Genomic DNA, 57,671 nt, shown 5'->3' with positions numbered 1-57,671 from the left:
GCCTGCTCCGTCATATCCTCCAAAAAAATTCTGGTAAGGAACAGGTCGTAAAAAAACTTGCCCTTTTCAGAATCCATAACTGTTGAAAATTTGACGTTAATATTTGCTTGACATTAACTCACAACATTGAGCATTTTGGGCTTGGTCACAACATGGGCCACATAGGGATGGGGTCAGGTCATGACCAAGCCCAGGATTTTGAATGCGTAACATCATGGCCCAGCAGAAAGTCTAACTCATTTAAGCCGCAAAGGAATCAAACGTATTTTGGATACAAAAACAAAACTAAACCCGATATCAAAACAGCCATGGGAGCACTTGCAACAAGAAGCCATCAAACTTGGGGCAAGTGCCTGCACCGCCATATCCTCCAAAGAAATTCTGGTAAAAGAAAATCTGGCGAAGCTGTGTAACGGAGAGTATACCTGCCCGAATTATGGTCGCTCCTCAAGCTGCCCTCCCCATGTGGAAGGCCCTGCAGAATTCAGAGAATGGCAGAGCCAAAGTCAATATTCCATTGTCGTAAAAATAGAATTACCCACGTCGATCATGTTTTCCGATGAACGAAAAGGAGTAATGCGATTGCTTCACCAAATAGTCGCAGCTGTGGAGCAGAAAGCCAGAGCGACAGGTTTTAAAAAATCAAAAGCATTTGCAGGGGGATCATGTAAAGATTTATTTTGTGAGGACCAGGAAAGCTGCTGTGTAGTGACAGAAAACAAACCCTGCCGTCACATGGAATCGGCTCGACCATCCATGTCGGGCTTTGGCATCGATGTCACCCAATTAATGCTGTCTTCCGGATGGTCGGGCCAAAAAGCGGAAAAATCAAAATTGCCGTATAAAAATGACAACAGCTGGGTGGCGGGTCTGATCCTTCTGATCGGTTGAACCGGCTGACCTGAAATGAATCTTAAACCCGTAGGTTTTGTTAAAAGTCCCCTTAAAACGCAAAGCTTAGGGGCTACAAAAGACAATCTCACGCTTAAAGCTTCAATGGAAGAACTTAAAAAACAGCAAAAGTAAATTGAGACAACCCTGAATGATATCCTGATATTTGAGCCATGGCACCAACTGCTCAAAGGAATAGAGGCGTTTTCACATATTGATATTGAAGTAATTTATCATGGCCTCACTTTAACTCAAATACTAAAAGATGACGAGAAGTTGATCACAATATAATGGACATACAAATGGCTAAACATTCGGGTCGGCAATGTAAATATCTGGCCAATTCCCCATGCACGGCCCCACCCAGGATCGTTAATCAATACAGGAGCCTGTTATGAAATTTGACATTCCCTATATCCCGGACAAGGCATACGCCCTTTTTATACGGCGTCACAGGGATCGGATCGATTCGGTTTACTTTGGACTCCACCAGGGGCATGTGCTCGATTCAAGGATCAGGTTCAAGCAGGTTGCCACGGAAAGGCTTGCCGAACAGCTCAATGGGCTTTTGGTTCCCCATCTCTACTGCCTGTTAAACTCACGGTTCATGGCCCCCGATCTCTACTTTGCCCCCCTGTTTCTGACCGGACTCATGGAAAATCTTGAGATACTTATGGAGCACTCCAGCCTTGACGGAATCATCTTTTGTGATGCCTATCTTCTCAATGCCCTCTCAAGCCATGGCGGAGACCTCCTTGGGAAACTTGAGGCGGTCCCTGGCATCAACTGCATGATAGACTCCATGGACAAGGCCCGGGCCTACCTGGAACTCGTTGATCAATCTGCATTCAAACGTCCGTCAAAACTTGTTCTGGACAGGTCGTTGAACCGGAACCCCAAAGCCCTTGAAGTCCTTGTGACCCAACTGAAGAAGGCGTATCCAGGTCTAAGACTTGAACTTCTCGCCAACGAGGGATGTCTCTACCATTGCCCGTTTAAGCCGGCCCACGATGCCCAAATTTCGTTAACAAACACTGGGCTTGTCCGGGAACGGGGGTATGAGATTAACCGGGAGTGGGGGTGCATGAAAGTACTGTTCAACAATCCAGAGCGCCTGTTCAAATCACCGTTCATCAGGCCGGAGGATATCGACGACTATTCCCACCTGGTTGATACCATCAAAATTTCGGGCCGTACCCTTGGCACAGACTTTCTTCAAAACACTGTCACAGCTTATATTCAGAAATCCTATGAGGGGAACCTCCTGGATCTCCTGGACGCCATGAAGTGGATGGCGGATCATTTTTTTGTGGATAACAAGAAGATTTCAAAGCACGATGTCGACACATTGGCAAATTGCGAAAAAGAGTGTAGTAGTTGTAGGTTCTGCAAAAAAATACTTGACTCAACCACCCAAAAAAAATCGGTTCAATTCAGCAGATATTAAATAAAATAACGCTGGAAATGAATGCATGGGAGGAACGCTTAACAGCAAAATATGTTTCACCCCAAATTTTAGCATTAAGAGATTACACAGATTATCAAGGAGGGCCTGCCATTGTCTTCATGAGGTACCACCGGTTACGTCATTTACACCAACCGAGACAACGGCCATGTCAAATTTTTCCTGATCTGCTGACTCAAGATGCTTTATTACATCATAAATTTTGCATCCAGTTCGGGCTATCAGACCCCATGATAAAAGAAAGTGAGGTGCCAGTGCGGAAACAAGTTGCCCGGAAAGCGCAGATGATTGGCTGTCGGCACCAACCCCGGCGGCGGCCGAATCCCCTGTTATGAGCAGGCGCAGTGATTCCCCATTTCCTTTGACGCCACAACGATCTCCGGTGGGTTCAGGAAGCCTTGGGGTTACCCGGCGAACATAAAGGCCCTTTGCCCAAAGAATGGGGACAAGGCATGTTACTGCATATCGATATCCCATGGGTGATTTAATTTTGTTCATATCCCTCCGGTGGTATGGGTTATCCAAGATGAATCTCCAGGTGATTATCTTTATGTTGAATCGGAAAGGTTTTTAGCGAGCGTTTGGCAGCTCCGCCCACAGGATTGCCTGAGAAATCAAACACAGATCCTGACACACTGCAGCATTTGACTGATCCCGGTTTATCTCCCGGATTCAGACGACGACCCATGTGTGTACATTTGTTTTCAAATGCATGAAAAGTATTGTTTTCATCGCGGATCACGAAAATCCGATGTAAAAGCCCATTGCCCTCAAGGCGTACAGCCCCCCCAATGATGGCAAGTTCCGGTGTCCGGTCCAGGTCAATGGCAAGTATCGGTTCTGTAAAATTCCATGAATCCGGGTTAGCAGGTTGTTTTGTGTCACAAATGCCAAAAATTTTTTTAAATATACCCATAAGTTGACGTCCTTAAATAATGACTTTAGTAGTGTTTGACCCTGTAGGAAGCGAAAGGAAATTATGTAAGTGAGTCAGAAGATTTCAATTTACCACTTATATTTTTGAGACTTAGATATATCGATTTTTCAGTTGGGTTTGCAGGTAAATTGATTTGCTCTGACTCCCTAAAACCCGTCAAGAGAAGCCCTGAGTCTTGAATCCAAATGAACAACCCCCTCCTGAATCAGAGATTCAGAAGGGGGGACTCTTTGGGGAGGAGTTTAAAATCTGCTTTAAACTCGATGTTCACGTTTTTGCTGGCCAATTATGCGAGAACGGGGTCAGCCTGCCCCCTCCTTCACTATTTTACATTAATACACGATTTTTGATTTTCCTGGCAATTTCCAGACCTAATTCTCTGGCCGTATCCCACACATCAGACTGATTCTCAACTTTACAGAACTTATCCGGTGTAACGGTGATGTCGTCTCCAAAAACCCAGGGAAGGGCACTCATGGGACAGGTCTCACCATAGCCGCAGACCAGGCACTCTGGATTTCCGGTAATCTTGAGGGTACCCAGAATCTCCATTCCCTCCACCGTCAATGCATGTTCAATCTGTTTGCTTGTTTCTTCAAGACCCGGTGCTCCCCTGCCAATTCCGGAGGCGACAACAACAGCAAGTCTTCCCCGGTTAAGACCATTTTGATGCCTGAAAGAAAATAATCTTTCAAGAAATGCCTTGGTAAACCCGTCAACAGAACCATAGGGGGCATATCCACCCACAACAATGGCGTCTGCCTTTTTCACCTTTTCCGCCAGTTCCGGGAAATCATCGTTGACCTTGCAGATGTTGTCCTTTTTGCATCCAAGGCATGCGATGCAGGGTCTTATATTCATTTTACTCAGTTTCACAAATTCTGATCGCAGACCACTGCTGTCAAGAACCGCTTTAACCAGCCGGTCTGTGTTACTGTTTTTTATGGGGCTACCTGAAATTCCTAAAATTTGAGGTTGCATATCCTATTCTCCTTATGTTGATATTCATGAATTTATAAACGCTGTAATCTCTTTTTATATGAGAAAGCAGGTGATGGGTTTTGGCTACTTGGTACCTTGCAACCTGGTTGATCACACCCTGATTTTTCATTTTTTGCTGGGGCAGAAGTAAATATCCGGCTTGCTACTGTAACTCTGTTTGGCCAGTGCCCTATATTCGCCTGTATGGGGCTGCGTAACATACTAATGCTATATGAGCAGGCCCAAATAGGCACAAATGCGTTACTGGCCGAATATTTACTGGTAAAAAGTCCTGCCATGGTCGTTATATGTGTTTTGCGGTAAATTTACTGTAGCAATGGCTACAATGGCAATTTTTTTAAACAAGATTACAAACAATCGTAAGGATTAAGCGATTTTCAAGGAGGGCAGGATCAATCGTCTTCCTTCAAGAATAATTTTTCCAGCTTCTTTAAGCGCCTTCATGGCCCGGGTAATGGTAACCCTGTGAGCACCTGTTAAAAAACTGAGATCCTCGTGGGTCAACGGAAACTGAATCATTACCCCTTTTGGACTTTGCGCCCCATGCTCTTTTGCAACGTTGCTCAGCACCTGATAGAGGCGATCCTCAATGTTTGCAACCCCAAGGTTGCCCACACGAGTGGTAAGCCAGGCAATCCGTTCACTGAGGGTTTTAATGACCTGAAGACCGACGCCGGGGTGCTTGAGTACCAATTTTTCAAATTGGCTCCGGGTAAAACCACATGTCAGGGTATCCTCAAGGCAAACGGCACTGACAGGGTATTGCCCCTCTTCAGAAAACATGTTCTCTCCGACAAAATTGCCCGCCTTGCGTATATCAAGCATCATTTCAGTACCATCTTCAAGAACTTTGGTCAGCTTGATACGCCCTGCCTTGATCAGAAATACTTCGTCGGCCGGATCACCCTGCAGAAACAGGGTCTGCCCCTTTGTCATTTTTTTTCTAAACGCTTTCCGGGAAAGTGCTTCAATGTCTTCCGGAGCAAGATCCTTGAATATCCAGAGATTGCCAATACAGGTTTCTGACAGTTCCATATCATTGCCTGCAATCTGTTTACATAAACAAGCCATTTTATACCGCCATCCTTCTGCAAGGGTTGCAAATCCTAAATCCTATTGATACAGTTGCTGACAGGTCCCAAGCGGAACCAGGGATTCAGCTGACGGGTGTTAATCTGTCGCAGCAAATGAAAGAAAGAACTGATGAACGAAGCAATCATACAACAGGATCTCAGCAATGAGTTCCATATATCTGAAAACTGCTACATTACGGAGTTGTCCAACACCCCAAAAATTTCGGATGCCTATGAGGATATTGTAACATGCTTGACCCATGGTCCACGACGATTGTAAGCCCTGTACTGAAGTCCCTGGCAGGCCACCTGAATCGTCGCAAAATAACAGCTGATCAGGTAACAGTGGCAGGTTTCATTGTTGGCATAAGTGCCCTGCCCCTGATCTGGCACCGCCATTACGTCCCGGCCCTTGTGATGATTCTGCTTAACCGGGTTCTGGACGGCCTGGATGGTTCCCTGGCCCGCATGAGCAGTCCCACCGATGCCGGGGGGTTTCTGGACATCACCCTGGATTTTATCTTTTATGCAGGGGTGGTGACGGGATTTGCCCTGGCAGATTCAAACCAGAATGCCCTGGCGGCAGCCCTGCTTCTCTTTTCATTCATGGGAACAGCCAGCAGTTTTCTTGCCTTTTCCGTCATGGCAGCCAAAAACGACATCACCAGTGTTGTTTATCCGCACAAGTCCATGCATTACATGGAAGGGATCACCGAGGGAACCGAGACCCTGATTCTTTTTATTCTTTTCTGTTGTTTCCCGGACAATTTTCCCGGGCTGGCCATTTCTTTTTCACTGCTTTGCTGGGTCACCACAGCCCTTCGTATTATAGGCGGTTATGGCACTTTAAAACAGCCTTTTTTTTCACAACCTGATAAATGCCAACACCGGACTTCAAAGCGACTTCGACAAGATATTAAAACGGATAGATCCTGTGAATGAGGATAGTCAAGGCCCCAATTTAAAAAATATGAAATGCCCTCAAAGACGGTAAAAGAACTGATCGTCCAAGGAACGCAAACGCTGGGTATCGGAACAGCGAAGTCTTCTGCTGAAGGGAAAAATAGTCGCAGCTGTGGAGCGGAAAAATCAAACGTGCCGTATAAAAATGACAACAGCTGGGTGGCGGGTCTTGATCCTTCTGATCGGTTGAACCGGCTGTCCTGGTCAATCCAATAAACATGGGAGGCCCTGCCCGATGTAAATTTCGGCACCAATCATCCCCGTTTTCGTGTTAGCAAAGTGCCTTGAATTTGATCAGGCACTGCTGGCCCTGAGTTGGAGATCTTGACTCAACTATATAGGAAAAAAAGGAAAAAAATCATGCATCAAGAGCAATACAACTGGCCTGAAATGAATCTTAAACCCGTGGGTTTTGTTAAAAGTCCCCTTAAAACGCCAAGCTTAGGGGCTACAAAGGACAATCTCACACTTAAAGCTTCAATGGAAGAACTTAAAAAACAGCAAAAAGAAATTGAGACAACCCTGAGTGATATTCTGATATTTGAGCCATGGCACCAACTTCTCAAAGGAATAGAGGAATTTTCACATATTCTGGTGCTGTACTGGCCTCACCTCATTGATTCGGAACGACGAAACCTTCAACAAGTGCATCCCATGGGAAGAAAAGACATTCCCCTGCAGGGTATTTTTGCCACCTGCAGCCCTGCCCGCCCCAACCCGGTTCTGGTATCTGCCGTTGAACTGGTCCGACGGGAAAAAAACAAATTAATTGTCAAAGGTTTTGAGGCCGTTGATCAGACTCCGGTGATTGATATCAAGCCCTACAACATCAATTATATGAAAAAAGAAAATCTCCAAGTCCCGGACTGGATGAAAAAAATCAATGCTGAGCTTGCAAGCTAAAAAGTAAAATTTCATAAAAAGTATATATTCGGTCATCACCCCCATCTTCACCTGTTTTGGTCTGCTCACATAGCATTAGTATGCTACGCAGCCTCAAACAGGCGAATATGAGCCACGGACCAAACAGTTACATGAGCAAGCCGAATATTTACTGGGCAAAACCGGCGGTGAGGTCGCAGCACAAACCGCCGGTTCCGTTTTCCGCCAAAATCATTATCCATTAAGGCACTTGGCCTGCCAGGCCAACAGGGAAATCATGACGCAAATGCTCCCTAACGGAGTAAACATATCACGGCAAGAGGATCTATGGAGTACAAGTGCTGCCGTTGTCCGGATGAAGAATAAGAAGCTGGAATGGATTCAGGCAGGGGATGCCGTCATTATTCTGGTCTATATCAACCCTCCGCCAAGGCGTTTTCTTCTGAATCTCTGATCCAGGATGGTTGGGTTGATCAATCCGAAAACTAAGCACTTAAGAGTTCTTTATATACGCTTTCCATTCTTGAAAATACCTTTTCCCAGGTATAAGCTTTTATAATTTTTTGCGCCAATTTTGTGTCCGGTTGTCTGTTGGCCAGGATCTTTCCGATGCTGAGTTCAAGAGCCTCCGACAATCTCTGTTCCAATAACGGCATATCCCTTTCAAAGGGGGTATCCACGCTCTTAAGTGGTGGCAATTCCATTAAATTCACCATGTTTGATTGAACATCCCTTAAAATTTCCCTGGTGCCCGGAAGTGCTGTGGTCAGAATACGACATCCCGAGGCCAGGGCTTCCATGATCACCAGAGGGAGCCCTTCAAAAAACGATGGCAAAACAAAAAGATGCGATTTTCTCATCAGGTCGGCAAGCTTATCATGGGATAACCCCCCGTGTATAACAACCCGCTCCCCCATGGATTTTGCCAGGGCCACGCATTCATCTTTTTCCATGCCGCTTCCAGATCCAGCCAGATGAAGGCGGAAGTTGGACTCTGTAATCCTTTGGAGGGATTTGAGCAGCCAGGGAACCCCCTTGGCACGGCTCAATTTCCCAGCATAAACAATTTCAACAGGCCCTTTGTCGATTTTGGTATGGGATTCGGGGCTGAAAAAAAACCGGGATTCATCAAACCCCGCACCAACCACTTTGATTTTTCCAGGTCCAACACCGTGAATCTCCTGAACCTGGGCCTTCTGGTGGTTACTCAGGCAGAGTATCTTGTCTATTTTTCTCACCGCGCCGGTTATTTTTAACCCGATTTCCGGGCACAGGTCAAACTGCCGCAGACAAGTACCATGGCATGAGGTTACCATGGGGGTATCGGCAAAAACCTCCCGAGCAATCTTTGAAACGATCCAAAGATGGTGGGTATGAACGATATCCGGGACGAATCGTTCCTTTGCCAGTTGAATTTTATTCCTGAAGCCCCTTTCATATTGTGCAAGCGCCCCGGAATCCATGCAGGAAAAGACCGTGCTTTTATATGGCATGACATCGCTCATGCCAGGCAGGGGAAAATCAAGGTCAGCACTGCTGAATTTGACAAAAAAAGTTTGATCCAAAGGGAGTAGAGATGGATCCGGTTGAAACTCATTCTGAATTCCGGCAACCATAACATTTTCATGCCCTCTGGCCCCGGCCTGTTTAATAATGGCCTGAAGGGTTTTACCGGACCCTGTGAAATCCGGCATCTGACTTAAAATATGGAGAATTTTCATAGTAAGGAATCTTATCAAATATTTTATAATAGTAAAAAAAATTGGCAGCAGTATCTGTTGTAGAATTCGGATAATGCTAACTTCCACGCCAGGATTATGAATCCGGATGCCCATTGAAAAAAACCAAAACCTATTCTGACAAGCCGACTTGGTCCTTTCCGGTATTCTTAACTCTGAACATTGCCAGATCAGCCAATGCAATCAACCCTTTGATATCAGACGCATTATCTGGAAAAGTCGCCACACCAAGACTGGCCGTCACCCGGATATTACGGCCCCAGCTGGTCAAAAAGGTGGCAGCCTTTATGGAATCTCGAATCTTGCGTGCAATTTCAGCAGCCTGAACGTTATCGGTATTCGGCAGCACCACCACGAACTCATCCCCGCCATAGGCCACGGCAAAGGCATCCTCCACAAGACACCCCCGAATCTTTTCCCCCGCTTCCCGCAGGGTCCGGCTGCCATTTAAATGCCCTTCCCCGTCAACAACCCTCTTGAAATTATCAATGTCCATGAAAATAAGAGAAAAACAGCCCTTATGCCCATCACATTTCCGGACGAGTTTATCCAGGGAACGATAGAGATATCTCTGATTGTAAAGACCGGTCAAACTGTCCCGGATGGACATTTCATGCAGTTCTCTGTAGCGCCGGCTGTTCTCCATCCCGATGGCCAGATAGTCTGAAAGCAGGATCAGCAGTTCAAGGCTCACCTCATCCACAGCCTTGGGATTAACCATTTCCAAAACCCCCAACGTTCGTCCAGCAAATACGATGGGTACGCAAACAAGGGATTTTGTACAATAACCGGTTAACTCATCGACTTTATCATGAAAAAAATCACATTCCCTGACATCCTCCAAAACGAGCAATTCCTGTTTCAACGCACAATACCCAGCCGCACCCTGGCCAAGCCTCAGCCGGATATCTTTTATTTGTTCAAAATCAAGATCAATGGTCAATTCAAACCGCAATGTCTCGGTAGCTTCATCCAAAATCAGAAGCGACCAGATTTCGGAAGGAAAGAGCTTGGAAATTTTGTCCATAATTTGTTTCAAAAGAAGATTCGGTTCCAGCTCCGACGTCAAAGCTTTCCCAAAATCCAGGCAGCTCAGTAACTGTTCGCGGCTTAACCCTTTACCTGTTTTTATTGTCATATGTTATTATCCTTATGAGGGGGGACATAATACTATTTTCATTTTTTCCTGTACAAAAATTACTATAAAGTACAAAGTACTGGACAAAAAATTTCTGCCTGGTTCAATAATGGCTTGAAGTGTTTTTCCAGATTCTGTAAAATTCGGCATTTGCCTTAAAATATGAAAGATTTTCATGGTAAGGAACCTTACCATATGTTTTTGAACAGGAAAAGAAACACGCATTTGAATCTGCGATGTTTTTCAAAAAATTAACACATCACTATACAAACAGAACTTATTTTTCTTGCCTTCTGCACCCCCCGTTTTATGGCGGAAGCCTATGAGGATATGGGGAATCATAAACAGATAAAATGAAAATCAAGGAAGCTTTCCCCCAAAAAACATCTGCAACCTGGGCAGGTCTTGGCAAAATTGGACACAACTGCCAACTGGTCACACGCGAATTCGTCGGCCCATGGCCCGCAAGCATTGCAAGGCCGAATGAGGGTATAAGCTCCACCCCGGCTATAAAAATAATAAACTTTCCTGTTGAATAATCCGGTCGAGATTGATACCTAATGATTGCGAGCAAAAGCTCATAATCAACAATTCAACGAGAGGAGAAAATATGGAAAAGGTTATCGTAGTTGGATGTGGCGCGTACATGGATGCCGGATACGGATGTCCCGGCGAGTGGAGATGCCTCAAGGCCGCTGCCCTTGGCGATGGCAAATTTGAATCAAAGTCCCAGGTGGTCGGCTTTGTCAAATGCGAATGTCCCGGGCGCACCTTGGTGCCCAACACGGGCATGACCATGAAACTTTCCGAGCTCAAACCGGACAAAATTTATCTGTCGTCCTGCATGGCCAATGCCAAGCCCGACTGCCCTTATAGCACCCCGGAAGAAAAGGCAGAAATGCTCAAAGGCAAATTCGGCATTGATGTGATCCTGGGCACCCACGACTACCACTAATCGCCCTTCAGCCATGGGAGAGGAGATTTTGTTCTCCTCTCCCTTTTTTGCTTTAAACAATGCTCATTTTTATGGAGCATATGAATGATGCCTTTTTTTGAATTTATCTTTTATGGAGTGCGTCAATCTTATCCCCTGCAAGATTGAACATCATGACCGCTACCATGATGCAAAGTCCGGGAAAAATGGAAAGATGAGGGGCTGTGAAAAGGTAGTCTTTCCCCTCCATGAGCAGGGAGCCCCATTCCGGATCAGGGGGCTGAACCCCGAATCCCAGAAACCCCAGGGCAGACACGGACAAAATTCCCTTGGCCGTCCCCACCGTGGCAAGGACCATCATGGCAGGTCTGGCCGCCGGCAGAATATGACGGACAATGATCATAAAAGAGGAAACCCCGGACAGGCGAGCCGATTTCACATACAGCGCTTCCCGGGTGGTCAGAGAGACACCTCGGACCATCCGAGCATATTTGGTCCAGGATACACAGCTGATGGCAAAAATCAGGTTAATGTTTCCCGGCCCCATCACACCGGCCAAGGCAATGGCCGCCACCATCTCGGGAAAAGCCAAAAATATATCGGTGATGCGCATGAAAAGCTCGTCCACCCATCCTCCGCAATAACCGGATACAAGCCCCACAACCATGCCCAAAAATGCGGATACGGCAACGGCTGCAAGGCCGATTCCGATGGAACTTCTGGCCCCCCATAAAATACGGGATAACAGACATCTTCCCAGGGAATCACACCCCATGGGAAACCGGAGGCAGGGCGAACAAAGCCCCACAGACGGATTTGTGGTAAGGGGATCATTGGGGGCAAGCAACGATCCTACCATCACCAGGAAAAGCAGAAGCCACACAGCCAAGAGACTTTTGGGAACCCTGTTAAAAAATGTCACCACCCCCACGAGAACATTCAGACACTCTATTTTTCGATGAAAAAAACTCATATCAGACGAATCCTCGGGTCCAGTGCACTGCAAATCAAATCCACCCCGAAATTAACCAGCACAAAAAGTCCTCCGGTGAAAAGAACAATGCCCTGGATCAGAGGATAATCCCGGTTACTGATGGCATCCACCATCAGACTTCCCAGGCCTGGCCAAGAGAAGACCACCTCGGTCATCACTGCCCCTTCCAGGATCAGGCCGAACTCCAGCCCAACAATGGTAACCATTGGAATCAACGTGTTTTTCATCAGATGCTTGCCCAGCACCATGGAAGAATCCGTGCCCCTGGCCCTCAGTGCCAGGATATGGTCCGAAGACAAACCCTGGATCACGGCGGATCTCAGCAAGCGGGCTATATAGGCGGTGATGGCCGTTCCCAGTGTGATGGCCGGCATGATGAGATGCTGCCATCCGCCGGTTCCGAAACTTGGCAGCCATTGCAGTTTAACGGAAAAAAGGGTAATCAGTAAAAGTCCCAGCCAAAAATTGGGAATGGAAAGCCCTAAAACGGACAGGGACACCGACACTGAGTCCAGCCATGTACCATGCCCAAGGCCCGACACAATCCCCAAAGGCAAGGCCACTGCAAGGGCGATGAAAATGGCTGCCAAAGCCAGTTCAACGGTCTTGGAAAACCGCTGACAGATCAGATCAGCCACATCTGTTTCTTCCACCAGAGAGTATCCTAAATCCAGGCATATCACATGGGAAAACCAGCGGGCATACTGGGTGATAAACGGCTGATCCAGGCCTTCTTTTTCACGAATCCACTCCACTGTGGCCTGGTCCAGCTGGCTCTCCCCTCCGTACCGGGCAATGGCTATCTCCCGGGCCGCATCTCCCGGAGCCACCAGGATCATGGCATAGGTGAGAAACGAAGCCCCCACCAGTACCAGAATCAGCCCCAATATCTTTTGCAACGCATAACCTATCATGATTTCACCCTGGCTTGTATTCTGTTTTTAATTTGCCCTTCATCCCATGGCGGTTTCCATCAGCCCCAAAGATGACACCACACCGTATGATCTTCAGAAAGCCGAACAGGCCCGGGCATCTGTTTTTTACAAATCGCTGAAGCCTCAGGACATCGCGTATGAAAAACGCAACCCTGGGGAAGATCCCGCACAGAAGGCGCCTCCCCTTTAAGCAGAATCCGTTCTCCCTTCCATATACCCGGGGTAAATGATGTGGATAAAAGTGCCCGGGTATAGGGATGGGCAGGCGCACTGAAAAAGGAAGCCCCTGACATGGTCTCCAGTATCCGCCCCAAATAGATAACCCCCACCTTATCGGCCATGGCCCTCACCAGGTCCATGTCATGGGTGATTATAAAGCAGGCCATGGGATATTGTTCCTTTATCCGGCCAAGCAACCGAATGATCCGGGTCTTTATCAAACCGTCCAGGGCCGTGAGCGGTTCGTCCAGGATCAGCAGTTCAGGCCGAGTGGACAACGCCCGGGCAATGCAGACCCGCTGTTTCTGTCCCCCTGACACCTGGGAGGGAAAGCGTTGCAACAGACTGTCGTTCAAACCGATTTCCCGGATGAGAGGTTCGAGAAATTTCCGCCGTTGGTCGGATTTTACCCCCCTGGCGGCCAAAGGTTCTTCCAAAGATTGTCCCAATGATCTAAAGGGATTCAGAGCCTGGACAGGATCCTGAAAAACCATCTGCATTTTTTGTCTTACGGTCCTGTGTACCGCATCATTGGGACTGCGAATTTCTTCCCCTTTGAATACCAAGCCGCCCTGGTGAAAAGGCTGAAGTCCGGCCAAGGCCAGGGCCAACGTGCTCTTGCCCGATCCGCTTTCTCCGATGAGGCAAAAGGTATCCTCTTTTTCCAGATTCAAGCGTACATTTTTCACTCCCCAGAATCGCCTGCTGTGCCTTAAAACTCCCAACCGTCCCCTGAAGGAAATCCCCAAATCCTGGATGATCATCAGCGGATCAGGCATAAATCGTCCCCTCTGATGCCGGAATTGGAGACAATGTCCGCAGTGTAGGGATGTTCCGGGTGTTTAAAAAGATCTTCAACACCCCTGGTTTCCACAATGGTGCCCTGGTGCATCACCGATATCCGATCGCAGACATGGGCCGCCATGGCAAGGTCATGGGTAATGAGAATAAAGGAGGTATGGCAATCCTGCCGCACTTGTAAGACCAGCTCAACGATCAGCAGCGCCATAGTAGGATCCAGTGACGAGGTTACCTCGTCCAGGATCAAAATCCGGGGATCTGCCAACAGGGCCATGACCAGCTGGGCCCGCTGGAGCATGCCCAGGCTCCACTCGTGGGGGTACTGGCGACACCGGGATGCCGGCGATGAAATCCCCACTTTTTCCAGGAGGGTATAAACCCTCTCCATGGACCTTTCCGGCCCGGGCATAATGGAAAGGGCATCTTTGAACTGGCTTGCCAAGGTAAACACCGGATCCATGGCGGTGTAGGGGTGCTGGAGCACCAGGGAAATCTTTTTTCCCCGGAAGGAACCAGGGGAGGATAACGCACGGTCCGCCACCTCATAACCGTCCACTGAAATGGAGCCGGACAGAATATATGCAGGAGCTTCAAGCCGTACCAAGGTCCGGGCAAAAAGGCTTTTGCCGCATCCGGATTCCCCCACAAGCCCGTGGATCTCCCCCCTGACAAGGGAAAAATTCACATCCTGGAGCAGCACCACCTCTGAAATCTTCTCCCGAATCGCCACTCTGAGACGGTTGACCCGAAGGATTTCCCCGTCCGGCAAATCTCCATGATTCATCAATACGATTCCTGTCTCCCGCTGTTTAAATTTTTTAACATCTTTCATATGGCCCCAAAAGTTGTTTACACATGTTTTGAAAACTTTTCCTCAAAATGGGGACATTGCTCTTGAAAGTGTAAAGTACAAATGAAGTATGCCAATTGTTTCAACATCAAAACGGGGCATCAAACCTGATCATTGAACAGATATCTTTTGAGTCAGCAGATACTTTTCTGCCGGATGTATCTGATAGTTCCTGACACGGTCTGACAAGGCCGTGACCATGGATTTATGAAAAAGAACGATCACAGGGTTCTCTTTATAAATGATCTCCTGAATCCGGTTATACATCCGGACCCGTTCAGCCGCATCAAAGCAGGCTCTGGCCTTACGGATCAGCTTATCAAGCTCCGGATTGGAATACCCCATGAAGTTGGACCGAGCCCCTGTAACAAACAAATCCGACAAAAAGGCATCCGGATCTCCCTGGGGGGCGCTGTTCCACATCTGGAGATTCAAGTGAACCCGCCCTTGCCTCATGGCCTGATTAATGGGCGAGCCTTTTTTGGTCACCCGGATGCGGGCATCTATGCCCACCCTGAGCAGCTGGGACTTGATCAGCTCCAGGGTGGGTTTTAAAGCGGCCCGGGTTTCATAGGTCCACATTTCAAGACAAAGCGGTTTCCCATCTTTTTCCCGGATACCGTCCCGATCACGATCCAGAGCCCCGGCCTTTTCAAGCAGGGCAACTGCCTTTTCAAGGTCATGACCATGGGGGACAAGCCGGGTATTGCACCAGGGGAGAATGGCAGGAAAAACAGAGGTGGCCATGGTCCCGCCAACACCGCCCAGCACCGATGTCAGAATCTGCTCCCGATCAATGGCAAAATTGAGGGCATTGCGAATCAGGGGATCAGCCAGAGGGCCGTCCTTGACCCGTACAAAAAAGAAACAGAGCCGGGCCGTGGAAAGGGTTTGAATCCTGCTTCTGCCCTTTTTTGCCATCAATCTAACGGCATCCCGTTCCGGGAAGTTAGTACAAATGTCGATCTTGCCTGATTCAAAAGCCAGCATCCGGGATACTGGATTTTTAATGACAAAGAGCTCGGCCCGGGCCAGTTTCGGTTTACCACCCCAATATTCCGGGAAAGCTGCCACAACGGTCTTTTCATTGGGCACGATTTTTTCCAGCTGAAAAGGACCTGTGGCGGCAAAACGATCTCCGGCCATATCAACAATCCCGGTCTCCGGGGAGGTTAAATTGTACAAAAAGGCAGCATTGGGATGATAGGTCTTCACCACCAGAGTATGCGCCCCGGTCACCTCCATGGATTCGATGTCCAGCAACCCCTGAATCCGCTTGTTAAAACCGGCACTTCTTTCATCAATGAGCCGTTCCAATGATTGCTTAACCCCCAGGGCGATCAGGGGCTCATGATTATGCAAAAAAACATTATCCCGAATTTGGATCTCCCAAATCAAAGGGGAAATGTTCTGAAAACCACTGGCCAACCAAGGCTGAAGCTGCATATTGACATCTATAACAAACAAAGTCTCTGTAATGCCTGATTCACTGGCATACCATCCGTTTGAAGCCTTGGCCGGGTCCAGCACCGTGCCCGACGGGCCAAAGGGCTTGGCAATGATAAGCGGATCTGCGGCAAGCGCTATAGATGCCGCAAGACACAGAATCAGGCAGAAAAAAACGGCCCGGCCAGGCCAGACCTGATAAAAAAGGCCCGTCCGGGCAGGGAAAGGTTTTATATTTAAACGTTTCATGCTGTCCACATTACAGGGACACGGAGATCGTGCCCATTACGGTTCGACCGGGCATCTTGTAGTATTCATAATATTCTTCATCCAACAGGTTGTCCACGGACAGAGTAAGGGATACTTTCTTACTGGGCCGGGCCGTTATCTGAGCATCCACGACAACGGAGTCTGTGTAGTCATTGAATACGGAGCTGGCATAGGGATCCCGCTGATCATCATAGACACTATCAGAATATCTTAAGTTAGCAGAGACATCCAGAAAATCGGTAAAATATCCCACCCAGAAATTGAATATGTCCGTGGGTACCTCAGTCACCTCCCAGCCGTCTTGATTGACGGACGGATCCGTCTTGGTATACTCGGACCAGTGATGGGTATAGTGGATACCTCCTTTCATATGCCAGGGCAGGCTGGCTTCAATGGCGGTTTCAATGCCGTTGACTTCAGCTGATTGTGCATTGATCCGTTTCTTTATGCTGACCGATTGGCCATCAACAATGTAATCTTTTGAGGCATTTACAATAAGATCGTCATAATCATTCTGGAAATAGGTGGCCTTGAGCCGCAGCTTTCTGTTGAGAAGTTCCCACTCCGTGCCAACTTCCCATGAGGTATTGGTGGTGGGGTCCAAATCCGGATTACCTGCGGCATACGTCGTTTCTCCCCCAATGGTATAACTATAACTTGCGATCCTGTAATACAGGGAAGGAGCGGTAAATGATTTCCCGTAAGATGCACGCAGTATACCGTTTTCCATCAGCCGGTAAACCAAAGAGGCTTTGGGGCTGAACTGCCCGTCATCCACATCCTCGCCGTTCGCATGGTTTCCGTTAATGTCGGAATACTCCGTATCCTTAGCCCACCAATGGTCATAACGCCCCCCCAGATACAGGGTAGTGGATTCAATGGGTGTGTATTCTGCCTGAACAAAGGTGCCCCAGGTCAGGCTTTCTCCGGAATCCCGCGTTGCAACGGAAGCCCAGCTGTCCGAATCACTGGGGCTGGACAAGTTGTATTTGGTGACGGTGGCCGTCTCTTTTACCCCCTGGGTACCCATGGTCAAAAGGAACTGGTTATCCATCATGTGAAATGTGGCGGAAAGATCTGCCTGAAAAAGATCGTTGTCTTCCACCTTGGTGTAGGCACCGGAAACCGAATGAGACTGGGTTTCTTTGTCGTTGTATCCCACAAGGGTGTTGACATCTACCTGGTCCGGCACGGAATAGTCATAATGAAGGGTGTGTACATAGGACTCTTTTTGATAGGAGGTTGCTGTAAATGTGGTCCCACTCAAACTGGTCAGATAATAATCCGAACCATCCTGGATGTAAACATCGCCGGATATAATGGCGTTCTCGTCGGCATCGGTGAGACAGCTTCCTCCGCCCTTCCATCCATACTCAAACTGGCTGATGTTAAAGCTGTACCAAATTTTGGAATCATCGGAAATTTCATACCCGGTTTTTAAAAAGCCTCCGTAATCCTCATACCAGTTATCCCCTTGGGTTCCGACAATATACCGGGTTGCCCCGGTCTGGGGATTGGTATCAAAAGGTACGTTTGTGGCAATGGGAATAGAGGAATCCAATGTTCCGGAAACCGGAGTTGACAGCGTCTTATAGTAAGGGTTGGTCTCATAACCGTCCGTGGTCCGGTACTTAAAACTCATGGAATAAAAAAACTTGTCTCCAAGGGTTTTATCTGCCCAGGAAAGATGATTGGAATCATCCGGGGTGGCAAAGGGACGGTCTGCAATACGTGCGCTGTAATACTGGGTATTGTCTTCCCCATAGGTAAAAGAAGCCTCGGCCTCCGTGTCATAAGGAATTTTGGTAATATAGTTGATGACACCGGTCTGAGCAAGAGTTCCGTAAAGGGCGGAAAAAGGCCCCCGGACCACCTCAATTTTTTCCACATCATTCATGGGAATGGCCCCTGTGTGATAGTACTGGCCGTAATCGTACCAGTTGAGTCCGTCAACCATGACAAGAGCCCTGTTCCCCCGGATCATCGGGCGGGACCAGTAATCGGCCAGCCCCCTGTATTGACGGGGGTAAATCCCCTCTGTTCGGAACAGGGGTTTGAAGGGATGTTCCGAGTTAAAGGCTGAAATTTCGTTTTCGTAAATAACTGACACCGAGGCAGGTGAATCCAGTGGAGCTTTGGGGTTTTCGTGGCGATAACCGTCATTGTCTCAAGCTCAACACTTTTACCAGATTCTAAAAGTTTCGATTCAAATGCCCGATTCGTTTCATCCAAAGCCCAGCCCGGAGAATACAGACAAAGAGAAATGAAAACCACAACTACACACAATATATTTTTTATTATTTTCATCTTTTTTTCCTTATTCAAGCGTCATGAATAAACACAATCATTTATTTCCACACACAATAAAAAAAATGGGGGATAATTTTTTAGTAACCCCATAGGGATTAACCCTGAAATAGTGACGAGTATCACAGGGGGAAATTTGATTGAATCCGGCTTTTTGCATCAGACGACCCGCATCTTTAAGGGTTACCCCCTCATAAAGAGGAAGGGAGCGGATCAGGCCGGCATAATAAGAAAAAAAACGGTATGAAATCAGGCTGCGGGTCTTAAAGAATCCTTTTACCGTGTTTAAAACCAGGTGATGAATTCGGGACCAGGTGATATTACGCCAGTACCCGTCGGAAATAATGATACGTCCCCCCGGTTTCAACACCCGATACCATTCCTGTATGGCCGTTTCCGGATCAGGAAGGGTCCACATAAGGTTCCTGGTAACGACCACATCAAAGGCATCATCTCCAAATGGGAGATTCTCTGCGTCCCCTGTCTGAAAATCAATACAAAGCCTCATTTTGTCAGCTTGCCGCCTGGCACGCTCAATCATGCCAGGGGAAATATCAATCCCGGTGACTTCAAAGCCCGCCTGGGCAAGATAAAATGCCAACTGACCGGGACCTGTACCAACATCAAGCGCTTTAAGCCCTTCTCCTCGCACATGGCTCACCAGGTCGTTGATGGTGGACTTCCAGTCGCTAACTGTCTCGATTGACTTGGCCCGGTCCATTTTGTAGCTCGCACTTCTCCAATTCCAGTATCTTTGAATCTGATTTTTCAGTCTGTCCATACAGCAGGCTCCTATTAATTGTTTCCATCTCAATGGTATTAAGCAGCATGCCAAAAAAAAACCACAAAGATTCGGCATACAGTAAACGGCTGAACCTTCATGGTTAATTTTTTTTTATATATAACCGCCACGGGCGGGCCACATTCTCACCGGCCTTGCCCACAACGAGGCATAAAAGAATGTTAAAACGACCTACTTTTTCATATAAAAAGGCTACGGACAGACTGTCCAGCCTTATCCGTTACTTGGCTTAAAAACCCCAAGCTTCCTGTTAATCCGGAAATTTCATTAAATCGTAAAACCCAATATACGATATACGATTTTTTTGTCTTCAGACAAAATTTTTCTTTCTATAATAAATCAGAAACGGGCTGTCAAGCAGATCCGTAAATTAGCTACTTAAAACTCAAGGGCCAGTTGAAAGGTCAGACTATCAACATCTTCACCGCTTCCACCATCGGAAGTGTCATAATCCTCTGCGCTTGCGTACTCCACTGCAGCGGAAAAATAATCGTTGAAAGCCATGCCCACGGAACAAAGAATTTTGGATTCAGGCAAAATATCCACAGCATCTTCAGATGCCTGATATGCCAGGGCAAAGATGGTTTCTTTTCCGGCCAGATCAACGGCATATCCCAGCTCAAGGGCCCAGACTGCAGGGGCATCTATTGCGGTACCGTCGCCAAAATCAGCATCATCACCTGCAGCAACATACTCTGCCATAAAAGAGACAGGCCCCATGCATGCAAGTGCATGGAGGGAGTAACCATCCACATACTCAACGAGTCCTGCATGATCGTCTGCCACTTCACTGAGTCCACCGGATTCAAAGATATTGTTTATCCAGTCCGCACCGGCAGCCAGGGTAAAGGCTTCGGATTCATATTCATAGGCAAGGGAAGCACCAAAACAGCTGATATCGTCATCTTCATCAATTTCATCGATGTCACCGTTAAATGTATATGCAGCAGCACTGACACCGCCCATGTTGATACCCACTTGAATCGCTGTGTCTGCGGTTTCTCCCAGATCCTGGGTCATGGGATCTGAAATCATATTAGTTTCATATATACCAAAGGGAACGTACAATTTGCCAACCTGAATATAATAAGGTATGCTGTCAGAATCACCCAGCTTAACATGGGCCTCATCAAAGATCATCTCTTCGGCATCGTCATCCCAGGAAAAAAGCACAAATCCAGTCAACCAATCTGTGGGGGCTGCTTCCAATCCCACTTCCGCCGTGGCAAGAGAAATATCGCTGCTATCTTCATCATCCACCCCGTTATCCTCAAAACCAACTTCAACCTCAATGCAACCGGACAGATCAATTTTACCCGGATTGATTTCACCCAGATCCATGGCAAATCCCGTGCTGCCCATGCAGATCATTGCAAAAAGTACAGTTATAGTATAACCAATGCCTTTTTTGCTGCCTGCTCCTTTTGTCCTTTGTTTCATCTTTACGCTCCTTTAAACTCCTGTTTTTTTATAAACGCCTGTTTCTTTAACGGACAACAAACAACATGTACGGTGATTGATGGTGGCGATGCACAAGGCATTCGTTGACACCATTACCAGGTATCAACCATAGGGGCGATGGAAAAACAACAAAGACAGGCAACACCCCGAACCGTAACAATAATAACGATCCAGGATGTCCCATTTTTATCCGGAGGGATCATTGCGCAGTTTCTCTGTCCACGGGAAAAAACGCATCTTGCCTGGGCAGGTCTTCTGACTTTCCGTCCTCTTCAGCAGCCTTCCCACCAGGCCTTTCATCCGTTTTCATATCCCCAAAGTGCAGGACAATGCAAAAAAAACGTTTAAAAAGCACAAAGCAGTGGCATAAAATGCCGAAGTGATTTTCCCTTTAAATGTCAAGAGAAAAAGGATTACAGCGGCGGGCCCGTCCCCGATTTTCACGGGGTTCCCTGTTGGGAAATCAAAAAAAGTCTACCACGCCGTCATGGAAGGTCACTATTTGGATTTCCCTATGCTTTTTACAAAGCACCCAGACAATTTTGACAGAAACTTTAACCACTCTTTTTCTCAATAGTCAACAGATTTATTGCCGTATACCCATTATGATGTTGCGCAAAGATCAATTAAAAAGATACGATATTTGACTTTAATATTTGCTTGACATTAAAGCCAGCTGGAGTAATATATCTCGCTGTACAGGTGCTGAAGTAAAGCATAAGGGAGTTCATAGAAAACAATCTATCCAAATTTAATTAAAGACACCTGCAATTAAAGGATCTTTACTGTACAAATGGGTAGTTTTATTCTTGTGAAATCCATAACAGGGAACCACGTTAAAATCGTGGACGGGCCCACCGCTGTGACCGGGGACGAAAGCTGCAAAATGCCACTGACCATTTGGTTGGGAAGGTGCGGCCGGTAGATTGATCCGGAAGTCAGAAGACCTACCTGTACAGAGCGGGCATATACTTTATGGAAAAAGTCGCCCGGTGAAGTATCTAAGGATAAAAAAGGGAAATCCCTGGATTGAAAATTATTTCGGTCCGGGGATTTTTGTTTTTCCGGACAAGCCATTTAATGAGAAAGTTCCGGCAAAACCCACAGGACTTTCAAGCTTCGTTGTGGGTGTGTACCAAGGTGAAAATGGTCCACCCATGGCGGTTATTTTGAGGAGAAATCATCATTATGAAGCGTTGGATTGCCACCTTTTTTACAGCAGTTATTGCGACGATATCCTTGCCTGCCTGGGGACAAACTGTTCCCGAACCAAAAACATCCGTACTGGACACCATGGTGGTGACCGCAGGAAGGGTGAAAGAAAAAAAAGAAGATGTCACCACCAACATCACCGTGATCACCCAGAAAGAAATTGAGCAGACCTTTGTCCAGGATCTGGGAGATCTTTTGTCCAGACAGGGATTCATGATCCGTGAATATCCCAATTCCCTGGTATCTGTTTCCGTAAGGGGATTCAGCACAGAAACCCATGGGAACGATCTGGCAAGCCATGTATTAATTTTGATCAATGGACGACGCTCTGGAACCGGTAACCTGTCAAAGATCATGATGGACAATGTGGAGCGGGTGGAAATCATCCGTGGCCCAGGGTCGGTGCAATATGGTGCCTCGGCCATGGGCGGGGTGGTCAATGTGATTACCCGCCAAGGTGAGGGAAAAACATCTGCTTTTATGGAAGGTTCTCTGGGCAGCTGGAATAATGAAAAGATAGCCGCAGGCATCTCCGGTGATGCCAAGGGCTTTGACTTTTCGGCCACCATCTCAAGGGAATCCCAGGACGATTACAACACGGCCAAAGGGGATAAATATTACAACACCGGGTTTGATTCAAAGGAGCGGCTCAGCCTCAACGGCGGCTGGACATTTGCAGCCAATAATCGCATGGGTATCACCTACACCGGATACCAGGGCGAGGGCATTGGCAATCCCGATTACCTGAGTGCCAATGATCTGGATGACTATGTGGACCATGCCATTCACACCGTTGATCTGGTGTATGACGGCCAGTCCGCAGATGGATTTTTATTATGGAATCTGCGTTATTTCAACGGCAAGGACGAATACGAAACCTTTGATCCGGAAACCTACGGCAGCACCCACGATTATTTTCGGGATACGGATCAACAGGGCGCTCAGGCCCAGCTCACCGCCATGTGGGACACCACCCATGTTACTGCGGGTGTGGACTGGACCTATTACGCCATCTCCAACTCCTATACCCTTGCAGGTGAGGAAAACACCTATGACAACCCGTCGGCATTTATCATGGCAAAAACCGAACTGCTGGACAGCAAATTGATCCTGTCGGCAGGGGGACGTTATGACAAATATGATGTGGAAAGTGATGACAACCAGAGTACCAGTGAAACCAATTGGTCCTCCAGCCTGGGAGCTGTGTATAAACTGACCCAGGGCCTGAGCATCCGGGCCAATTACGCCGAAGCCTTTAGAATGCCCACCGCAGATCAGCTCTACATGTTTGATGATTACAGTGCCTTTGGGTTTGGTATCTGGTCGGGCAATCCAGATCTGAAACCTGAAAAGAGTAAAACATATGAAATCGGTGTGGACATCTCCAAAAATATTTTTACCTGCGGTATGACCTATTTTTACACGGATTTCGAAAACAAAATCGCCTATTCCTATGTCCCGGCAGAGGATCTCACCCGCTACGAAAATGTTGACGGTGCCACCCTGTCCGGTCTTGAGGGGTCCGTTCAACTGGACATCAGCAGTCTGCTTGGATGGACTGCCTATCAGCTGACACCCTACGCCTCCTTTACCTGGCTGAATGATTACACTGACGATGGAAACGATGAGGACCTTCAGTACACCCCGGAATGGACCGCGTCATACGGCATTCGTTTTTCCAATGATGCAGCAGGTTTTTCCTCCAACCTCAATTTCAGCCATATCAGTGAGCAGGATATCACCGATTACGAAGGCACAGGGGAGTCAACCCTTGATGCCTACACCGTGGCCGACCTGACCCTGAACAAAAAACTGCTCTCCTTTGACAGATACGGAGATCTCTCCGTCAAGGCCGAAGTTCGGAATCTTTTTGATGAATCCTATGCCGCAGTCCAGGGCTATACCATGCCGGGACGTTCCTTTTATGTGGGCTTGAAATATCAGTATTAAATTTGTCTCTCTGGTTCCCTTGTCCTTTGGGTAAGGGAATCAGAGCTCCTTTTTGGGGCCGGAACAAAATATACCTGCCGGAATGGCCATGGGTATATTTCTCGGCAGAAATCGCCTTGAACAAAGGAAAAAATCATGAAACCTCGCAGAGATCGATTCCTTGTGTACTGTCTTGTTTTCATATTCGGATTGATCCAAGGGGCATCCCTTTCCCTTGCGGCAGAAACAGTACCGGAAACATCCGATAACATACTTAACACACATTTGGTGGACCTTGATCTGGATTATGTTGATCATGCCCGGGTGGTTTGGCATCGGGTGGGAAAATATCAATTCAAATCCCTGGCCATCCACTTTAAATCACCCCAGGACATTCTCTCCACCTTTGAAGGGAATCTGACCGGGATAATGGGGGTTGGTAACACCTTTGTTCCCATGGAAGCCAGCCGGGAACACATGGCCCACGGGGTGACACAGGTAAAACAGGACATCCGCAAAAATCTTGGTTTCAATGACGGTGAATTCAGCGCCTTGATGACCGGTGCCGACATGGACAATCTGGCTGTCAGCACCAGAACATATGAGGATCTGGCTGTGACAGCACTGGTCACCGCGGGTGTTAAAGGCAATGCCATGCGCATGTCAAAGGATGAAGGCCAGTATTTCCATCATGGCACCATCAACATTATTGTCATGTGCAACAGGAAACTCTCCGCCAATGCCCGGGCCAGGTGCATTATAACCATCACCGAAGCCAAATCCGCAGCCCTGCTGGATATGGACGTCAGAAGTTCATACACCCCCTGGTCCCATCGGGCCACGGGTACGGGCACGGATAATATCATTGTGGTTCAGGGGGAAGGGTCGAATGCAGGCCTTGCAGGAGGACACAGCAAAATTGCGGAAATCATGGCCCGGGCCGTCCATGACGGGGTAACCCGGGCCATCCTGAAACAGAACCGCATTACGGCAGATCGGGATATTTTCCAGCGACTGGCCGACCGCAAGGTGACGGTTGCAGACATTGCCGGTTACATGACCTGCCGGGAACAAGACAGGGAAAAGATAACAAACGGGCTGACAAGCCTGTTGTCCACACCCGCCTATGCAGGGTTTATGGCACTTTCCCTGTCGGTAAGTGATGATCACGAAAAAGGTTTGATAAAAGACTTACGTTTTTTTGATGAAATGTGCCGGTCCGTCACCGCCCAGATCAACGGAGTGGAAGATTTAAGGAAGGGTTCACCAAAGCATACCCCAATGCCGGATATCCCCGTGGTGATGGCCAGAGCCTTTGAGGCACTGGCAAATGGTATAGTCCTGGCGGACACAACGAAGATAGGGTCGTAGACGCGGAGCCAAATGGCATTATGCCGCCCCTCCCCCGACGGGCAATGGGCCCGGAACTGTAGACAGCTCGATTGTCCGGTTCCTATTGCCCATCGGGGGAGGGGCTCTGCTGAGGTAGACTTGAAGGCTACCTTTTCATATAACCGCCACGGGCAGACCGTATTCTGATCCGGCTCTGCCACAACACCAGCAACAACCCGCCATGCATGGCGGGAGGAAAAATCATGCGTAAAAACCAATTATTATTATCAGCTCTGGTTTTTTTTGTCCTGTTTGCGGCTTCAGCATCGGCCACGGGCCAGAAAAAACACAGCCTTATTCTCCTGAACGGGGCCGCAGCCTCCTACAATACAAGCCAGGCCATTTCCCATTTGCTGGAAAATCCATACATATCCGATAATGTAAGCCTTTGCTATTATACGGAAGAAGACCTGGTCACCCACAGAATTTCTCCTGAAACAATCCAAAATGCGGATATCATTATCCTGGATGACATGTATCGTACCCTGGTGGACTACGCCCTTGAACAGGTTGACTTTAATAAAACAAAGGTCTACGGCCTTTCCACCGTACCCCGGAATCCGAAAAAAATTATTGTCGACCCCCAGGTCAAGCGATATGCCCGGCCCTTTACCCGCCGGAACATGTCAGGTTTGATTGGGTTTCTGCTCCACCGGGATTTGGGCCTGGACATTGATGTCAGCACCCCCCAGGCCATACCCAAAAGCGGTATTTTCCATCCGGACAGCGAAAAAATATTTGAAACTTTTGATGACTATTTCTCCTGGTATCGGTCATCCGGACATTATGCATCAGAAGGGTTCTGGGTGGGCATTCCGGAAATGAACACCTATGCCTATCCTGGAGAAATCGGCCAGGTGGTCAAAACAGTGGTTCAAAAGCTGGAAGCCCAGAACATCAATGTACTGCCGGTGTACGCCTATCCAGCCCAAACTGCCGTGAAACAATTCTTTTATGATCCGGTCTCAAAGCAGTCACGGGTGGATCTCATTGCCTCCCTGGCCTTTAAGTTTTCTCCCTCCGATGTCCAAAAGACCCGTGAGCTTTTCACAAAACTGGACGTTCCGGTGTTCAATCCCCTGCGGGTGCACTTTTTGACCCTTCCCCAATGGGAAAAAGATCCCCAGGGCCTGGGTCCCATGGAGATCACCTATGCCATGAGCAATCCTGAAATTCTGGGACTCATTGAACCCTCCCTTTTGGGGGGCAGGATGGCCTTCCGGGACGAACAAAGCGGTAGAACCGTTTACACCTACCAGCCCATTGAAGAAAATATCGATTTTTTTATCAAACGGCTAAAGGCATGGCAGCGTCTGCAGGCAACTCCCAACAAGGACAAAAAGATTGTCATCATGTTCTGGAATCACACCCCTGGTAAACAGAACATCGGTTCCACCTACCTCAACGTATTCCGCAGCCTGGAAGAAATTATACAGCGATTGTCCAGGGAAGGCTATCATGTGGACGGCAAACTGCCCACGGAAGAGGAAATCAAACAGCTGCTACTGACTTCAGGCAGAAACATCGGCTCCTGGGCCCCGGGGGAGCTGGATGCCCTCATCCGTGCAAATAGAGTGATTCGTCTGCCCTTTGATCAATACAACAAATGGTATCAGGATCTTGACCCCGACTACAAAAAAGGCGTTGAGGCCGACTGGGGCCGGGTGGAGGCATCCAACATCATGACCCGAAACCGGGAAATCATATTTCCCTGCGTCACCCTTGGCAATGTGGTCCTGGTGCCCCAGCCCTCCCGGGGCTGGCACGATGACCCCACCAAACTCTACCACTCCACCACATTGTGGCCCCACCACCAGTATACGGCCTTTTATCTGTGGCTCAAGCATGGGTTCAAGGCAGATGGCATTATTTCCCTTGGCACCCACGGGTCCCATGAATGGCTTCCCGGCAAACAGGCAGGCCTTAGTCAATCCTGTTCACCGGAGGTGCTCATCCAGGACATCCCCAACATTTATCCCTATATCATGGACAATATCGGCGAAGGGGTCCAGGCCAAACGCCGGGGCCGGGGCGTCATTGTGGATTATCTGATCCCCCCCATGAAAAAAGCCGGAACCTATGAGGAGTACGGCGAACTTGCCGGTCTTATCAGTGCATATGAAGAAACCATGACCCGAAGCCCGGAACTTGCCGCCAAAAAATTAAACCGTATTGAAACCCTGGCAGGCACATTGGGATTGCTCAAGGATCTTCAGATCACCACCTTTACACCAGACGACATGGAAACCATTGAACATTATCTTCTGGAACTGCAGGAGGCCAACCTTCCCTACGGACTTCACACCTTTGGAATTTCTCCCGAAGGTGAAGGCCTCACAGAATTTTCCCAGTTGATTCAGGAACGTCACGACACGCTTTCCACAGAAGAAATTCAACGCAGATTAAGCCTCTGCAGCCGGGAGATGGATCATCTGTTAAAGGGCATTCAAGGCAGATACATCCCCTCGGCCGGGGCCAATGATCCTTTAAGAAATGTGGATGCCATTCCCACGGGAAATAATTTCTACGGATTTGACCCGGCCAGGGTACCGTCAAAAGATGCCTGGGAGCTGGGTAAAGACCAGGGCAAACAATTGATTGCAAAATACCTGGAGGAAAACGGCAAATATCCGGAGAAAATCGGCCTGGTGTTCTGGAGCATTGAACTCCAGCGCAATGAGGGCACCCAGGTGGGCACCGCTCTGTATCTTTTGGGCATGAAGCCGGTGTGGGATAAAAACAACAAGGTCACCGGGGTTGAAGCCATACCCGGTGCGGTGCTGGGACGACCCCGCATTGATGTTCACATGCAGGTGTCCGGCCTGTTCCGGGACAATTTCCCCTCCCTGATTCTGCTGCTGGACGAGGCTGTGACCCGGGCCGGACAGCTGCAGGATGTGGATAATTTCATTGCCCTTCACAACCAGAAAATCAAAGGCTACCTCCTGGACAAGGGATATGATGAAAAAGAGGCGGACCAGTTAAAAAGTCTGCGGGTCTTTTCCAACGCACTGGGCGCTTACGGCAACACCATTGAGGACTTGATTCCGGCCAGTGGCCTGTGGGAGGGGGATGACGAAATTGCCGATGTGTTCATCAACTATGTCTCTTTCGGATACGGCAAAAATGTGTGGGGCAAACCCCTGAAGTCGGCCTACAAAAAAAATCTTGAAGATGTAAAAATGACCATGCACACCCGGTCCAGCAATCTTTTTAAGAACCTTGACACCGACGGAGTTTTCTCCGAACTGGGGGGGCTTTCCCTGGCTGTGAAACGGGTGAGCGGGGCCTATCCGGATGTGGTGCTGTCCAATCAGGCAAATCCCGATAATGCCCGGGTGGAGGATATTGAAAAAACCATCGGCAGGGAACTGCGCTCCCGGTACCTCAATCCCAAATGGATTGAAGGCATGAAAAAAGAAAATTATGCAGGCGCAAGGGAGATGAATCGATTTGTGGAACATCTCTGGGGCTGGCAGGTCACCACCCCCTTTGCCGTTGACGGTGCCAAATGGCAGCAGATCTATGAGGTTTATATCCAGGACAAATACGGCATGGAACTTAAATCTTTTTTTAACAAAAACAACCCCTGGGCCCAGCAGTCCATGGCGGCCCGGATGCTGGAGGCAGACCGCAAGGATTATTGGAAGGCACCCGAGGAGGTGAAAAAAGATCTGGCCAGAACCTATGCCCTGAACGTCATTGAAAAGGGCGTGGCCTGCTGTGAACACACCTGCAACAATGCCATGCTTCAAAAATTTGTCACCAACATCATCTCCCTGTACGGGCTTCTCACCCCCAAAGAGCTGGAACAGTTCAAGATGGTGGTGGCCAAAGCCGTGGGAAAAACCCAGGCCGAACATGAGGCAGAGCATGCCAAGATCCGGGAAGGATTGAAAGAGACCGTGGAAGAGATTCAGCAGGAGGAAACGGTCAAGGCCGAAAAAGAGGGCAAACCGCTTAAAGGGTTTGAAATGGTGGAGGAAAAAATGGAAGAGACCAAGGTCACCTCCTCCGGCTCCTCCTGGATGGTCATGGCCATTGTCATCATAATTCTGGGCCTTGTGCTCCTGGGATGGAAAAGGAAAAGAATATAATGTTTGAACAACTTTGGATGAGCGGCATATTGGTGGCTTTTTCCGTGTTCGGCATTAAAGCCGGAGTGGGGCTGGGAGCCCAGATATACAGCACAAGCCTTTCCCCGGGTAAAAAAGTCGTTTTTACGGGGGGGTGCTTTTTTGCCTATCTTGTTCTGTTTTTCGGTATTTACGCCATTGTAAGTCAATTGAATCTCTTAAACTACCTGGACAAGCTGTCCCACCTGCTTCAATATGGCATGTGGGTACACCTTGTGGTGGCCCTGGGACTCCTGGTCTGGGGGACAACCCTTTTGATGCGTCCTTCAAATGCAAAGCATCCCTCCCTGTTCCGGGCAAGTCTGCTGCTGGTTGTGCCCTGCCCGGTGTGCGCCACCGTAATTTTGCTGAACCTTACCCTGGCCCTTTCCCTGTCTCCATATCCGCCGTTTTTAACCACATTGATTCTTTTTGGGATGTTTATGGGTATCATTGCCCTGACCCTGGGCGTGCTTTTTCCCCGCCGTCGTCACATGGGATCCGGTACAGGATTTCTGGGTCTTTCCATGACCTTGATAGCCCTTTATTTTCTCATGACCGTGGTCATTGCTCCCCTGTATCCTGAAATCAAGGCCGCCTTTACCATGGCCGTTTCCAACAGCCCCGCCCCCCAGTCGGACTTACGCCCCATCCTGATATTATCGGGCATATCCCTTTTTCTGACCGGCCTGGGATTTGTCCGCACCTATTTTTCTAAAGGAGATACCCATTGAATCTTTTCCCTGCACTTCAGACCATACTCTATACCATTTCAACGGCCCTGCTCTATCCCGTGGTGATCCTGCTGGTGATCCTGTGTCTCTGGATGCTCATCTATACCGGTGGGTTTATTGCAGAATGGATTAAACGAACCCAGTTTCGCAGCAACGGCAAACTGACCGACTCCCTTGAACAGATTCAGTCCCAGCGGAAACTGCCCCCATCCCTGGCAGAGAATCTTCCTGCCCACATTGGCGATTACACTAACAACCTTGGAAGCATCATCAAAGAGCAGAGCCGATTTGAAGAAGAAAAGGTGGAAGACCTCAACCAGCAGAAGCATTATGCCCTGCTGCGGGAGGTGGATAAAATCCGGCTGATTGTTCGCATTGGACCAAGCCTTGGGCTCATGGGAACCCTGATTCCCATGGGAACCGGCCTTGCCGGACTTACCAAGGGAAACATGGCCGAGCTTTCCTCCAGCCTGATCCTGGCATTTACCACCACGGTCGTGGGGCTGGCATTGGGAATTACAGCCCATTTTTTTTCCGTCACCAGGGAACGGTGGGCCATTGAAGACATGCGTAATATCAACCTGATCACAGAGGCCATGGTGAAAAAAGACGAACCTGTTTCAAAAAAAGGGTCCCCTTTATGAAATACCTTGCAACCAGCCGACCGGGTCAATTTCGTAAGGCGGGCAACGAAGAGCCCATGAACGGCGTGGCCAATCTGTTTGATGTGGCCCTTGTGTTTATTGTGGCTCTGCTCCTTTCCCTCATGGCCACCTTCCAGGTGCTTGATTTTTTCAACCCGGACAGTCAAATCACGGTGATGAAAAAAGTAAAGGATCAATGGCAGGTGATCACTAAAAAAGGCACCGACGTCAAGGTTAAAAAGATTACAGACCGCACGGTGGGTGGAGATGAAGGATTTGAGCTGGGGACGGCCTACCAGCTCAAAGACGGACGAGTCATCTATATCCCCAGTGAGTTAAACGAAGAGATGATGGATGGATTTAAATGAAATTTATGCTCAAACGTATTGTGTTGATCTTTTTCCTGTTGTGCCAATGGGGCATGCCGGCAACGGCCCAGACCTCCGTGGCCCACTCCCTTAAAATTGCCCTGATCCACTATGCGGTGAAACATAAAGATCCTGCCGAAAATCTCAAAGCCCTGTTGGAACTGAACCGCAGTGCCGCCCAGCAGGGGGCCAGGCTTATCCTGAATACGGAACTTGCCGTTTCCGGCTACTCTTTTTCCTCCCGCCGGGACATTGCGCCCTATACGGAAACTGACCAGGGAAAAACCATGGCCGCCATGGCCGCACTGGCCCGGGAGCAGAAGGTTTACATCGGCATCACCTTTCCGGAACAGGACCCGTTGACCCAAAGTTATTACAACAGCGCCTTTGTTCTGGACCCCGGGGGCAAAATCATATGTCGATATCGTAAAATATACGGTGAAAGACGATGGGCAAGGCCGGGTAGTCCCTATCAGGAGGGAATTTTTAACACCCCCTGGGGTCGTATGGGTATTGCCATCTGTGCGGACAGTTATTTTGGACTGATACCCCGAACCCTGGCGCTCAAAGGGGTGGATTTATTATGGGTGCCGGCCAACTGGCCCCCCACGGGGGGCCTGAACCCACTTGAGGTATGGCAGACCAGGGCCCTTGAAAACGGTATCTATCTGGCAGCCTGCAACCGAACCGGCAAGGATCTTACCATGGACTGTACCCGGACGGTTTCCGCAGTGGTGGCCCCCACGGGCAAACCGTTGTTTTCCGAATCATCTGCAACTTCCAAGATTTTTGTGGCGGACATTCCCCTGGATGACCAGGGACGATTGAGCCATGTTCACCGTCAACAGTGCATGGCATCACGACAGGTAAACAACTATCGCAACATCTATCTGAAACCCTGGGTTGAAAATCTCACCGGATATTACCGGTTGCCGGAAACCGGCGTGCTTGATGTACATTGTTTCGTCCCACCGCCGGGAAAGAAATCCCTGCCATCATTGACCGCTGCCATATCAGAGAAAAAAAATGATCACCCAACCCTGTGGGTGTTGCCCCAGGGTATGGAAGATAAAATTTCCTCCCAATCTCTGTTGCTGCTGGCCCAAAATAGCAAGGTGGCCTTTGCCGTATCGCTGTCCATGGCCAAGGGCGACCCGGCCGTACCGGTCCTGATAACCCCGGAGGGCCAACAATTTTTTATGGAATCAGATATTGAACCGGATACGGGGCAAAGTCCTTTTTTTCCCTATAAAATATTACACCATGGCCCTGCCGCCATTGCCATGGTTCCTGTGGAAGCGTTACAGCACCCGGAACTGGCCGTTATTCTGGCCAAGCTGGGATGCGATCTGGTGGTGTGTTCCGAAAAAACCCTTTCCTGGAAAAACTTACTTTTAAGCCGCATGCGAACCGTGAATGGTGTGGCCGTAGCCACCTGTGCCCGTAACGCTGCTGAAATTACCTGTATGCAGGGGCTCCACGGCGGTCGGGACCATCAATACCAGGACCACCCCGGGATATGCAGCTATCAACTTGATACCGCAGGAACCCGGAAAAAATATTTTGACTATTGCATTGATTATGATTTGTTATTGAAACCCAGCGCATCCACACAAAAAAAAGTGGATTGTACCGATTAATCAAAAAACGCAATGCATTGCCGACAACATTTCGATGTTTATTGCGGTTAAAAAGCCGTCACCAACTTCCATGCCACGCTGCCAGCGCCTAAGCCAGACCGTGCCCGGCATACGGTGACGTCCAAAACCTTTTTTAGATCATACAGCCCACATTGACCGCACAAGCAAAGTATTCTATAACCCGGTGAACAGAAAATAAAGGCAGGAATAAAAAAGGGCCGGGGTATCATGTCATCTATATTTTTAAGCACGTTCGGAACTATATTCAACGCGATTTTTCAATTGTCGCTCATTTCCACGGCAGCCGGGCTACTGGTGCGCAAGCAGGTGGTATCCCAAGAGCAGGTCCAGGCGGTGTCCACGCTTACCGTCAATGTGTTTCTACCCTGTCTCATTGTTTCCACAACAATTACCCGTTTTGATCCGGGACAATTTACCTTTTGGTGGGCATGGCCCCTTTCCGGTGTGGGACTGTTTGCGGCAGGGACTCTGTTTACGGCCCTTCTGACCCGGATAAAGGTGGAAAAACGACATCTTATTCCCATAGCCTCCATACAAAACGGTATTTACTTTGTTCTGCCCATTGGTCAGCTCCTCTACCCGGATCAGTTTGACATGTTCGCCCTGTACTGTTTCCTGTTGGTTACCGGTATGACTCCCTTGACCTGGAGCGTGGGCAAGGTGCTGGTCACCGGCAAATCAACGGTTGATATTCACTGGCGGGATTTCATCACTCCACCCCTGGTGGCCACACTGATACCGCTTTTACTGATTTTTACAGGCCTTTCCACCATGGTACCCGCCCCGGCAATCCGTGCAATGAATTTCCTCGGACAAGCCACCGTCCCCCTGGCCGTATTTATCCTGGGCGCCACCATCGGAACAATTTCACTCCGACAAATGCCTCCCCTGGGGGATATTCTCACGGTGGCCTTGGTCAAGTTCATGCTGATTCCCGCAACGGTTCTGGGTATTTTGTATTTCACCGGCATATATGCCACCATGCCTTTGTTCAGCAGTATGATGATCCTTCAATCATCCTCTCCTCCGGCCACAAATTTAATCCTCATGATAAAACATTATGGTGGAGATACCCAGACCGTCAGCAGCATGATGCTGGTACAATACCTTTTGGCGCTGCCCGCCATGCCCCTGTGGCTGGCCCTATGGCATATACTGATTCAATAGCCATGATCATTGAAAATAGCATTTAAAATAGGATTTTGATTTTACCATATTTTTTGCTTGACATTACAGTGCTCAGGGTTAGAATCATCTGATGTACAGGTGCTGAAGTAAAGCATAACAGGGAACCACGTTAGACTCGTGGACGGACCCACCGCTGTGACCGGGGACGAAAGCTGCAATTATACCACTGACCATATGGTTGGGAAGGTGCGGCCGTTAGATTGATCCGGAAGTCAGAAGACCTACCTGTGCCAAGCGGGCTTGCATTTTAATGCAACGAATCGCCCGGCGAAGTATCTAAGGATAAAAAAGGGAAATCCCTGGATTGAAAATCATTTCGGTCCGGGGATTTTTGTTTTTCCGGACAGACCATTTATTGTGATGAACTATTTTTATTTTAGGGAGTCAGATTTTATTGATTTACCATTTTTCAAGCCCAGGCCGTTGTATCCTGTGGGTGTTGCCTTGGGTAAACGGTAAATTGAAAACTGCTGAGTCCCTTAAAATGATATCATCATGATAAAAGCCGCCTACCTAAAATGGAGACCGAGGCTATGAATAAAGGCTTACTCATGGTAAACACGGGAAACGGTAAAGGAAAAACCACCGCAGCACTGGGACAAACATTCAGGGCTCTGGGACATGGTAAAAAAATCTGCATCATTCAGTTTATCAAGGGAAACTGGAAATACGGTGAACTCTTTTCCATGGAAAGATACATGGATCTGGTGGATTTTTATGTCATGGGAAACGGTTTTACCTTTAAATCCGATGACCTGGAAAAAGATCGTACCATTGCCCTCAAGGGATGGGATCTGGCCAAAGAAAAACTTTCCTCCAGCGACTACTTCATGGTGCTTCTGGACGAACTTACCTACCTTATGACTCTGGGGTTTCTGGACACAGATACCATCCTGGATGGCATCACTCACAGAAGAAAAGATCTCCATGTGGTGGTCACCGGACGATATGCCCCCAAAAAACTCATTGAAACGGCAGATCTTGTGACGGATATGCAGGAGGTCAAACATCCATACCAGAATGGAATTATGGCACAAAAAGGAATCGAATTTTAACCATATGAAAATAGCCATTTATGGAAAAGGTGGTATCGGCAAATCCACTATTTCAGCCAATCTTTCTGCGGCCCTTGCCCATGGCGGTAAAAAGGTGCTGCAGATCGGATGCGATCCCAAGCACGACTCCACCCGATTGCTTCTGGGGGGAAAACGCATCATGACGGCCCTGGATTACATGAAAAACACCCCTGTGGCACTGCAGCACCTGAGCCAGGTTCTTCATGTGGGATACAAAGGAATTGTCTGCGCCGAGGCCGGTGGCCCGGAACCCGGCGTGGGGTGCGCCGGACGGGGCATTTTAAGCACCTTTGCCCTGTTTGAGCGCCTTGGCCTTGATATGAATGCCTTTGATGTGGTGGTGTATGATGTGCTTGGTGATGTTGTATGCGGTGGATTTGCAGTTCCCCTGAGGCGGGGATTTGCCGACACCGTCTATGTGGTGACCTCCGAGGAGTTCATGTCCATTTATGCGGCCAATAATATCCTTAAGGGGGTTAAAAATTTTGATGAAGGAGGCCCCCGCCTTGCGGGTCTGATTCTCAACAGCAGGGGGAGCGAAGAAAACAGACACTCCGTGGAAGGCTTTGCCCAAAATGTCAGGCTTCCCGTAAAACAGGTAATACCCAGAAGTGATTTATTCAGAAAAGCTGAAATGATGGAAACAACAGTGGTGGAAAGCTTTCCCGACTCCATGGAGGCCCAGGCTTTTCATGACCTTGCCCGGGATGTTCTGGAAAACCGCACCTTTTATCCTGCCCGGTTCCTCGATGAAGACTTTCTTGAACAGCTTGTCCTGCAAAAGAAGATCCCACAGACAAAGACACAAAACACAGCCCCGGCCCCACCGCCAAATAGTGATGAAAAACCGACGGAGAAAATATTCCAGGTCAAACCCGGAAGTCAAAAACCGGTTTTTTTGTCCAAAAGCCTGCTCAACCGGGAGCCCCTGCACGGCTGCGCATTTTCCGGGGCTCTTGCCACCACAACCCAGATCAAAGACACCATCACAGTGGCCCACGGCCCGAGAAGCTGCACCAACATTGCCTGCCAGGCCATTTTATCGGCAGGGTTCAGGTTGTTTACCCAGAAAAAGATACTGCTGGAACACCAGGTGGCCCCGGCGGTGATATCGTCGGACATGGATGAATCCGTGGTGATTTACGGAGGAAAAGACAAGCTTGTGAACACCCTTGAACAGGCCATGGCACAAAATCCCAAAGCCGTATTTCTGATTACCACCTGCCCCTCTGGGGTCATCGGAGATGATCCCCTTGCCGCCATCAATGAAATTCGGAACCGATATCCCCATGTACCGGTGATCCCAATAACATCAGATGGTAACCTTCAGGGGGATTACATGCAGGGTGTCATCAATGCCTGCATGGAGGGAGCCGCAGCATTGATGGATAAAACCGTTAAGCCCCAATCCCATTGTGTAAATATACTGGCGGAAAAAAATATCGCCTTTAACGCAGAGACTAATTTTAACACCGTTGTGGCACTACTTGGGGCTATGAATATTAGTGTCAATTGCCGGTTTGTCAGAAACACCTCCGTGGATCAATTGAAAAACTTTACGAAAGCCCCCCTAAATCTGCCAGCTTACACCGACTATCTGGGGCGACTCATGGCTAAATTCATTGATAAGCAACTGGGAATTCCCACGGCAAAACGTCCCTTTCCCGTGGGATTTTCCGAAAGTGCTGTCTGGGTCAGGGAAATTGCCGAATTCTTCAATGAACCCATGGCGGGGGAAAAAATCATTGATACCCATCAAAAACACTATGACACCATGATTGCCAAATATGGGGATACCCTCAAGGGAAGACGACTCATGCTCCTCACCTACATGCATGATGTGGACTGGATTGTGGAAGCGGCCTTTGATCTGGGCATGGAAGTTGTTAAAGTATGCATTTTAAATTATTCCCAGGATAATCTTTTCGTCACCCGGTATCCGGACCGTTTCAAGGTGGAAACAAACTATGACCCAGCCAAAAGAGATGGGGATCTAAAACGTTTCAAACCAGATCTTTTCCTGGGGAATTATACCCCTAAAAACCTGCCCCATCCACTGCATGTGGACATCATTCCCATGTGTCCGGATGTGGGGTTCTACGGCGGGCTTGCCTTTGCACATCGCTGGGCAACTTTAATTAAGGCACCTGTCACCGAAGGATGGAAAAATGACGGCATCTGATTATTCAGTTTATAAAAAATATTCCGCAAATCCCCTGAGTATTTCAAGCGTTGTTGTGGGCAGAGCCGGATCAGAATACGGTCTGCCCATGGCTGTTATTCCAGACAGCTTTACCGGAGCCATTGCGGCCATAGAAGGCATCAGGGATGCCGCCGTGCTGCTCAACGGTCCCACAGGATGTAAATTTTATCATGGTGCGATGTCGGAAACTCAGATGCCCCGGTCCGATTTTATTGATCCTCTGTACTATTCCGAAGAATTTTATTTTGGTCAACCCCGGGTGCCGGTGACCTATCTGGATGATTACGATTATGTGTTTGGAGCCACGGATAAGCTTGAGAAAATCCTACCTATAGTGGCCAGAAAAGGCCATGGACTAATTGGGGTGATCAATTCCCCGGGGGCAGCCCTCATCGGCGATGATCTCTTGCGCTTCATTAAAAACGCCAACCTGCCGGTTCCCTGCATTGCCGTGGAAAATACAGGCTTTTCCCAGCCCCTGGCATGGGGATTTCAAGATGCAGTCAAAAAAGTTTTGACCCGTATCAAACCCCGAAAACTTCCCCGTGAAAAAGACGGTGTCAATTTAATGGGCGTTTCCATCGTCCACCACCACTGGCAGGGCAATGTTGCGGAGCTTACCACCCTTTTACAGGCATGCGGCATCCGGGTGCACACCACCATCTGCGCAGGCTGCACCCTGGCTGAACTTGAAAATATAAGCTCATCCCAGCTGAATGTTGTTGTCCATGTCGAATATGCAGATACATTGGCTCCCTTTATGGCAGACCGATATGGCATGAACACGTATCTCCCCCCGGACGGAGCCCCCGTGGGATTTAAGGCCACGGAATCATGGATCTCCGGGGTATGCGAAATGCTTGATGTCAGCCCTGCACCGGCCCTGGCACTGATGAAAGGTGCCCGGCAAAAAAGCCATGAAGCCTTGAATCGATTCAATGCTCTGACAGGTCTGCCCAAGGGAGCCACCTTTGGCGTGGACGGGGATGCTTCCATGGCATTGCCCCTGGTGACATGGCTTTATGAGTACCTTGGCATGGTGCCGCTTTCTGTCCGGGTGAACACAGAAAATACCCAATCCACGGACAATCTCAAATCATTTCTTCAAAAAATTGATTGTGCCGGGGCATGGCAGGCCGACATGACCCACGAAACCCCGGATGTGGTGTTTGGGAGCGGGGCCGTAATTGCACGTTTGAAACTGTCCGGCAACCCATTTACAGGTATTGAGCTATCCCTGCCGGCGGGTACATACCAGCATGTGATTCCCAAAGCATATATGGGATGCCAGGGTGCTCTTTACCTCATTGAACGGATCATCAATGGCCTGGCCGGTTGTTGAGCGCAGAGGGAAAATCCATTAGTTTGTTTTAATTTTCATGAAACACATTATGTTGTGGCAAGTGGAAGAACTTATGACTGACGAGTTCCTAACTCCACAAAACCTATCTGCTCTCGAATCCGTTTAAGAAGCCGGACAGCCTGGGAAACCTCCTTGAAATCAATTCCAGGCAGGGCTTGTTCTATAATCTGATGTTCTTTTTCTTCAGATTGGCGAAAGGTAACAGCACCGAACTCGGACATCCGAATCAACATGGATTTTTTGTGAAACGGATTTTCCTCGGACTCCAGAAAACCGTCTGCAATCATCTTATTGCAAACCGTCCTTATAAATTGACGGCTGACCTCAAGCCTTAAGGCAATATGGGGAATCGTTGCCGGCCCATACCTGTCCAGGACATGCATAATTCTGCGTTGAGGAGTGCCCAGACCGGCCTGCTCATGAACGGTGTCAGTGATGGATGATAACACCCCATGAAGCTGAAAGACCTCCCGGAAAAGATCGTGAACCACCTGCCCCCGGGATTCCCCTGTATTTTTTTCCGGCTTCGTCATATCCAGCGCCGCACCTTCGCGCAATACGCCGGATACTCATTTTTAAAATTTCTTTTCATATACGATTCCTCCTTTGGAACAACATAACAAGCTAAATATACTCCCAATGGGAAATAGGAAATTATCATCCAAAGACTTCCCAGGGCAAGCCCAAGACCTAAAAAAAAAGCAGAACCTCCCACGTACATGGGATTCCGGCTAAACCGGTAGGCGCCCTTAATAACACACTGGGAAGCTGATTGATTGGTGGGCACACTGGTGCCGAGAGCTTTAAATTTCTCATGGGCGCACATCATAAATATAAAACCTGCGATTCCAATCAGGATACCAATTACCCTTACCACTGGATGATCAAGCAAGAAAAAAAAAGACGGAAAAAAGAATTCCGCGATGCCCCCTGCGCTCAGACAGATACAAAACACTACAGGTGGCATGATATTCACACCCGGATTATCATTTTTTTGATTTTTATAAGCTATTTTAACCGACATGATCTCCTCCTTTATTTGGATTAAATTTGGATTAAATCTACATCATGACAATTAAGTTGTCAAGTTGACATCTCTATTGTCGTTAATTCCCATTCATATCCAAACCGGGCACTGAATGATGGTTAGGCCAAAAGGAAATTACATCCCCATTCAACATCATCGTTAAATTTAAAATCAGCCATCTCAAATACTATATAGTGCGCTTGCATGGTCTTCAGTTATCGTCTGCAATATAACTGCCACGGGCAGAGCTTATTTTGATCCGGTTCTGCCCAGAACAAAGCTTGAAATACGCCCCTGATTTGCGGAGTATTTCATATAACCAACATGTCCTGGCGAACACAACAAAGATAGGGTCGTAGACGCGAAGCCAAATGGTATTATACCGCCGCCCCCCGACGGGCAATGGGCCCGGACCGGAACTGTAGACAGTTCAATTGTCCGGGTCCTATTGCCCATCGGGGGGGCGGCTCTGCTGAGGTTGCCTTGGAGGCTGCCTTTTCATATAACCGCCACGGGCGGACCTCATTCTGATCTCGTTCTGCCCACAACGAAGCATAAAAGAATATTAGACTTACCTACTATTTCATATAAAAAAATTGAAATAAAATTGGCGACGGAAAAAATTTCAAAGAATTTTGTGTTGAAAATCAGATTTTTATCCTCATATCAAGGCGGCTAAAAGACTTTATTTTCAAGGCTGTACCGCTTTAAGTAGGTAGCTTGTGCAGGCATAAAAACTTGATTAAAGAAAAACTCTTGACAGAAAAATAAAGATCAGATAATAAGAATCCTCAACAGAAGTTTTAATACCCTAACTTTACAAATTAATCAGCATATAGTTTTATATAGCTAATATAGTTCAAACCACTAAATAGCAATGGCGTAATAGAGTGAAGGGGGAAAAAATGATAGCAAATCGGTCAGTGTGTTGGGCTCCAATGGCATGGAACGGGTTAAATTTTAAACAATTTTGTGGGGTGATAAAATTATTGGGGCTATTTTTTGTTTCAGTCATTTTCCTGGGAAATATACTTCTACCTTCCGACACCTCAGCCCATTCTCTCTACATTCAATCCAGCAGGTATAATGTCAAAGAAGGACAAAAGTTTCCTCTCTTTTTTTGCTATGGTCATCAGATTCCGGTTTCCGACGGCTTGAGAGCTGAAAAGATCAAATCAATTCAAATCCACACCCCCACAGGCGAGGTGCGAGACATTGGCGTTCGCGATGAGATCTCACTTCATTCGTATCTGGTGAAATATGACACCAAAGGCACCTATGCTCTAACTGCCCAGACAACGCCAGGTTACTATACGATCTATGTTGACCAAAAAGGACGAGATCACCATGTGATAAAACCCCAAAGCAAGATTAAAGACAAAGCAAAAGAAATCAAGCTGAGTCTTTACAGTCGTCAATTCACAAAAAGCTATGTCACATGCGAAACATCATCAACCCCCTTTCCAGCCAATGTAGGCCTTCCGCTGGAACTGGTCCCTGAAAAGGATTTAAATGAGCTTAAAGTGGGGGAAGATCTTGTGCTAAAGGTTTATTTCAATGGAAAACCTTTTAACGGATCAGGAACCTGGGATGCCACTTACAACGGGTTTTCCACCCTTACCGAAGATTATTACTATCCTGATAAAGAGATTAATGGTGATACTATTCGGATGTTTGTTCCCAACGCCGGCCGTTGGTTTGTTCGTTATTCCATAAAAACAGATGCTCCACCGGAAGAAAAGGAAAACTACAATCAGCTGAAATGTACTGCTACATTAGTTTTTGAGATTCCCAATGAGCGGATGAGACCGAAAAAAACTTCGTATTAATGTAAGTCCGTCAACTAAAATAAAAATTTGCTGAACCTGAATAATAACATCAGGGGGCATCCTGCGGTTGGGATTGAGATAGATCCGAAAAGTGAGGGCGTAACCAGATGCGAGTGGAGATATGTTTTCTTTCGCATACGATTGCGCCCTTTTTTTATTTAAAGGTCATCAGCGAAAAAAACAATCAATCGTCTGGGTTGATCTGCAATTATTTTCTGAGGAGAAAAGATGAAATCTTTGGTTGTCTATTCAAGCAAAACTGGAAATACAAAAAAGGTGGCAGAAGCCGTTTTTGATGCACTGCCGGAACCCAAGGCAATACACCCTGTAGAAGATGCACCCAGGGTTGACGAATTCGATTTTTTGGCATTGGGATTCTGGGTGGATAAGGGAACAGCCGACCTAAAGTCCCAAGATTTTTTCAAAGAAATCAAGGGAAAACAAATCGGCCTGTTCGGCACCCTCGGCGCATATCCCGACTCTGATCATGCCAGAGAGAGTATGGAAAAGGTCAAAAATCTCCTGGCAGAAAACGAGATTTTGGGCACATTCATGTGTCAGGGGAAGGTGGATCCGGCTTTGATCGAATGGATGGCTAAGCAGTTTAAAGATGCCCCCCACCACTCCATGACACCGGAGAGGGCAGCAAGACTCAAGGAAGCTGAAAAGCACCCGGACAATGCAGATTTAATCAATGCCCAAAAGGCCTTTACTCAAATACTTGAAAAACTTCCGAAACTATTTGTTCTTTTGTGTTTTGCCTTGACGCTCAGCCTCTTTACCATTGGATTTTCCGGTGAAAATTCAATGGCCAATGCTGCAGATTCTGATTCCGATGACGAAATGATTATTATGGATAACACCTTGGTCACCGCCACCAGGACCGAAAGTAAGCTAAAAGATGTTCCCGTCAGCACAGAGATCCTCACTGCAAAGGAGATCCGTAATATGACCGGTGTCACGGCGCAGGATGTTCTCACCTATGCCGTGGGGGTCAATTTTTATGAAGATATGCTCAGATCCGCCCCTTCCATTCGCGGATTTGAAGGAAAACATACTTTGATCCTCATTGATGGCAGGCGTATGGCAGGCCCGCTGGGAAAGTTCAACGAACTGGATCGAATCACCTCGGATAATATCGAACGTATTGAGGTTATTCGTGGTCCCATGAGTACACTCTATGGATCCGAAGCCATGGGCGGAGTCATCAATATCATCACCAAAACACCAAAAAAAACCACCGGTGGCGCTGGATTTAAATACAGTGTCTATGACAATGACAGCGATGCGGATTCCACTGAAGCCACCTTCAATATCTCTGGTGCCGGAAAAAACATGGGCCGCTTGGGCTTCTTTCTTTCCGGAAGTATTATTAACAAGGACCCATTAAAAAGCAATGAGGATGAATATCTTTCATCCGATAAGGAACTCTACAATATCAGCAGCAAGCTTACCTGGAAATTTTCCGATGTACTCTCATCAGACATTACCTTTGATTTTTCTAAAGACGACATTGAAAACGAGTATTTCAGCAGCTACATGCGAAGTTCAGATAACTGCTATGAACAAATGGGGACATCCCTCGGACTTGCTTACGATACAAAAGATCTCCAGGCCAATGCAAGGGCCTACTTCTCCACCTGGGAAAAGGATTATGAATCAAGGTACGCCCAGGATTACACCAAACGAGGCACACTTCATCCCAAAGGGGAGTTACAAGACTTTAGCAATGACGAACGAGAAACCACAGTGGTGGAAGCCTCGGTCTCAAAGGTATTAATTAAAAGCCATCGAGTCACCCTGGGTGGGGATTGGCGCAAAGAATTGTTTCACAGCGCCCGGAACAGCACCGGCAAGAACCCCTTCACCCTGACGCGTGAAGGAATCACCATTAAAGGTTCCGACTATGAGCCTTCAGCATATTCCCTATTTCTTCAGGATGAGTGGTTGATCAGCAATAAATTATTGATTATCCCCGGTATCCGTTATGATAAACCCGATGACTTTGATAACGAACTGAGTCCCAAAATCGGTATCACCTGGTTTGCCCATCCACAATTCAGAATAAAAGCCAACTACGGACATAGCTACGCCACCCCTGCTACAGGCCAGCTGTATAAAGACTGGTACGGCATGGGAGGCAAATATCATATCTTAGGCAACCCTGATCTTGATCCCGAAACAAGCGACAGCTATGAAATTGCCCTGGAAGGCGAAATCGGCAGATTGGGCGGACGGGTGGCCTTGTTCCATAACGATATAGATGATCTAATCGACACCGTCAAGGCTGGAAAAGAAGCAGACACCGGTGCCACCATTTACAATTATACCAACATCAATAAAGCTGAAATCAAGGGCTCGGAAGTGGAGTTCAATATCAAAATTCATACAAACCTCACCTTTGAGGCCGGGTATGCCTATCTTGATGCCACCGATAAAAACACAAATGAACGATTGGAACAGCGACCCAAAAACAAGGTTACGGCAAAACTATTTTACACCAACGATGACTATGATTTTAACGTCAATTTTTGGGGTGAATATGTGTCGGATTTCCTTCAGGATGAAAAGGATTATAGCTTTACCGTTTGCAATCTCAACGTCAAAAAACGCTTCCTCGACGGGGTGGAAGTTTATGTTGGAGTGGACAATATTTTTGATGAATTGGAAAAAGATCTCCACAACAGAGTGCTGGGTTCCAAGTATTATGCCGGAATCAATTATAACTTTTAAAGACATCTGTAAATATTCGGTCAGCACCCCCATCTTCACCTGTTTGCTATGCAGCCCCAAACAGGCGAATTTGGGGCACTGTCCTAACATTGAAAATACCAACCCGAATATTTACGTACATTCTTCATATCCTAACACTGCCACGGGTATACCGCATTATGATCTCGTTCCGCCCACAACAAAACTTGAAATACTCCCCGGTTTTTCGGAGTATTTCATATAACCCACATGTCCTGGCGGACACAACGAAGATAGGGTCGTAGACGCGGAACCAAATGGCATTATGCCGCCCCTCCCCCGACGGGCAATGGTCCCGGACCGGAACTGTAGACAGCTCGATTGTCCGGTTCCTATTTCCCATCGGGGGAGGGGCTCTGCTGAGGTAGACTTGAAGGCTACCTCTTCATATAACATACATGGCTGCTACCACCACACCAGCCACGACGAAAGTTGAAACTCTCATCATTGCAGCACCTTGGACGGAGTTTCTTATAAAAAAAATATAAAACAGTTGTGCTGGTTAGTATTTTAATTCCTTAATTTTCAAACCAAAGTCATTGACAGGATGGGTTGACCGAATGAAAAAAAATGTAAAACACCAGGCGGTATTCCATGAAAGCGAGGAATTACCTCTTGATAAAAACAATCAAAAGAACACGCAAAATCTGGGCAAACTGGATCTTATGACCTCCCATATGACCCGAAAAGAAGATCGAGCTTTCTTTGCCAGAGAAAATGTCAATCCCTTGACCAATGCCTTTGATAAAAAAAGTACCGTACATGCAGGACTTGGAGGAAAACCGGTGAAGCAATCCCGGATAACCGCAATTTGGAATGAATTGATGGATACCCCACGGGATCGACAAACCGCTCTTTATGTTCATATTCCTTTTTGTCGGACCCATTGTCTCTATTGCGGTTTTTATCTCAATCCGGTGACAGATATGTCCAGCAAAATGTACACAGATGCCCTGATCCGGGAAATGACTTTGGATATGGACAAAAAAGCCAATGGCCAATACCCGATCCACGCTGTCTACCTGGGAGGAGGCACCCCCACCACACTGGACCCTTTGGATTTAAAACGCCTGTTACAAGCGATCAAATCCTATTTTCCCCTGTCCAATGATTGTGAAATTACAGTGGAAACCACGGTGGGCGATCTGGATGAGGAGACTCTGTCATCTGCCTTGGAAGGAGGGGCCAACCGCTTTTCTGTGGGAGTTCAGACTTTTGATACCAACATACGAAAAAGCCTTGGGCGCACCTGTGACACCGATACAATCATAGAAACCCTTACCCGCGCGCGGGATACCGATAATGCCGTAATGGTGATTGATCTCATCTATGGGCTGCCCGGTCAAACCATGTGCATTTGGAGGAAGGATATTGAGCACTTCAAATCACTGGAACTGGATGGGGCTGATCTGTATCAACTCAATACTTTTAAGGAAAGCCCCCTGGAAAAGGCTATAAACAAAGGAAGATTACCCCCTGCAGCCACAATCCCTGAACAGGCAATCATGTTTGCAAGGGGTGTGTCAATGATGACAAATGCCCATTATAAACGAATTTCCATGAGTCACTGGGGGCGGGATACACGGGAAAGGAATTTTTATAACCTTCTTATAAAGCAAGGTACACCGTGTCTTCCCCTGGGGTCCGGAGCCGGTGGATCTCTTCACGGATACGGTTGTTTTTCCATGAACAAGCTCACCCCCTATCTTGCCGCCCTTGAGACCGGGAACAAACCCCTTGCAGCTTTGATGGCCTATCCAAAACAAAAAGCCGTCATCAACACCATTACCGGTGAACTGGAAGTGGGTCATCTCAATCTTGCAAACATTAAGCAAAAACATAAATTTGACTTGGCCCGGGTATGCGCACCTCTTTTGGAACAATGGGAAAAGGTGGGCTTGATCCAGCGACAAGGAGACTGGATCGACCTCACCGTTCCCGGTCAGTTCTGGCAGGTCAATCTGGCCCAAGCCTTAATTGATTACTGCCATAAAAAACAATAATAATCTGGAAAAGCAAGCATGGATATTCAAAAAAAAGAAATAGTCAGCACACTGAACAGCAGTGTCAAGGATCTCCAGGAAAGAATGGATCTGCATTGCTGTCTGGTCTCCTCGATTTTGGAAAACCAATTGGATGAAAGGCATATTCAATCTTTTTTCGATCGCTGTCCCAAACGATCCAGGGAGACAGCACTGGAAGATGCCATCAAACATGCCATTGACGTATTGGAAGACACAAAAAAAGCATTTAAGTCCAAAAAATTAGAATACCTGAGAAAAGACTTAACCAGAGCTCTAATTGAAGCGAGATAAGGAAATAAAATGATTGGAGACTTTAAATGAAGGAACTCGTATGAATAATCGTTGGCATCCATTATCACTGTATGTCCTTTTGATGCCGGTTCTGGTCATTGGTTTTTTATTGATATTTAAACCCGGACCTGTCCTGGGGAGCTCCCACACTGCCTCCCAGGTCAGACAGGCTGCAAAAAAAACCGTAATTACCGATACCGTCACACAGAAAGCAATAGAATCCTGGGTGGACGAAGAACAACAACTTATGGATCGGATCGAGGCTGCCTCAACCCGGCTCAAACACACCCAATGGCAGGCGGAAAAAAATAAAATTTTTCAACAAACCCTTGCTGCCAAAATTGAAATCCTAAAGGCCCAAGGTGTTGAAATGGAAAAAGTGGAAATGGAACTTCTTCCGGTTTTGGAATCAACCCTGAAGAGACTGGGTGATTTTGTGAATAAAGATTTACCCATGGAACTTGGACTCCGCCTGAAATCCATCAATACCTCCCAGTCGGTCTTGGACGATTACGACATGACGCTTCCGGGCAAAACCCGGGCCGTACTTGATACGCTTATAAGGGAGGTGGACATGGGATATACCGTGGGTGTCAGGGAGGATGAAATTGAGGTGAACGGCCAGACCCGGCAGGCTAAACTCCTGAGAGTGGGTCGTATCGGCCTGTTTGCACTGACGCCGGATGGACAGACAGCCTATGTCTGGGACAGGGAACAGACGCGTTATATTGCCTTGAAAGGAGGGACAACAGATATTGTCCAGGCGATGGAAATAGCTGAAGGAATCCGGATTATCGCATTGAGTCGACTTCCTGTTATCTTGCCGGAATCTGCCGAATCCGCACAGGCAGAATTTGCAGAGGAAGGAGAGTCCATTGAAAACAATTAGACGACTATTTATGATCCTTGCTTTTCTTGGAGTCTCTGGAACAACACCTCCGGTTTTTGCAGACAAGATCCTTGATGTGGTGGGGGAATCTGTAAATTCAGAACTCAAAACAGCCTTAAAAATTCAGAAATCCAATGGGGAAAAAATTAAAAACAAACGCAATCAGCTGATCCGGGAGCTTGCAGACATAAACAGCCGCCTGGAGGCTGCACAGCTCGAACTTACAACCGGCAGAGAACAGCTCAAGGCAATGGCCGGTCAAAGGCAACGTCTTGAAAAAGAGATTTCAACCCGGCTGGCCGGAAAAGAAGAATTGGAATCCATTATGCGGGATGCGACCCGAAATCTTCTGGGCCGGGCGGAAAAAAGTCCCGGTTCAGCTGAACATCCCGAAAACATCCAGACCCTTAAGTCCATCTTGGACGAAAAGCATCTGCTGGGAATGGCCGAACTTGAAACTCTTATCAATATCTGTTTCAAAGATATGGCCAAGTCTGCAACCCGTAAACAATATACCGGAACGGTTCTGGACCGGAACGGGGAAACCGTGGAGTCTGAAATCACCCGCCTGGGACATATGACGGCTCTATTACGATCAGGGAACAAAATAACTTACCTGACTCTGTCCCCGACATCCGGACGTCTGGTGGTGGGAGCCAAACCACCTTTTCAGGTCAGAAAAAACCTTAAAAAATATCTTGAAGGAAAGACCGAAAAACTATTTCTGGATATTTCAGGGGGTATCGCCATTTCCCAGCTTTCCCGGAAGGTGAGCTGGATGCAGCAGCTCAAAAACGGTGGAATTCTGGTCATCCCCATACTGGTGGTGGGAATTGTAGCCCTGCTTTTGACCATTGAACGTCTATTGTTCCTGGGAAAAGTCCGCCACAATACCGACGCACTCATGACAAAGGTAACAAATCTCGTTGCCCGTGGAGACTTCAAGGCTGCCCTTGTTGCCACCATTCCCCACAAAAACCGTCCTACGGGCCGTGTTCTCATGGCCGGACTGGCACTTAAAAATGAATCTGAAACCGTGATGGAAAGTGGTCTGTCAGAAGCTATTTTAAAAGAAACTCCCCGGTTGGAACGTTTTCTTTCTGCCCTGAAGGTATCGGCAGCCGTTGCGCCGCTCCTGGGACTTCTGGGCACTGTCACAGGTATGATCAATACCTTTCAGGTAATTACGGTGCACGGCACCGGGGACCCTCAGCTCATGGCCGGGGGGATCAGTGAGGCCATGATCACCACCCAGGTGGGCTTGGCTGTGGCCATCCCCATCATGATTATTGCCGCATTCTTAAGCCAGCGAGCCCAATCACTGGCCAGAGATATGGAAGAAAAGGGACTGGCCCTAATGGCTGCTTTGCTCAAGACAGAAACCAACGCAAAAATAGAAACCTGAATCCAATGGAAATCTTTTTTAGAGTATGGAACATTATCGAAACCGGGGGACCTGTCATGATACCCATAACCCTATTGTCTGCATGGATGTGGGTTCTCATCATCTATAAAGCAGACTGGGTCCGACGAAAAACCCGGCATATCCTTTCTGTGGCAGATGCCCTGAAATGCCTGGAATCGACGGACCGGATTGTACCAATTACGGACTGTCCCCGGGCTGGCATTCTGAATTTTTTTCTTAAAAATCATTTCAGAAAAAAAACGGGAAAATCAGGCAGGTCGGATCAGATTTTTTTCGAAGTGGCCGTCCGTCGTCAAACCAGAGATTTTTACCGTCATATCCCCACCATCATGGTGCTGGCTGCGGCAGCTCCTCTATTGGGGCTTTTGGGAACCGTCACAGGCATGGTGGAAACCTTTCGGGTTATCGGACTCTACGGTATGGGTAACTCACAGGCCATGGCGTCGGGAATAAAAGAAGCCCTGATGACCACCCAGGCCGGGTTGGTGGTTGCTCTGCCAGGTCTTCTTGTGGGGCAGTTCATGCGTAAAAAAATACGGGCTGTCCACCAGGATATCATGATTTTTCACCGGGCCGTAAACCAATGGCTGGAAAAGGAAAAAGAAAAATGCACAGAATAGGTAATCTTTCAGGCCCCTCGGGTATGGATGACAATGATCTTGAAATAAACATGATGCCCTTGATTGACATGATTTTTATTCTCCTGATTTTTTTTCTGGTTACGGCCAGCTTTGTCCGGGAATCCGGTGTAGAGGTAAACCGGCCCGAGGCGGTTACGGCCCAGGCAAAGGAAGCCGTGGGTTTTATCGTGGGTATCACCGAAGACGGCAACGTTTTTATGGACAATCAGAACGTTGATTTAAGAAGAGTCCGGGGCCTTGTGGAAATTTTCTTAACCGAAAACAGCGAGGGTGGCGTCATCATTGATGCAGACGGAGCATGCCCCACTTCCCGGCTGGTGGCGGTTCTTGATCAATGCCGCCTGGCAGGGGCACAAAATATTGCCGTATCTGCCGTAAAACCGGGACGGTGAACAATGCAACACACAGCCATGTACATAACAGCTCATCCCTGGCGCAAACTCTTTCTTACGTCAACAGGTATCCTGCTTGGAACCGGCGTTCTGGCCCTGATTCCTTTTTTAATGCATCATACATCAATGAAGCATAGAAACTTCCCGACCCGGGAAATCCGCCTCATTGCCCAAGAACCTCCATCTTTAATCGAACCCTTCCAGGAAAAAATCCCCGAAGTCCCCCCACCGCCTCCGGAGCCGGATATAGATATCCCTCCCCCCGAATTGCCTGACCCCATAGTTCAGGAGTTGCCGGAACCACCGGTTCCGGCAACTCCCCATCCGGAACCCGTAGAGCTATTACCCCTGCAGCAACCCCTCGTTGCGTCCGTCAACCTTCCATCTCTGTGCGCCCTTGACGTAAAAGGAGTGCCGGTCCAGGCCGGTTTGTCAGGGTCCGGAGTTAGATTTTCCAAGATACCCGTACCCGGACACCTTCCTGTTCCAAGAACTCCCATAAAAAAACCGGTGAACAAAATTCGCTTCAATATGAATGAATTGGATACCCCACCGGAAAAAATTTCTGCCATCCAGCCAATGTATCCCTACCGGGCCAAGCGAATGAATATTGAAGGAATGGTATCAGTCAAATTTCTGGTGGACCGGTCAGGAAATGTTCGGGAACCGGCAGTCATTAAGGCAGATCCCTCGGATATATTTGAGGAAACTGTCATCAAAACCATTAAAAAATGGCGATTCAAGCCGGGAAAAAAGGACGGCAAAACAGTGGAAACATGGATAAAAACCAGTATAGAATTTAAATTGGAGCAAAGCTGATGATCAACATCGCATGGGGTCTGAAAAAACAAAAAAAAATGGAACCCTTAAAAAGGAAAACTTTATTTTTAAAATTTGTTTTTGCCTTTGGCGCATTAGCTCTTTTTATTCTGTTATCGGGTAAACAGGCGGCATGTCTGTCTGAGACCACTTCCCCCTGCCCTGAAATGCAAGCCCCCCTACCGGCTGTGGTTCATGAAACCGTCCTCCGGGCCGAAGAGCTTGACAAGGCAGGAAAACACAAACAGGCTGCCACACTTTTATCGAATTTTCAAAAAAAACATCCCGAACATATTTTTGCCTATATAGACTATGATATCGGTTTCTTTTTTTACAATGCCGGTGATAGCAAATCTGCGGTTTCACACCTGAAAAAAACAGTTAAACTGGCTCCCTGTTTTACAGGGGGATGGCAGCTCCTGGCAGCTGCTGCCCAAGGTATGAAGGATTATAAATTGGCGGCCCGGGCCATGGAACAAACCGCAGTCATGCTCCATGATCCTGATCTGAAATACCAGGCAGCCCTGTTATGGATGGAAGCAAAATCCCCGAAAAAAGCACTCCCTCTTTTGCGGGATCTGGAAAAAACAAAACCTGTCAAATCCGAATGGCTTATAGCCTTATCCAATGTTCTGGGTACCCTGGAAAAAAAAATAGAAATGGCCAGGACCATGGAAAAAGCGGCCAGGTCCGGGAATTCTCCGAATCTCTGGTTCCATGCCGCCTGGCTTTGGGTGGATGCCGACCGTCCCCGTAATGCACTGGGGCTTCTGGAGGTGCTGGCTCAACGAAAACAAGTCAAGGCAGACTGGCTTTTAATGCTGTGCAATGTCTACATGACACTGAACAAACCCCATAAGGCTGCCCAGACCATGGAGCGTGCAGTAACGCTTGATTCATCCCCCCAAAACCTGTATACGGCAGGAGTCCTATGGCTCCAGGTGAACAAGCCGGTAAACTCAAGAAAACATTTATTAAAATTAATTAAGTTAACCCCCCCCAAGGCAGACTGGTTTGTGGCCCTGGCCCAGTCATGGATCATGTCCAAACAGATTGCCAAGGCGGCCCAGCCCATGGAAAAGGCTTATAAAATAAGCAGAAAACCGGACCATGCCTATCAGGCAGGGATACTCCGGCTTCAGCTGAGCCAGCCGGACAATGCGTTAAACTCTCTCTTGTTTCTGGAAAAGCAATCCCGCCCAAAACCCAAATGGATGAAGGCTATTTCCGATGCATGGCTCATGAAAGAAAAATTCAGTCAAGCGGCCCGGGCCATGGAAAAGGCGGCAGAAATCAGCAAAAAAAACAAACATTGTTACCGGGCCGCCCGGTTATGGCTCCAGGCCCAGGCACCTGAAAAGGCTCTGCCTTTGCTCACCCGGTTGGCAAAAACAAAAAACCCCAAGGCAAAATGGTGCATTGCCCTGTCCAATACCCACTTGCTTTTGAAACAGAATCTTCAAGCCGCAAGGGCAATGGAACAGGGTGCCCGCATCTCAAACAAAGGCGAGCACTTTTATCGGGCAGCCATGCTCTGGGACCGTGAAAACAATCAAAAAAAAACCATTTCCCTGCTCCGGTTGAGTATTGCCTCCAAACCAGCCAAAAGTGTCTGGTTCATAGAACTTGCCACCCGTCTACTGACAGCCAAAGAAACAACCGAGGCCCTTTCCGTCATGAAACAGGTCCATTTCACAGATGAGGCACCGGCCCTGAAATACAGAGGGGTACTTATTTGGCAAAGGCTTCACCGCCCTGAAAAAGCCCGTCCCATCCTGAAACAACTTTGCCTGATGCCAAAGCCCGAATACCCATGGCTGGTTTCCATGGTCAGACTGGACATGGAACTGAACCTTTGTGATGAAGGATCTGCAATGTTGGCAAAACTTTTAAATTGCTACCCAGACAAACCTGAATCCTGGAAACTTGCGGTGTGGATGGCCCAAGAAAAATCAGATTATGTAGAAGCTGCGGCAGCCATGGATGTGGCGATACGTCTAAACTCCCAAAAAAACACGCACGATTTAACGATTTTGGGACATTACTACCACATGGCCGGAATTCCGGAAAAAGCAGCCCGGAGCTTCAGGCAAGCAGCCGGCCCAAACCCGTGCCCCAAAGATTTGGACCAAATAAAGGATGTGCTTCTTGGAGGAAAACGCTACGATCTGGCTCTGAAAACGGCAAAATCCGCCCTTGAAGCTGAAAAAACCCCGGCCCGGTGGGAAACTGTGGGAGACATTACCTTTCTTATGAGGCGATATGATGAAAGTTCCCGGGCCTATCTGAAGGCTCTTGAGCTAACCGACAACCCAACTCTGAAGATAAAGTCAGGCTATGCCCTGATGAAACAGGAAAAATTCAAACTGGCCTGCCGGTATTTTCAAGATGTCATTGAACAAAAAGATATAGAAGAATCAATTCTAACAAAGGCTTCCCAGGCCATGGCATATATCAAAAATATTCAAGCAATGATGCCATCATCTGCAGCGCTTTGAATCATATCGGCGATGCGATTCAAGTACTTGGGGATGGCCCCCGAATAGTGTGTGCTTTTTATAAGAAAGAGTAGGCAAGTCTAACACTCTTTCATACTTCGTTGTGGGCAGAACGAGATCAGAATAAGGTCTGCCCGTGGCAGTTATACGACTTTCAGGATAATAAAACTTTTCAGATCATGTGACAACTATCCTAACAATGGGGGAAGGTAAAGCCAATCATATGATACATCCGGAGACGGCGAAAGATTTCCCTCATTCCCCATGTTCAATTCCAGGGGTGCAGCCATCGCACAAAGGGGAGATCGGGCATTCATGGCAAAGAGGAGAGCGTGGCCTGCAGATTTTCTGGCCAAAAACAGCCAGTATTTCCGAATAGGCTTTCCAGTATTTTTTCGGCATTTCTTTCCGAAGGGCCATTTCCGTCTGGTCCGGGGTACGGGTGGACGTAAGTCCCAGGCGGTTGCTGATTCTGTGCACATGGGTGTCCACGCACAGACCGGGTTTGCCAAAGGCTTCCACCAGCACAAGGTTGGCGGTTTTACGGCCCACACCCGGCAGGGCCAGGAGGGCTTCCATGGTGTCGGGTACCCTTGAATGATATTTTTCAAGGAGAATGTGGCTGATGGCAACCAGTCGTTTGCCCTTGGTGGGGGAAAAAGAGGCTGGATGGATCAATGCGGCAATGTTCCGGCTGCCAAGGGCAATCATCTGCCCGGGGGAGGCGGCCTTTGGGAATAAGCGTTGGCATGCCTGTCCGGTGACGGCATCCCGAGTTCTCAGGGAGATGAGGGTTGCCACAAGGATGCAAAAGGGGTCTGCCCCATCCTGGGCAGCAACGGTGATGGCGGGTGCGGGCCACGAGGCGTACACCTTGGTTAGGATGTCCATGAGTTGATCCATATCCCGGATATGCATGTTGTTTTCTTCCAAATTTGTCAATTTAAAAAGTTTATAGCTGATTTCATATGGCTTAATAGATACCCTTGGTTTTGAATCCCACGTTGGCAAATCTACTGCCGGTATCCATGTGAACCTGGAACATCATTTAGGTGCGAGGAGGGACAGACGTATTGCCAAAGGGTACCCGGGCCGTGAACATGTCCAGTTTAAAACTGATTTTCTGTAAAACTGCCGCAAACGGAAGGTTGTGTTCAAAACAGTATCCGCCCATTTTTTTCAGGATCAGTTTGTTGAAAATATCACCCAGGGCACGGCCAGGGGCCGCTTCAAAAAAGGGTAAATATTTTCAAAGCAGATGGATGTAACCTGGGCCTTGTGTGGTTATCCAGCCATTGTATCAGTGACAAAAGGTATTTTCAATTTCGTTGCCATTTTACCCCATTAATATTACAAAGAACCTCAAAAGACAATGTGGATAGTAAATATTCGGCCAGCATCCATATTTACCTGTTTAGGCCTGCTACATGGCATTCGTATGTTACGTAGCCCCAAACCTATCTTAAAGCGGATGATGAGTTCCCGGCATCCGTGACCTGTCTTTTTTCCAACAATGCCAATCAGTTTTTGCCCGTGGATGGCCTTGCTGATGTGGGGGAGTATACCTCTAAGAAAATTTTAAAATTGGTTGATGATATTTAAATATTCAATTCGGCGCAAAACACTTGCAGGAGGCGTAATAATCAATGAAAAGACTTCCCAATATTATTATATTGGCCACTGGCGGAACCATTGCCGGTGCTGCCCCCTCATCCACCCAGGCGGGATATACCTCGGGAAAAATTGATGTCCAGGGCATGATCCAGGGTGTGCCTGATCTTGAAAAACTGGCCCGGGTAACTGGAGAACAATTTTCCAATGTGGGTTCCCAGGACATGTCCTTTGAAATTATGATCAATCTTGCCAGCCGCATCAATGCGCTTCTGATGAAGGAGGAAATCGACGGGGTGGTGGTCACCCATGGTACCGATACCATGGAAGAGACCGCCTTTTTTTTGAACCTGACCGTAAAAAGCGCCAAGCCCGTTATCATGACAGGCGCCATGCGGCCCTTCACAGCGCTTAGTGCCGACGGTCCCTTGAATCTTTACAATGCCGTGGCCGTGGCTGCAGATCCCAGATCCCGGGAGCTTGGGGTGCTGGTGGTAATGAATGACCGTATCCACGGGGCCCATTCTCTGACCAAGAGCAACACCACCTCGGTGGAGACCTTTTTATCGCCGGTGAATGGACTCATGGGTACTGTGATCTACGGGACCATCCAATATTTCAGAGGTCCCTTTCGCAAACATACGATTTTCAGTGAATTTTCCGTTGAAGGGGTCAGATGCCTGCCCCGGGTGGATATCATGTACGCCTGTGCGGACATGCCGCCGGATCTCATTGATTGTTCCGTGGCCAAGGGTGCCAGAGGCATTGTCATCGCTGGTGACGGCAACGGCAACATGAACCAGGCCACTGTCAAGAAGGGGGCTGAGATGGCAAAAAAGGGGATCTTTATTGTTCGTTCTTCCCGGGTTCCCACGGGCACAGTGGGTAGAAATTTGGAAGTGAATGACGATGCCAATCAATTTATTGCATCGGATGAGCTCAATCCTGCCAAAGCAAGGATTTTGCTCATGCTGGCCCTTTTAAAGGATCGTAGTTTTCAACAGGTCCAGGAGCTTATTTATACCTATTGATGGGGCTGTTCAGTGAGCTTGCCATCGACGATCTGCCCATGGGTGCGGTTGAGTCCTTGGGGCATTTTGATCTCATTCAGCCAAAGGGCCAGAAACTATGCCGGGAGGTCTGATACCGACATCTGGGTGAAGACATGGACGCATCGGTATGGGCCCATCCTTCCATGGTCTTCATGTTTTTCCAGATTATATATTACCCTGAAAATCGGATAAAGCGCACACTTTAAACTCAAAAACCCATTCATGAAGCGCGGATTACTTGAAAAACGGCGCTCTTTTCTTGCCTTTTTAACGTGTTTGAATTACATTTATGCGCACACTTTAAGGAGAGGAATGCACATGGCTAAACCAGTAACTGGCAAAACTCACGTCGGAAAAAGTACAGACTGTCATGGGTAGCTGTCGATGGTCTACCGAATCAGTAGCCAGAGACAGGCTGTTCTTAAAGTACTTGGGGATGGCCCCCGAATATGTGCGTTTTATACGACTTTCAAGATACTAACAGCTTGTTAGAAATATTTTGCTTTTGGGCTATTATAATAACATCTTCTGTAACCTCACCGTTTGGCTCTATATAGTCTATGTTGTATTCTTTGGTAATAGTTAAACCACAACCCCTTATTAATTTTCTCATTCTTGATTTGTCATGGTAATAGATAAAAAACTGATTGTCCCCTCCAAACGAAGTCTTTTCATATCCACTTTTGTTACCTTGCATAAAACTGATATACAGATATTTACCGCTTTTTATCAATGAAATAGCGTTTCTCAAGCACTCATAAGTTTGAATCTTATCCAAATATGGAATTCCAAACCCAATAATCACTGAATCAAATTTTTTTATACTTTGGAAATCTTGGAGAGTATGTTTATAAAAATTTCCATTGGGGACATTCTTTTTGGCTTGCTCAAGCATTTTTTCTGATAGATCAACTCCAACAACATTAACGCTAATTTTATCTGTGATATATTTACTGATCTGAGCGGGACCACATGCAAGGTCCAGTATAGTGTCTCCCGTATTTAGCTTTTCTATCAGAAAATCATAGGTATGGTTGTAGTTTGTAAGTTTTGCGATAGACGCGACAAATTGTTCTGCGGATTTATCATATGCGTGAATCGTATTTAATTGCTCTTCATTCAAGACTTTTGACCTCATTCTCATTTCATAACGCTTAAGTTAATTCGGTGCGCTCTCAGTAGCAATCATGCTCCCTTCAGAGTTCAAGCGTGTCCGCCCCAACTTATTGTTACACTATCCGAATTTTTACATCAAGCGTCACATGCTTGATGAAAGGGAAAAGACGGCTCTATCTCATTCTCAAGTTCATCCTGCAATTTTTATAAGAAAGAGTAGGTAAGTCTAACACTCTTTCATGCTTCGTTGTGGGCAAACCGAGATCAGAATGAGTCTGCCCATGGCAGTTATATGAAAAGACAGCCTCCAG

General features: G+C 47.7%; 47 protein-coding genes, 1 pseudogene and 3 riboswitches. Of the genes and pseudogenes, 29 read left to right on the top strand and 19 right to left on the bottom strand.

From position 1 onward, the window contains the following. The first annotated feature begins 267 nt into the window (after positions 1 to 267). Together ACYQ2M_RS15690 and ACYQ2M_RS15685 are read left to right on the top strand one after the other, a co-directional pair. On the top strand, positions 268 to 891 hold the full coding sequence (locus ACYQ2M_RS15690; RefSeq protein WP_459917307.1) for a DUF2284 domain-containing protein: 624 nt from the start codon (positions 268 to 270) through the stop codon (positions 889 to 891). 394 nt (positions 892 to 1,285) lie between these two features. Beyond that, positions 1,286 to 2,338: a hypothetical protein gene (locus tag ACYQ2M_RS15685; protein WP_459917306.1), complete on the top strand. Its 1,053-nt coding sequence runs from the start codon at positions 1,286 to 1,288 to the stop codon at positions 2,336 to 2,338. A gap of 117 nt (positions 2,339 to 2,455) precedes the next feature. Here ACYQ2M_RS15685 and ACYQ2M_RS15680 read toward each other — a convergent pair whose 3' ends face one another. The 4 genes from ACYQ2M_RS15680 to ACYQ2M_RS15665 form a co-directional block, all read right to left on the bottom strand. Then, complete coding sequence (locus ACYQ2M_RS15680; protein WP_459917305.1) at positions 2,456 to 2,854, bottom strand: SGNH/GDSL hydrolase family protein; 399 nt, start codon at positions 2,852 to 2,854, stop codon at positions 2,456 to 2,458. Between the two features lie 19 nt (positions 2,855 to 2,873). Next, the gene (locus ACYQ2M_RS15675) at positions 2,874 to 3,272 is read right to left on the bottom strand and encodes a Rieske (2Fe-2S) protein (protein WP_459917304.1); all 399 of its coding nucleotides are present in this window, start codon (positions 3,270 to 3,272) and stop codon (positions 2,874 to 2,876) included. Positions 3,273 to 3,620: 348 nt separating this feature from the next. Next, a complete protein-coding gene (locus ACYQ2M_RS15670; RefSeq protein ID WP_459917303.1) occupies positions 3,621 to 4,274 on the bottom strand; it encodes a flavodoxin family protein in 654 nt (217 codons plus the stop codon). A 387-nt stretch (positions 4,275 to 4,661) separates the two neighbouring features. Continuing rightward, positions 4,662 to 5,366, bottom strand: a complete 705-nt coding sequence (locus tag ACYQ2M_RS15665; protein WP_459917302.1) for a Crp/Fnr family transcriptional regulator — start codon at positions 5,364 to 5,366, stop codon at positions 4,662 to 4,664. Between the two features lie 251 nt (positions 5,367 to 5,617). On the opposite strand from ACYQ2M_RS15665, the gene ACYQ2M_RS15660 reads away from it, so the two are divergent. The 3 genes from ACYQ2M_RS15660 to ACYQ2M_RS15650 all read left to right on the top strand — a co-directional run bounded on the left by ACYQ2M_RS15660 (position 5,618) and on the right by ACYQ2M_RS15650 (position 7,667). After that, positions 5,618 to 6,310: a CDP-alcohol phosphatidyltransferase family protein gene (locus tag ACYQ2M_RS15660; protein WP_459917301.1), complete on the top strand. Its 693-nt coding sequence runs from the start codon at positions 5,618 to 5,620 to the stop codon at positions 6,308 to 6,310. 381 nt (positions 6,311 to 6,691) lie between these two features. After that, positions 6,692 to 7,234 carry a tRNA (N6-threonylcarbamoyladenosine(37)-N6)-methyltransferase TrmO gene (gene tsaA / locus ACYQ2M_RS15655; protein ID WP_459917300.1) on the top strand — a complete coding sequence of 181 codons (543 nt, stop codon included), beginning with the start codon at positions 6,692 to 6,694 and terminating at the stop codon, positions 7,232 to 7,234. Between the two features lie 256 nt (positions 7,235 to 7,490). Further along, a complete protein-coding gene (locus ACYQ2M_RS15650) occupies positions 7,491 to 7,667 on the top strand; it encodes a hypothetical protein (RefSeq protein ID WP_459917299.1) in 177 nt (58 codons plus the stop codon). 31 nt (positions 7,668 to 7,698) lie between these two features. Here the strand turns inward: ACYQ2M_RS15650 and ACYQ2M_RS15645 are convergent, their stop codons facing one another. Together ACYQ2M_RS15645 and ACYQ2M_RS15640 are read right to left on the bottom strand one after the other, a co-directional pair. Beyond that, positions 7,699 to 8,934: a glycosyltransferase family 4 protein gene (locus ACYQ2M_RS15645; protein ID WP_459917298.1), complete on the bottom strand. Its 1,236-nt coding sequence runs from the start codon at positions 8,932 to 8,934 to the stop codon at positions 7,699 to 7,701. A 130-nt stretch (positions 8,935 to 9,064) separates the two neighbouring features. Next, a complete protein-coding gene (locus ACYQ2M_RS15640; RefSeq protein ID WP_459917297.1) occupies positions 9,065 to 10,090 on the bottom strand; it encodes a sensor domain-containing diguanylate cyclase in 1,026 nt (341 codons plus the stop codon). 610 nt (positions 10,091 to 10,700) lie between these two features. Between ACYQ2M_RS15640 and ACYQ2M_RS15635 the strand changes: the two genes are divergently transcribed. After that, positions 10,701 to 11,045, top strand: a complete 345-nt coding sequence (locus tag ACYQ2M_RS15635; protein ID WP_459917296.1) for a CGGC domain-containing protein — start codon at positions 10,701 to 10,703, stop codon at positions 11,043 to 11,045. A gap of 103 nt (positions 11,046 to 11,148) precedes the next feature. Here ACYQ2M_RS15635 and ACYQ2M_RS15630 read toward each other — a convergent pair whose 3' ends face one another. The 8 genes from ACYQ2M_RS15630 to ACYQ2M_RS15595 form a co-directional block, all read right to left on the bottom strand. Next, positions 11,149 to 11,997 carry an ABC transporter permease gene (locus ACYQ2M_RS15630; protein ID WP_459917295.1) on the bottom strand — a complete coding sequence of 283 codons (849 nt, stop codon included), beginning with the start codon at positions 11,995 to 11,997 and terminating at the stop codon, positions 11,149 to 11,151. After that, the gene (locus tag ACYQ2M_RS15625; protein WP_459917294.1) at positions 11,994 to 12,932 is read right to left on the bottom strand and encodes an ABC transporter permease; all 939 of its coding nucleotides are present in this window, start codon (positions 12,930 to 12,932) and stop codon (positions 11,994 to 11,996) included. Before ACYQ2M_RS15625 ends, ACYQ2M_RS15630 begins: the two co-directional genes overlap by 4 nt. A gap of 59 nt (positions 12,933 to 12,991) precedes the next feature. Then, positions 12,992 to 13,951, bottom strand: a complete 960-nt coding sequence (locus ACYQ2M_RS15620; RefSeq protein ID WP_459917293.1) for an ABC transporter ATP-binding protein — start codon at positions 13,949 to 13,951, stop codon at positions 12,992 to 12,994. Then, complete coding sequence (locus ACYQ2M_RS15615) at positions 13,936 to 14,805, bottom strand: ATP-binding cassette domain-containing protein (RefSeq protein WP_459917292.1); 870 nt, start codon at positions 14,803 to 14,805, stop codon at positions 13,936 to 13,938. Before ACYQ2M_RS15615 ends, ACYQ2M_RS15620 begins: the two co-directional genes overlap by 16 nt. 129 nt (positions 14,806 to 14,934) lie before the next feature. Further along, positions 14,935 to 16,518: an ABC transporter substrate-binding protein gene (locus tag ACYQ2M_RS15610; RefSeq protein WP_459917291.1), complete on the bottom strand. Its 1,584-nt coding sequence runs from the start codon at positions 16,516 to 16,518 to the stop codon at positions 14,935 to 14,937. A 10-nt stretch (positions 16,519 to 16,528) separates the two neighbouring features. After that, positions 16,529 to 18,649 carry a TonB-dependent receptor gene (locus tag ACYQ2M_RS15605; protein WP_459917290.1) on the bottom strand — a complete coding sequence of 707 codons (2,121 nt, stop codon included), beginning with the start codon at positions 18,647 to 18,649 and terminating at the stop codon, positions 16,529 to 16,531. 234 nt (positions 18,650 to 18,883) lie between these two features. Beyond that, on the bottom strand, positions 18,884 to 19,627 hold the full coding sequence (locus tag ACYQ2M_RS15600; protein ID WP_459917289.1) for a class I SAM-dependent methyltransferase: 744 nt from the start codon (positions 19,625 to 19,627) through the stop codon (positions 18,884 to 18,886). A 399-nt stretch (positions 19,628 to 20,026) separates the two neighbouring features. Next, entirely contained in the window at positions 20,027 to 21,088 is a 1,062-nt protein-coding gene (locus ACYQ2M_RS15595) for an LbtU family siderophore porin (protein WP_459917288.1), read from the bottom strand. 249 nt (positions 21,089 to 21,337) lie between these two features. After that, a riboswitch (cobalamin riboswitch) is annotated at positions 21,338 to 21,606 on the bottom strand. A gap of 281 nt (positions 21,607 to 21,887) precedes the next feature. After that, positions 21,888 to 22,078, top strand: a riboswitch (cobalamin riboswitch). A 219-nt stretch (positions 22,079 to 22,297) separates the two neighbouring features. Between ACYQ2M_RS15595 and ACYQ2M_RS15590 the strand changes: the two genes are divergently transcribed. The 11 genes from ACYQ2M_RS15590 (at position 22,298) to ACYQ2M_RS15540 (ending at position 38,973) form a co-directional block, all read left to right on the top strand. After that, the gene (locus tag ACYQ2M_RS15590; protein WP_459917287.1) at positions 22,298 to 24,271 is read left to right on the top strand and encodes a TonB-dependent receptor plug domain-containing protein; all 1,974 of its coding nucleotides are present in this window, start codon (positions 22,298 to 22,300) and stop codon (positions 24,269 to 24,271) included. Positions 24,272 to 24,406: 135 nt separating this feature from the next. Then, positions 24,407 to 25,621, top strand: a complete 1,215-nt coding sequence (locus ACYQ2M_RS15585; protein WP_459917286.1) for an adenosylcobinamide amidohydrolase — start codon at positions 24,407 to 24,409, stop codon at positions 25,619 to 25,621. 224 nt (positions 25,622 to 25,845) lie between these two features. Further along, positions 25,846 to 29,739, top strand: coding sequence for a cobaltochelatase subunit CobN (locus tag ACYQ2M_RS15580; protein WP_459917285.1), 3,894 nt, complete (start codon positions 25,846 to 25,848; stop codon positions 29,737 to 29,739). Beyond that, positions 29,739 to 30,491: a DUF2162 family putative transporter gene (locus ACYQ2M_RS15575; protein ID WP_459917284.1), complete on the top strand. Its 753-nt coding sequence runs from the start codon at positions 29,739 to 29,741 to the stop codon at positions 30,489 to 30,491. Before ACYQ2M_RS15580 ends, ACYQ2M_RS15575 begins: the two co-directional genes overlap by 1 nt. After that, on the top strand, positions 30,488 to 31,135 hold the full coding sequence (locus tag ACYQ2M_RS15570) for a MotA/TolQ/ExbB proton channel family protein (RefSeq protein ID WP_459917283.1): 648 nt from the start codon (positions 30,488 to 30,490) through the stop codon (positions 31,133 to 31,135). Before ACYQ2M_RS15575 ends, ACYQ2M_RS15570 begins: the two co-directional genes overlap by 4 nt. Next, positions 31,132 to 31,503 carry a DUF2149 domain-containing protein gene (locus tag ACYQ2M_RS15565; protein WP_459917282.1) on the top strand — a complete coding sequence of 124 codons (372 nt, stop codon included), beginning with the start codon at positions 31,132 to 31,134 and terminating at the stop codon, positions 31,501 to 31,503. Before ACYQ2M_RS15570 ends, ACYQ2M_RS15565 begins: the two co-directional genes overlap by 4 nt. After that, positions 31,500 to 33,143 (top strand): carbon-nitrogen hydrolase family protein, encoded by a 1,644-nt coding sequence (locus tag ACYQ2M_RS15560; protein ID WP_459917281.1) that lies wholly within the window; start codon positions 31,500 to 31,502, stop codon positions 33,141 to 33,143. The genes ACYQ2M_RS15565 and ACYQ2M_RS15560 overlap by 4 nt, the downstream gene beginning before the upstream one ends. A gap of 228 nt (positions 33,144 to 33,371) precedes the next feature. Continuing rightward, positions 33,372 to 34,331, top strand: a complete 960-nt coding sequence (locus tag ACYQ2M_RS15555; RefSeq protein WP_459917280.1) for an AEC family transporter — start codon at positions 33,372 to 33,374, stop codon at positions 34,329 to 34,331. Between the two features lie 80 nt (positions 34,332 to 34,411). Further along, positions 34,412 to 34,595, top strand: a riboswitch (cobalamin riboswitch). Positions 34,596 to 34,870: 275 nt separating this feature from the next. Continuing rightward, entirely contained in the window at positions 34,871 to 35,407 is a 537-nt protein-coding gene (cobO, locus tag ACYQ2M_RS15550; RefSeq protein ID WP_459917279.1) for a cob(I)yrinic acid a,c-diamide adenosyltransferase, read from the top strand. A 4-nt stretch (positions 35,408 to 35,411) separates the two neighbouring features. Beyond that, on the top strand, positions 35,412 to 37,610 hold the full coding sequence (locus ACYQ2M_RS15545) for a nitrogenase component 1 (protein WP_459917278.1): 2,199 nt from the start codon (positions 35,412 to 35,414) through the stop codon (positions 37,608 to 37,610). Then, complete coding sequence (locus ACYQ2M_RS15540) at positions 37,597 to 38,973, top strand: nitrogenase component 1 (protein ID WP_459917277.1); 1,377 nt, start codon at positions 37,597 to 37,599, stop codon at positions 38,971 to 38,973. Before ACYQ2M_RS15545 ends, ACYQ2M_RS15540 begins: the two co-directional genes overlap by 14 nt. A gap of 71 nt (positions 38,974 to 39,044) precedes the next feature. Here ACYQ2M_RS15540 and ACYQ2M_RS15535 read toward each other — a convergent pair whose 3' ends face one another. Further along, the gene (locus ACYQ2M_RS15535; RefSeq protein WP_459917276.1) at positions 39,045 to 39,527 is read right to left on the bottom strand and encodes a MarR family winged helix-turn-helix transcriptional regulator; all 483 of its coding nucleotides are present in this window, start codon (positions 39,525 to 39,527) and stop codon (positions 39,045 to 39,047) included. Continuing rightward, positions 39,524 to 40,018: a methyltransferase family protein gene (locus ACYQ2M_RS15530; protein WP_459917275.1), complete on the bottom strand. Its 495-nt coding sequence runs from the start codon at positions 40,016 to 40,018 to the stop codon at positions 39,524 to 39,526. Before ACYQ2M_RS15530 ends, ACYQ2M_RS15535 begins: the two co-directional genes overlap by 4 nt. A gap of 908 nt (positions 40,019 to 40,926) precedes the next feature. Here ACYQ2M_RS15530 and ACYQ2M_RS15525 point away from each other — a divergent pair. The 10 genes from ACYQ2M_RS15525 to ACYQ2M_RS15480 all read left to right on the top strand — a co-directional run bounded on the left by ACYQ2M_RS15525 (position 40,927) and on the right by ACYQ2M_RS15480 (position 53,581). Next, on the top strand, positions 40,927 to 41,850 hold the full coding sequence (locus ACYQ2M_RS15525; protein ID WP_459917274.1) for a DUF4198 domain-containing protein: 924 nt from the start codon (positions 40,927 to 40,929) through the stop codon (positions 41,848 to 41,850). 228 nt (positions 41,851 to 42,078) lie between these two features. Next, positions 42,079 to 44,583, top strand: a complete 2,505-nt coding sequence (locus ACYQ2M_RS15520; RefSeq protein WP_459917273.1) for a TonB-dependent receptor domain-containing protein — start codon at positions 42,079 to 42,081, stop codon at positions 44,581 to 44,583. Positions 44,584 to 45,161: 578 nt separating this feature from the next. Continuing rightward, the gene (hutW, locus tag ACYQ2M_RS15515) at positions 45,162 to 46,604 is read left to right on the top strand and encodes a heme anaerobic degradation radical SAM methyltransferase ChuW/HutW (protein WP_459917272.1); all 1,443 of its coding nucleotides are present in this window, start codon (positions 45,162 to 45,164) and stop codon (positions 46,602 to 46,604) included. A gap of 18 nt (positions 46,605 to 46,622) precedes the next feature. Then, complete coding sequence (locus ACYQ2M_RS15510) at positions 46,623 to 46,916, top strand: hypothetical protein (protein ID WP_459917271.1); 294 nt, start codon at positions 46,623 to 46,625, stop codon at positions 46,914 to 46,916. Positions 46,917 to 46,956: 40 nt separating this feature from the next. Next, on the top strand, positions 46,957 to 47,805 hold the full coding sequence (locus ACYQ2M_RS15505; RefSeq protein WP_459917270.1) for a DUF3450 domain-containing protein: 849 nt from the start codon (positions 46,957 to 46,959) through the stop codon (positions 47,803 to 47,805). Beyond that, entirely contained in the window at positions 47,792 to 49,210 is a 1,419-nt protein-coding gene (locus ACYQ2M_RS15500) for a MotA/TolQ/ExbB proton channel family protein (protein ID WP_459917269.1), read from the top strand. Before ACYQ2M_RS15505 ends, ACYQ2M_RS15500 begins: the two co-directional genes overlap by 14 nt. Positions 49,211 to 49,266: 56 nt before the next feature. Beyond that, positions 49,267 to 49,851, top strand: a complete 585-nt coding sequence (locus ACYQ2M_RS15495; RefSeq protein WP_459917268.1) for a MotA/TolQ/ExbB proton channel family protein — start codon at positions 49,267 to 49,269, stop codon at positions 49,849 to 49,851. Then, complete coding sequence (locus ACYQ2M_RS15490; protein WP_459917267.1) at positions 49,839 to 50,264, top strand: ExbD/TolR family protein; 426 nt, start codon at positions 49,839 to 49,841, stop codon at positions 50,262 to 50,264. Before ACYQ2M_RS15495 ends, ACYQ2M_RS15490 begins: the two co-directional genes overlap by 13 nt. A 3-nt stretch (positions 50,265 to 50,267) precedes the next feature. Further along, positions 50,268 to 51,083: an energy transducer TonB gene (locus ACYQ2M_RS15485; RefSeq protein WP_459917266.1), complete on the top strand. Its 816-nt coding sequence runs from the start codon at positions 50,268 to 50,270 to the stop codon at positions 51,081 to 51,083. Further along, positions 51,083 to 53,581: a tetratricopeptide repeat protein gene (locus ACYQ2M_RS15480; protein ID WP_459917265.1), complete on the top strand. Its 2,499-nt coding sequence runs from the start codon at positions 51,083 to 51,085 to the stop codon at positions 53,579 to 53,581. Before ACYQ2M_RS15485 ends, ACYQ2M_RS15480 begins: the two co-directional genes overlap by 1 nt. 255 nt (positions 53,582 to 53,836) lie before the next feature. On the opposite strand, the gene ACYQ2M_RS15475 is transcribed toward ACYQ2M_RS15480, so the two are convergent. Then, entirely contained in the window at positions 53,837 to 54,499 is a 663-nt protein-coding gene (locus tag ACYQ2M_RS15475) for an endonuclease III domain-containing protein (RefSeq protein WP_459917264.1), read from the bottom strand. Positions 54,500 to 54,629: 130 nt separating this feature from the next. Next, complete coding sequence (locus ACYQ2M_RS15470; protein WP_459917324.1) at positions 54,630 to 54,782, bottom strand: arylamine N-acetyltransferase; 153 nt, start codon at positions 54,780 to 54,782, stop codon at positions 54,630 to 54,632. A gap of 269 nt (positions 54,783 to 55,051) precedes the next feature. Here ACYQ2M_RS15470 and ACYQ2M_RS15465 point away from each other — a divergent pair. Together ACYQ2M_RS15465 and ACYQ2M_RS15460 are read left to right on the top strand one after the other, a co-directional pair. Continuing rightward, positions 55,052 to 55,183, top strand: a pseudogene (locus tag ACYQ2M_RS15465) (DUF3786 domain-containing protein); the annotation flags it as partial. Positions 55,184 to 55,227: 44 nt separating this feature from the next. Next, the gene (locus ACYQ2M_RS15460) at positions 55,228 to 56,223 is read left to right on the top strand and encodes a type II asparaginase (protein ID WP_459917263.1); all 996 of its coding nucleotides are present in this window, start codon (positions 55,228 to 55,230) and stop codon (positions 56,221 to 56,223) included. 490 nt (positions 56,224 to 56,713) lie between these two features. Here the strand turns inward: ACYQ2M_RS15460 and ACYQ2M_RS15455 are convergent, their stop codons facing one another. Beyond that, complete coding sequence (locus tag ACYQ2M_RS15455; protein ID WP_459917262.1) at positions 56,714 to 57,367, bottom strand: class I SAM-dependent methyltransferase; 654 nt, start codon at positions 57,365 to 57,367, stop codon at positions 56,714 to 56,716. Between the last annotated feature and the right edge of the window lie 304 nt (positions 57,368 to 57,671).

This window comes from Desulfocicer niacini (assembly GCF_054657595.1).
This window is presented reverse-complemented; position numbering and strand designations above follow the sequence as displayed.

What these genes read in the sequence shown, in the direction of transcription:
- ACYQ2M_RS15505 (WP_459917270.1), top strand. Translation starts at nt 46,957, where the DNA reads ATGAATAATCGTTGGCATCCATTATCACTGTATGTCCTTTTGATGCCG.
- ACYQ2M_RS15620 (WP_459917293.1), bottom strand. Translation starts at nt 13,951, where the DNA reads ATGCCTGATCCGCTGATGATCATCCAGGATTTGGGGATTTCCTTCAGG.
- hutW (WP_459917272.1), top strand. Translation starts at nt 45,162, where the DNA reads ATGAAAAAAAATGTAAAACACCAGGCGGTATTCCATGAAAGCGAGGAA.
- ACYQ2M_RS15685 (WP_459917306.1), top strand. Translation starts at nt 1,286, where the DNA reads ATGAAATTTGACATTCCCTATATCCCGGACAAGGCATACGCCCTTTTT.
- ACYQ2M_RS15630 (WP_459917295.1), bottom strand. Translation starts at nt 11,997, where the DNA reads ATGAGTTTTTTTCATCGAAAAATAGAGTGTCTGAATGTTCTCGTGGGG.
- ACYQ2M_RS15530 (WP_459917275.1), bottom strand. Translation starts at nt 40,018, where the DNA reads ATGTCGGTTAAAATAGCTTATAAAAATCAAAAAAATGATAATCCGGGT.
- ACYQ2M_RS15625 (WP_459917294.1), bottom strand. Translation starts at nt 12,932, where the DNA reads ATGATAGGTTATGCGTTGCAAAAGATATTGGGGCTGATTCTGGTACTG.
- ACYQ2M_RS15555 (WP_459917280.1), top strand. Translation starts at nt 33,372, where the DNA reads ATGTCATCTATATTTTTAAGCACGTTCGGAACTATATTCAACGCGATT.
- ACYQ2M_RS15525 (WP_459917274.1), top strand. Translation starts at nt 40,927, where the DNA reads ATGATAGCAAATCGGTCAGTGTGTTGGGCTCCAATGGCATGGAACGGG.
- ACYQ2M_RS15670 (WP_459917303.1), bottom strand. Translation starts at nt 4,274, where the DNA reads ATGCAACCTCAAATTTTAGGAATTTCAGGTAGCCCCATAAAAAACAGT.
- ACYQ2M_RS15595 (WP_459917288.1), bottom strand. Translation starts at nt 21,088, where the DNA reads ATGAAACAAAGGACAAAAGGAGCAGGCAGCAAAAAAGGCATTGGTTAT.
- ACYQ2M_RS15485 (WP_459917266.1), top strand. Translation starts at nt 50,268, where the DNA reads ATGCAACACACAGCCATGTACATAACAGCTCATCCCTGGCGCAAACTC.
- ACYQ2M_RS15475 (WP_459917264.1), bottom strand. Translation starts at nt 54,499, where the DNA reads ATGCATATCCGGGATATGGATCAACTCATGGACATCCTAACCAAGGTG.
- ACYQ2M_RS15545 (WP_459917278.1), top strand. Translation starts at nt 35,412, where the DNA reads ATGAAAATAGCCATTTATGGAAAAGGTGGTATCGGCAAATCCACTATT.
- ACYQ2M_RS15675 (WP_459917304.1), bottom strand. Translation starts at nt 3,272, where the DNA reads ATGGGTATATTTAAAAAAATTTTTGGCATTTGTGACACAAAACAACCT.
- ACYQ2M_RS15615 (WP_459917292.1), bottom strand. Translation starts at nt 14,805, where the DNA reads ATGAAAGATGTTAAAAAATTTAAACAGCGGGAGACAGGAATCGTATTG.
- ACYQ2M_RS15660 (WP_459917301.1), top strand. Translation starts at nt 5,618, where the DNA reads ATGCTTGACCCATGGTCCACGACGATTGTAAGCCCTGTACTGAAGTCC.
- ACYQ2M_RS15580 (WP_459917285.1), top strand. Translation starts at nt 25,846, where the DNA reads ATGCGTAAAAACCAATTATTATTATCAGCTCTGGTTTTTTTTGTCCTG.
- ACYQ2M_RS15645 (WP_459917298.1), bottom strand. Translation starts at nt 8,934, where the DNA reads ATGAAAATTCTCCATATTTTAAGTCAGATGCCGGATTTCACAGGGTCC.
- ACYQ2M_RS15560 (WP_459917281.1), top strand. Translation starts at nt 31,500, where the DNA reads ATGAAATTTATGCTCAAACGTATTGTGTTGATCTTTTTCCTGTTGTGC.
- ACYQ2M_RS15535 (WP_459917276.1), bottom strand. Translation starts at nt 39,527, where the DNA reads ATGACGAAGCCGGAAAAAAATACAGGGGAATCCCGGGGGCAGGTGGTT.
- ACYQ2M_RS15680 (WP_459917305.1), bottom strand. Translation starts at nt 2,854, where the DNA reads ATGAACAAAATTAAATCACCCATGGGATATCGATATGCAGTAACATGC.
- tsaA (WP_459917300.1), top strand. Translation starts at nt 6,692, where the DNA reads ATGCATCAAGAGCAATACAACTGGCCTGAAATGAATCTTAAACCCGTG.
- ACYQ2M_RS15490 (WP_459917267.1), top strand. Translation starts at nt 49,839, where the DNA reads ATGCACAGAATAGGTAATCTTTCAGGCCCCTCGGGTATGGATGACAAT.
- ACYQ2M_RS15650 (WP_459917299.1), top strand. Translation starts at nt 7,491, where the DNA reads ATGACGCAAATGCTCCCTAACGGAGTAAACATATCACGGCAAGAGGAT.
- ACYQ2M_RS15600 (WP_459917289.1), bottom strand. Translation starts at nt 19,627, where the DNA reads ATGGACAGACTGAAAAATCAGATTCAAAGATACTGGAATTGGAGAAGT.
- ACYQ2M_RS15495 (WP_459917268.1), top strand. Translation starts at nt 49,267, where the DNA reads ATGATACCCATAACCCTATTGTCTGCATGGATGTGGGTTCTCATCATC.
- ACYQ2M_RS15510 (WP_459917271.1), top strand. Translation starts at nt 46,623, where the DNA reads ATGGATATTCAAAAAAAAGAAATAGTCAGCACACTGAACAGCAGTGTC.
- ACYQ2M_RS15480 (WP_459917265.1), top strand. Translation starts at nt 51,083, where the DNA reads ATGATCAACATCGCATGGGGTCTGAAAAAACAAAAAAAAATGGAACCC.
- ACYQ2M_RS15640 (WP_459917297.1), bottom strand. Translation starts at nt 10,090, where the DNA reads ATGACAATAAAAACAGGTAAAGGGTTAAGCCGCGAACAGTTACTGAGC.
- ACYQ2M_RS15540 (WP_459917277.1), top strand. Translation starts at nt 37,597, where the DNA reads ATGACGGCATCTGATTATTCAGTTTATAAAAAATATTCCGCAAATCCC.
- ACYQ2M_RS15665 (WP_459917302.1), bottom strand. Translation starts at nt 5,366, where the DNA reads ATGGCTTGTTTATGTAAACAGATTGCAGGCAATGATATGGAACTGTCA.
- ACYQ2M_RS15635 (WP_459917296.1), top strand. Translation starts at nt 10,701, where the DNA reads ATGGAAAAGGTTATCGTAGTTGGATGTGGCGCGTACATGGATGCCGGA.
- ACYQ2M_RS15565 (WP_459917282.1), top strand. Translation starts at nt 31,132, where the DNA reads ATGAAATACCTTGCAACCAGCCGACCGGGTCAATTTCGTAAGGCGGGC.
- ACYQ2M_RS15585 (WP_459917286.1), top strand. Translation starts at nt 24,407, where the DNA reads ATGAAACCTCGCAGAGATCGATTCCTTGTGTACTGTCTTGTTTTCATA.
- ACYQ2M_RS15460 (WP_459917263.1), top strand. Translation starts at nt 55,228, where the DNA reads ATGAAAAGACTTCCCAATATTATTATATTGGCCACTGGCGGAACCATT.
- ACYQ2M_RS15575 (WP_459917284.1), top strand. Translation starts at nt 29,739, where the DNA reads ATGTTTGAACAACTTTGGATGAGCGGCATATTGGTGGCTTTTTCCGTG.
- ACYQ2M_RS15610 (WP_459917291.1), bottom strand. Translation starts at nt 16,518, where the DNA reads ATGAAACGTTTAAATATAAAACCTTTCCCTGCCCGGACGGGCCTTTTT.
- ACYQ2M_RS15520 (WP_459917273.1), top strand. Translation starts at nt 42,079, where the DNA reads ATGAAATCTTTGGTTGTCTATTCAAGCAAAACTGGAAATACAAAAAAG.
- ACYQ2M_RS15590 (WP_459917287.1), top strand. Translation starts at nt 22,298, where the DNA reads ATGAAGCGTTGGATTGCCACCTTTTTTACAGCAGTTATTGCGACGATA.
- cobO (WP_459917279.1), top strand. Translation starts at nt 34,871, where the DNA reads ATGGAGACCGAGGCTATGAATAAAGGCTTACTCATGGTAAACACGGGA.